This window comes from Candidatus Galacturonatibacter soehngenii, assembly GCF_008830185.1.
In the GTDB taxonomy this organism is placed as follows: domain Bacteria; phylum Bacillota; class Clostridia; order Lachnospirales; family Lachnospiraceae; genus Lachnotalea; species Lachnotalea soehngenii.
This window is the reverse complement of sequence record NZ_WAGX01000008.1, coordinates 173,015-230,685: the sequence shown is the minus strand read 5'-3', so window position 1 is coordinate 230,685 and position 57,671 is coordinate 173,015. Positions and strand designations below refer to the sequence as shown.

The 57,671-nt window shown below is 33.9% G+C and carries 51 protein-coding genes (2 of these 51 running past the window's edge); 3 read left to right on the top strand and 48 right to left on the bottom strand.

Going from position 1 to position 57,671, the window contains the following annotated elements; genetic code table 11:
* The 9 genes from F7O84_RS18125 to F7O84_RS18085 form a co-directional block, all read right to left on the bottom strand.
* Positions 1–1,018, bottom strand: partial view of an acyltransferase family protein gene (locus F7O84_RS18125; RefSeq protein ID WP_151148492.1) — the 5' portion only. The gene continues 80 nt to the left of window position 1, outside the view; the window shows 1,018 of its 1,098 coding nt (coding positions 1–1,018); it begins with the start codon at positions 1,016–1,018; the stop codon falls past the left edge of the window.
* A gap of 7 nt (positions 1,019–1,025) precedes the next feature.
* On the bottom strand, positions 1,026–2,171 hold the full coding sequence (locus tag F7O84_RS18120; protein ID WP_151148490.1) for an acyltransferase family protein: 1,146 nt from the start codon (positions 2,169–2,171) through the stop codon (positions 1,026–1,028).
* A complete protein-coding gene (locus tag F7O84_RS18115) occupies positions 2,172–3,392 on the bottom strand; it encodes a hypothetical protein (RefSeq protein WP_151148488.1) in 1,221 nt (406 codons plus the stop codon).
* On the bottom strand, positions 3,385–4,575 hold the full coding sequence (locus tag F7O84_RS18110) for a hypothetical protein (protein WP_192451829.1): 1,191 nt from the start codon (positions 4,573–4,575) through the stop codon (positions 3,385–3,387). Before F7O84_RS18110 ends, F7O84_RS18115 begins: the two co-directional genes overlap by 8 nt.
* A gap of 25 nt (positions 4,576–4,600) precedes the next feature.
* Positions 4,601–5,002 carry a DUF2304 domain-containing protein gene (locus tag F7O84_RS18105; protein WP_151148484.1) on the bottom strand — a complete coding sequence of 134 codons (402 nt, stop codon included), beginning with the start codon at positions 5,000–5,002 and terminating at the stop codon, positions 4,601–4,603.
* A gap of 15 nt (positions 5,003–5,017) precedes the next feature.
* Entirely contained in the window at positions 5,018–5,704 is a 687-nt protein-coding gene (locus tag F7O84_RS18100; RefSeq protein WP_151148482.1) for a glycosyltransferase family 2 protein, read from the bottom strand.
* Positions 5,705–5,886: 182 nt separating this feature from the next.
* Positions 5,887–6,630: a glycosyltransferase family 2 protein gene (locus tag F7O84_RS18095; RefSeq protein ID WP_192451828.1), complete on the bottom strand. Its 744-nt coding sequence runs from the start codon at positions 6,628–6,630 to the stop codon at positions 5,887–5,889.
* Between the two features lies 1 nt (position 6,631).
* The gene (locus F7O84_RS18090) at positions 6,632–7,837 is read right to left on the bottom strand and encodes a glycosyltransferase (RefSeq protein WP_151148478.1); all 1,206 of its coding nucleotides are present in this window, start codon (positions 7,835–7,837) and stop codon (positions 6,632–6,634) included.
* A 54-nt stretch (positions 7,838–7,891) separates the two neighbouring features.
* A complete protein-coding gene (locus tag F7O84_RS18085; RefSeq protein WP_192451827.1) occupies positions 7,892–10,909 on the bottom strand; it encodes a fucose pyrophosphorylase domain-containing protein in 3,018 nt (1,005 codons plus the stop codon).
* Between the two features lie 166 nt (positions 10,910–11,075).
* On the opposite strand from F7O84_RS18085, the gene F7O84_RS18080 reads away from it, so the two are divergent.
* Complete coding sequence (locus F7O84_RS18080) at positions 11,076–11,852, top strand: O-fucosyltransferase family protein (protein WP_151148476.1); 777 nt, start codon at positions 11,076–11,078, stop codon at positions 11,850–11,852.
* 46 nt (positions 11,853–11,898) lie between these two features.
* Here F7O84_RS18080 and F7O84_RS18075 read toward each other — a convergent pair whose 3' ends face one another.
* From F7O84_RS18075 to mreB, 21 genes are all read right to left on the bottom strand, one after another.
* Complete coding sequence (locus F7O84_RS18075; protein ID WP_192451826.1) at positions 11,899–12,939, bottom strand: glycosyltransferase family 2 protein; 1,041 nt, start codon at positions 12,937–12,939, stop codon at positions 11,899–11,901.
* 11 nt (positions 12,940–12,950) lie between these two features.
* Positions 12,951–13,958 carry a glycosyltransferase family 2 protein gene (locus F7O84_RS18070; protein ID WP_151148472.1) on the bottom strand — a complete coding sequence of 336 codons (1,008 nt, stop codon included), beginning with the start codon at positions 13,956–13,958 and terminating at the stop codon, positions 12,951–12,953.
* A 53-nt stretch (positions 13,959–14,011) separates the two neighbouring features.
* Positions 14,012–15,052, bottom strand: coding sequence for a glycosyltransferase family 2 protein (locus tag F7O84_RS18065; RefSeq protein ID WP_151148470.1), 1,041 nt, complete (start codon positions 15,050–15,052; stop codon positions 14,012–14,014).
* A gap of 10 nt (positions 15,053–15,062) precedes the next feature.
* Positions 15,063–15,605 (bottom strand): acyltransferase, encoded by a 543-nt coding sequence (locus F7O84_RS19315; RefSeq protein WP_243140945.1) that lies wholly within the window; start codon positions 15,603–15,605, stop codon positions 15,063–15,065.
* 46 nt (positions 15,606–15,651) lie between these two features.
* Positions 15,652–17,178, bottom strand: coding sequence for a lipopolysaccharide biosynthesis protein (locus F7O84_RS18055; protein ID WP_151148468.1), 1,527 nt, complete (start codon positions 17,176–17,178; stop codon positions 15,652–15,654).
* A gap of 56 nt (positions 17,179–17,234) precedes the next feature.
* The gene (locus F7O84_RS18050; protein ID WP_192451825.1) at positions 17,235–19,283 is read right to left on the bottom strand and encodes a DUF2142 domain-containing protein; all 2,049 of its coding nucleotides are present in this window, start codon (positions 19,281–19,283) and stop codon (positions 17,235–17,237) included.
* Positions 19,276–19,932, bottom strand: coding sequence for a hypothetical protein (locus F7O84_RS18045; protein ID WP_151148464.1), 657 nt, complete (start codon positions 19,930–19,932; stop codon positions 19,276–19,278). The genes F7O84_RS18050 and F7O84_RS18045 overlap by 8 nt, the downstream gene beginning before the upstream one ends.
* Positions 19,933–19,947: 15 nt before the next feature.
* A complete protein-coding gene (leuA, locus tag F7O84_RS18040; RefSeq protein WP_151148462.1) occupies positions 19,948–21,606 on the bottom strand; it encodes a 2-isopropylmalate synthase in 1,659 nt (552 codons plus the stop codon).
* Positions 21,607–21,608: 2 nt separating this feature from the next.
* Positions 21,609–21,872 carry an HPr family phosphocarrier protein gene (locus F7O84_RS18035; protein ID WP_151148460.1) on the bottom strand — a complete coding sequence of 88 codons (264 nt, stop codon included), beginning with the start codon at positions 21,870–21,872 and terminating at the stop codon, positions 21,609–21,611.
* Positions 21,873–21,902: 30 nt separating this feature from the next.
* A complete protein-coding gene (glmM, locus tag F7O84_RS18030; RefSeq protein WP_151148458.1) occupies positions 21,903–23,252 on the bottom strand; it encodes a phosphoglucosamine mutase in 1,350 nt (449 codons plus the stop codon).
* A gap of 21 nt (positions 23,253–23,273) precedes the next feature.
* Positions 23,274–24,548 (bottom strand): CdaR family protein, encoded by a 1,275-nt coding sequence (locus tag F7O84_RS18025; protein ID WP_192451824.1) that lies wholly within the window; start codon positions 24,546–24,548, stop codon positions 23,274–23,276.
* The gene (cdaA, locus tag F7O84_RS18020) at positions 24,526–25,407 is read right to left on the bottom strand and encodes a diadenylate cyclase CdaA (RefSeq protein WP_151148454.1); all 882 of its coding nucleotides are present in this window, start codon (positions 25,405–25,407) and stop codon (positions 24,526–24,528) included. The genes F7O84_RS18025 and cdaA overlap by 23 nt, the downstream gene beginning before the upstream one ends.
* A gap of 24 nt (positions 25,408–25,431) precedes the next feature.
* Positions 25,432–26,433 (bottom strand): ABC transporter permease, encoded by a 1,002-nt coding sequence (locus F7O84_RS18015; protein WP_151148452.1) that lies wholly within the window; start codon positions 26,431–26,433, stop codon positions 25,432–25,434.
* A complete protein-coding gene (locus F7O84_RS18010) occupies positions 26,411–26,866 on the bottom strand; it encodes a hypothetical protein (protein WP_151148450.1) in 456 nt (151 codons plus the stop codon). Before F7O84_RS18010 ends, F7O84_RS18015 begins: the two co-directional genes overlap by 23 nt.
* Before the next feature lie 122 nt (positions 26,867–26,988).
* A complete protein-coding gene (locus tag F7O84_RS18005) occupies positions 26,989–27,405 on the bottom strand; it encodes a flagellar protein (RefSeq protein WP_151148448.1) in 417 nt (138 codons plus the stop codon).
* A 12-nt stretch (positions 27,406–27,417) separates the two neighbouring features.
* The gene (locus F7O84_RS18000) at positions 27,418–28,155 is read right to left on the bottom strand and encodes a ComF family protein (protein WP_151148446.1); all 738 of its coding nucleotides are present in this window, start codon (positions 28,153–28,155) and stop codon (positions 27,418–27,420) included.
* A 55-nt stretch (positions 28,156–28,210) separates the two neighbouring features.
* The gene (gene recD2, locus F7O84_RS17995) at positions 28,211–30,427 is read right to left on the bottom strand and encodes an SF1B family DNA helicase RecD2 (RefSeq protein ID WP_151148444.1); all 2,217 of its coding nucleotides are present in this window, start codon (positions 30,425–30,427) and stop codon (positions 28,211–28,213) included.
* A 148-nt stretch (positions 30,428–30,575) separates the two neighbouring features.
* Positions 30,576–30,908: a rod-binding protein gene (locus tag F7O84_RS17990; RefSeq protein ID WP_151148442.1), complete on the bottom strand. Its 333-nt coding sequence runs from the start codon at positions 30,906–30,908 to the stop codon at positions 30,576–30,578.
* A gap of 20 nt (positions 30,909–30,928) precedes the next feature.
* Positions 30,929–31,741 carry a flagellar basal-body rod protein FlgG gene (flgG, locus tag F7O84_RS17985; protein ID WP_151148439.1) on the bottom strand — a complete coding sequence of 271 codons (813 nt, stop codon included), beginning with the start codon at positions 31,739–31,741 and terminating at the stop codon, positions 30,929–30,931.
* Positions 31,742–31,775: 34 nt separating this feature from the next.
* On the bottom strand, positions 31,776–32,549 hold the full coding sequence (locus F7O84_RS17980; protein ID WP_151148437.1) for a flagellar hook-basal body protein: 774 nt from the start codon (positions 32,547–32,549) through the stop codon (positions 31,776–31,778).
* A gap of 21 nt (positions 32,550–32,570) precedes the next feature.
* On the bottom strand, positions 32,571–33,563 hold the full coding sequence (mreB, locus tag F7O84_RS17975; protein ID WP_151148435.1) for a rod shape-determining protein: 993 nt from the start codon (positions 33,561–33,563) through the stop codon (positions 32,571–32,573).
* A gap of 652 nt (positions 33,564–34,215) precedes the next feature.
* On the opposite strand from mreB, the gene F7O84_RS17970 reads away from it, so the two are divergent.
* Together F7O84_RS17970 and F7O84_RS17965 are read left to right on the top strand one after the other, a co-directional pair.
* Complete coding sequence (locus tag F7O84_RS17970) at positions 34,216–35,367, top strand: IS91 family transposase (RefSeq protein ID WP_151144754.1); 1,152 nt, start codon at positions 34,216–34,218, stop codon at positions 35,365–35,367.
* Positions 35,368–35,423: 56 nt separating this feature from the next.
* Complete coding sequence (locus tag F7O84_RS17965; RefSeq protein WP_042679852.1) at positions 35,424–35,603, top strand: hypothetical protein; 180 nt, start codon at positions 35,424–35,426, stop codon at positions 35,601–35,603.
* A gap of 134 nt (positions 35,604–35,737) precedes the next feature.
* Here the strand turns inward: F7O84_RS17965 and uvrA are convergent, their stop codons facing one another.
* The 18 genes from uvrA to tuf form a co-directional block, all read right to left on the bottom strand.
* Complete coding sequence (uvrA, locus tag F7O84_RS17960) at positions 35,738–38,572, bottom strand: excinuclease ABC subunit UvrA (protein ID WP_151148432.1); 2,835 nt, start codon at positions 38,570–38,572, stop codon at positions 35,738–35,740.
* Positions 38,573–38,732: 160 nt separating this feature from the next.
* Complete coding sequence (locus F7O84_RS17955) at positions 38,733–39,683, bottom strand: glycerophosphodiester phosphodiesterase family protein (RefSeq protein WP_151148430.1); 951 nt, start codon at positions 39,681–39,683, stop codon at positions 38,733–38,735.
* Positions 39,684–39,772: 89 nt separating this feature from the next.
* Positions 39,773–41,191: a sensor histidine kinase gene (locus F7O84_RS17950; protein ID WP_151148428.1), complete on the bottom strand. Its 1,419-nt coding sequence runs from the start codon at positions 41,189–41,191 to the stop codon at positions 39,773–39,775.
* Positions 41,178–41,852 carry a response regulator transcription factor gene (locus F7O84_RS17945; RefSeq protein ID WP_151148426.1) on the bottom strand — a complete coding sequence of 225 codons (675 nt, stop codon included), beginning with the start codon at positions 41,850–41,852 and terminating at the stop codon, positions 41,178–41,180. The genes F7O84_RS17950 and F7O84_RS17945 overlap by 14 nt, the downstream gene beginning before the upstream one ends.
* A gap of 151 nt (positions 41,853–42,003) precedes the next feature.
* Positions 42,004–43,989, bottom strand: a complete 1,986-nt coding sequence (uvrB, locus tag F7O84_RS17940) for an excinuclease ABC subunit UvrB (RefSeq protein WP_151148424.1) — start codon at positions 43,987–43,989, stop codon at positions 42,004–42,006.
* 164 nt (positions 43,990–44,153) lie between these two features.
* The gene (locus F7O84_RS17935; RefSeq protein ID WP_151148422.1) at positions 44,154–46,019 is read right to left on the bottom strand and encodes a glycoside hydrolase family 13 protein; all 1,866 of its coding nucleotides are present in this window, start codon (positions 46,017–46,019) and stop codon (positions 44,154–44,156) included.
* A gap of 9 nt (positions 46,020–46,028) precedes the next feature.
* Positions 46,029–47,309 (bottom strand): sugar ABC transporter substrate-binding protein, encoded by a 1,281-nt coding sequence (locus F7O84_RS17930; protein ID WP_151148420.1) that lies wholly within the window; start codon positions 47,307–47,309, stop codon positions 46,029–46,031.
* A gap of 15 nt (positions 47,310–47,324) precedes the next feature.
* Complete coding sequence (locus tag F7O84_RS17925; protein ID WP_151148418.1) at positions 47,325–48,137, bottom strand: sugar ABC transporter permease; 813 nt, start codon at positions 48,135–48,137, stop codon at positions 47,325–47,327.
* An 8-nt stretch (positions 48,138–48,145) separates the two neighbouring features.
* Positions 48,146–49,480 (bottom strand): carbohydrate ABC transporter permease, encoded by a 1,335-nt coding sequence (locus tag F7O84_RS17920; protein ID WP_151148416.1) that lies wholly within the window; start codon positions 49,478–49,480, stop codon positions 48,146–48,148.
* A 300-nt stretch (positions 49,481–49,780) separates the two neighbouring features.
* Complete coding sequence (locus F7O84_RS17915) at positions 49,781–50,722, bottom strand: LacI family DNA-binding transcriptional regulator (RefSeq protein ID WP_151148414.1); 942 nt, start codon at positions 50,720–50,722, stop codon at positions 49,781–49,783.
* A 95-nt stretch (positions 50,723–50,817) separates the two neighbouring features.
* Positions 50,818–51,510, bottom strand: a complete 693-nt coding sequence (locus tag F7O84_RS17910) for an LrgB family protein (protein ID WP_151148412.1) — start codon at positions 51,508–51,510, stop codon at positions 50,818–50,820.
* The gene (locus tag F7O84_RS17905) at positions 51,503–51,880 is read right to left on the bottom strand and encodes a CidA/LrgA family protein (protein ID WP_330578829.1); all 378 of its coding nucleotides are present in this window, start codon (positions 51,878–51,880) and stop codon (positions 51,503–51,505) included. Before F7O84_RS17905 ends, F7O84_RS17910 begins: the two co-directional genes overlap by 8 nt.
* Positions 51,881–52,043: 163 nt before the next feature.
* On the bottom strand, positions 52,044–53,507 hold the full coding sequence (locus tag F7O84_RS17900) for a purple acid phosphatase family protein (RefSeq protein WP_151148410.1): 1,464 nt from the start codon (positions 53,505–53,507) through the stop codon (positions 52,044–52,046).
* Between the two features lie 112 nt (positions 53,508–53,619).
* Entirely contained in the window at positions 53,620–54,285 is a 666-nt protein-coding gene (locus tag F7O84_RS17895; RefSeq protein ID WP_151148409.1) for a TetR/AcrR family transcriptional regulator, read from the bottom strand.
* Positions 54,276–54,968, bottom strand: a complete 693-nt coding sequence (locus F7O84_RS17890) for a flavodoxin family protein (protein WP_151148407.1) — start codon at positions 54,966–54,968, stop codon at positions 54,276–54,278. The genes F7O84_RS17895 and F7O84_RS17890 overlap by 10 nt, the downstream gene beginning before the upstream one ends.
* A gap of 87 nt (positions 54,969–55,055) precedes the next feature.
* On the bottom strand, positions 55,056–56,963 hold the full coding sequence (locus tag F7O84_RS17885) for a M56 family metallopeptidase (protein ID WP_192451823.1): 1,908 nt from the start codon (positions 56,961–56,963) through the stop codon (positions 55,056–55,058).
* Positions 56,964–57,010: 47 nt separating this feature from the next.
* Entirely contained in the window at positions 57,011–57,361 is a 351-nt protein-coding gene (locus F7O84_RS17880; protein WP_151148404.1) for a BlaI/MecI/CopY family transcriptional regulator, read from the bottom strand.
* A 213-nt stretch (positions 57,362–57,574) separates the two neighbouring features.
* Positions 57,575–57,671, bottom strand: the end of a protein-coding gene (gene tuf, locus F7O84_RS17875) for an elongation factor Tu (RefSeq protein ID WP_151148402.1). 1,097 nt of this gene lie beyond the right edge of the window; the window shows 97 of its 1,194 coding nt (coding positions 1,098–1,194); the start codon falls outside the window, past its right edge; the stop codon is at positions 57,575–57,577.

Below are 57,671 nucleotides of genomic sequence, written 5' to 3'. Positions count from 1 at the left end.
TTGGTACTAATATTACAATAGCCAGGAATATTTTGACAAGCTTTTCTCCTATTGTACCTGCCACCCCAAACCGTGTAGCCAATATGCTAATTATTTCGAATACAATTAAGTGTAGTGCCAATATTCCAATCGTATGTCTTCCAATATATTCAAGCACGACCGCAACATTTTTTAAATTCTTCTCTATCCACTTTGAAAGAAACATAACACTCATTGTTCCAAGACTACCTACTAGCAAATAAAGCAATACTGACTTCCCGAATTCTCGAATCGACATATTAACACTTCCATTTAAAAAGGAAGAAAGTGTAAATACCAATACAATCATACAAATATTGATTGGCTTTTTACACAAACGTTCAAATAACTGCTCTCTATCCAATAACCGTCCAACATGCAAAAAAGCCACACTGATAAAAGCGGTATCAATACTCCAAGGCAATAAAATTGGACAAAAATATTTGAAAATAACACCAATCAAAACACTAATTGCAAGATAGCAAACTTCCTTCTTTTTATTTTTATCCGCTACTTTCAAAATGATCTTATATATAACAAGGCTTGTAAATAGTCCTGTTAAAAACCATAAAGGAGCATTTAAGGAAGACATTAAATTTATATTATTGGCAGGAACCTTCACCAAAACATCCTTTTCAGATGCATAAAGAGCATTTCTTGAATAAAATGCTCCAATCACTGGAAAAATTGCTTTTATAAATGGTTGATGTTCTACTATATTTTTAATGGAATAAGCACCTGCAAGAAAAAGCTGAAAACATAGATAAGGAATAAGTAGACGCTTTGCTTTATTTTTTATAAAAGCAGCGAGTGATTCCTTTGTACTCTCCTTAAATGTATAGCCAGAGAGCACGAAGAATACAGGCATATAAAACATGCCACCCAAAAAAGTTACAAGCCCAAGATCAAGCATCACATGATTTACTAATACAAGCAAAATCCCAATTGCTTTTGCAACATCAATCCAGATAATTCTTTTTGTTGTTTGTAATTTAGTCATCCTATCCTCAATCCTTTATTTTTTCAACTACTTTATTACCCACTTTTGTACCAATCGGTTCAACATACTTTGTAAACACAACCGCGAGAGAAAAAACGATAACAGCGGTTACTAATAAATTTATAATCATAATGCTATTATAACCAATTTTTCCATCAAGAACTAGCAGAAACCACGCTGAAAAAGTCGCAATCACAGGAAAATGTATCAGGTAAATTCCAAAACTGTACTTTCCTAAGATTTGAAATATGTTATTATTTAGCAGCTTTTGCATCCATTTACTATTAAGTAATACCCAAAATAAAAGAGTCGTACCAATCACATAAAATATAATTACTCTTGGCGTTCCCAAATATCGATAAAAGGTATGGTTAAGATTCTGACCAGCTGCAGGATATGTTGCAAAAACCAAGCCGACTAAAGTCGATATAAGTAGAATGAATTTATTCCTGCAAAATCGAACCAGTGAATGTTCTTGGTGCATCAAATCACACAAGAACATTCCAATAAATATACTTACATAAAAGCTACGTATGCTTACCAAAATCAAAATAACATATAAAACATCTCTATACTTCCATTTTCCAGTGAAATAAAGTATTGTATAAACCATCAAAGAACCAAGAAACTCATACTTAATAATCCATAAAACATTGTTATAATAAAATGGCTCTCCCAAAAAAGCATCAAGAAAGATTTCCTTTAATAATGTTAAAACGGTTGGGGTTTGACGGTTAAAGTTCATAAACCAATCTTGTGATTTGGAAATCACGGCTGCTGCTTCGTTGTGATAAGCCCCCATTTTCATTAAGAAAAAGGTTACTACTTCTAGGAAAATAATAGGTATAAGCAGTCGAAAATAACGCTTCACAGCCGATTTAACCAAGTAATCTTTATTCCCTGTCTTAAAATATTTTATACTAATCACATATCCACATAAGATAAAGAAAATTTGAACTGCCAACTTACCATTATATAAAATATTTAACGGTGTTACTGCAAGATGTGCATCTAAATTGCCAGGCATATTTGCTTCTATAATTTTCGTACTATATAAAGCAAAGTAAAACGCATAGCAAAAATGGCATAGAAAAACCATAAGTGCTGCAACTCCCCTTAACCCCTCTAGATATGTCAGCCTATTTTCTTTCATTTAAACAGCTCCTTGCTCCATTTTAACGCTGATATGTTTATAAATACTTCTTCCAACATCTACAATCAAAAACAAAATTACGAACGAATAGAGAAAAGTTGAAATAATCACATTTGATTTTCCTGCCTCTACCATATATTTTGTTAAGAATAGTGTGTACGCTGCATATGATACAATCTGATGTAATATTGGAATATAAAACTTATCCATACGAAACATAAAATAAATGACTGCAACTACATCTGCTATGTATCCATATCTTTCGTGCATAAAAGGTAAGAAGTAAACAGTTAACATTGCAAAAAATAAGAATAACGCAATTATGAATTCACTCGTAATTTCATAATCCCTTCTTTTTTTAGCAAAAACATAAAGAATACACATTAATATAGCAATAATTAATACTTTTCCCGCCGAGGAAAAAGGTCCTAAAAAAGCATCCGAACCATAAATATAATAAATATTAGGCCAGTTTAGGCTAAGTGCCCATACGTCAGTACTTCCTTGATCTATATAGATTCTTAACAAATCAAACAGTGGACGTCCTGCAATCCAAGCAGGTATAATTCCAATCAAATACATAGCTGGCATAAGAAAGAAATGCTTTATTTGAACACGATTCTTTACCCAAAGAATAATAAGTGCAGGAAAAACAAATAATGTTTGTAACTTAAATGCAAATGCTATACTATAAAATAACATTGCAACAAAAGGTTTCTCTTTCATAAAATAATACATACAAATTAATAAAAGCATCGTATATATCACATCGCATTGGCACCACAACGCACTATTATTTACTACTGTTGGAAGCATAAAAACGATTGCGTAAGACGCAATTGCTTTAGTTTTATTTTTTGTTCCTTCATATACTATTTTACCTGCAAATATCGCCATGATAAAATCCAAAATACACATTGTAACTTTATAAGAAATCATTGGATGAAATGGAAGGAGCGAAATCAGATACAAAAAATACATAAATGGAGGAGTATAGTCATAAAAATTCATACTGATTGCTTTGAAACCATGTTCGTAAAACATTGCCAGCCATGGTTCCCAATATCCAGTATAGTCTTGTGACACTACATGAATCACAGACTTTCGTAACATAATCCCAACAAATGTAGTTCCAATCCCTAATAATATTTGTAAAAAGGTTAGCTTTACTTTACCCACTTTAAATTCTTTCTCTAGTAATACACGAATAAAGTTATCCATTCGCCTCCTCCTTTTTCCAGCTTAATTTAAGTTCTTTCCCGTTAATATAAAAATAAATCTCTATACCTGCTAATATAATTAGCCCAAACTCAACAAATGCATAATAAGGAATCGGGCCAGCATAATCATAACATAGATACTCCATGTATGCAGAAAACGATAGCATAATGTGAATCAGCGGATAATAGAATCGTTTCACTGTTGTAAATGCGTATAAAATTGCTAAAATATCTGCCAAAAATCCATATCTTTCATGCATGTGTGGTAAGAAATAAGCAGTCACCATTGCAAAGAAAAATCCTGTCAGTAAAATAAATTCCGCATTCAACTCATATTTTTTATGAGCCATATAAAACATCAATAACATTAAAATCCCAAGTATAAGCCAAATACCAGCTTTTTCGTATTCTTTGATAAAAAAAGTAGTTCCATATACCTGATATATGTTTGACCATTTTAAGGAAAGAGAGTATGCATCTTGCATTCCTTGTGCCACATATATATTAATTAAATCAATCAATGGTCTTCCTGCAATCCAAGCTGGAAGTATACCAAGAAAATACATTACAAAAAGCCATAAAAAATGCTGTATTTTGACTTTATTCTTAGCCCATAATATAACAAATAGCGGAAATATAAATAACGTTTGAAGTTTAAAAGCAAAAGCTATTCCATAAAAAACCATAGCAAGACTTGGTCTATTTTTAAATATCAAATATAGACTAATCAAAATAAATGTAACATAAATAATATCGCATTGTGCCCACATTGCACTATTGGCAATCATCGTTGGTATAATTAAGAAAATACTGTATACCCCAATTGCTCTAACTTTGCTTTTTGTTATTTCTAAAATAAGAAAGAAAGCAACCAATGCTGCTAAATAATCAAATATACTACTAATCACTTTATAAGCGAACATCGGGTCAACAGGAAGCTTACTAATGAAATATAAAATATACATAAAAGGTGGTGCATAATCGTAAAAATCTGTTGCTAATGCTTGAAACCCACCTTCTTTGAGTGTCGCAATCCATGGTCCCCAAAAAACCACCCAATCATCTGTTACAATCAAACGAAATACATATCGAATCAAAAATCCTGCTACAGTCATTCCTGTTAGTAGCAAGATATCTAAAAAGTCAAAGGTAATTTGACCAATTTTTATTATTTTTTTATCCATTAGTCCTCTAAAAAAATTGTCCATACTATTTTACTTTGCCCTCATTTTCCATTTTTTCTATACTATCAGCAGTTTCCATATCCTTTTGTCTATCACGGCTTATTTTTTCATCAATTGCTATTTTTTGAGCAAGATCATTTAATTTATTCTCAAGCTGAGAATGTTCAATCGTCTGCATAAATGCCTTAATTAATAAAATAAAGATAATGACTAAAAAGACAAAATTTACAGGTGCCTGCATTCCAATTATATTAGTAGGGATTGTAACAAGAACAGGGAATATGCTGATTAAAATTAACAAAAAGGATAATATAATCCAAAAAATAGCATATTCAATTTGTAACTTTGAATATCTGATTTTTCTAACAATATACAAAGTTGTCATCAACGAAGCAAGTATTAAAATAATTCGAAATGCAAATGACATATCGTTCTCCTCTCCTTATTTTCTCTTTCTAAAACTTTGAATAAATAATATCGATATAAGCATACGAAGCATATAAAGCATAGAACGGCTAAAGTTAAGATAACTCTCTCCCTCTAAACGCTCGTCCATTTCTACTTGCACTTCCGAAATAGTTGCACCTTGTTTTATAAGATATGAAATGGTATCTGGTTCAGGACCATAATTCATATTCAATGCAAATTCTTCAATCATCTGTTTGTTAAACATCCTCATCCCAGATGTAGGATCTTTTATTGTTTTACCCGTGGTTATTTTCATAGCTACAGAGATTATATTACTTCCAAGCATTCTAAGCGAAAAAGGTTTTTTCTTACTCACAAATCGTGACCCAATTACAATGTCATACCCTTTTTCAATTTCATCCAATATAACATCAATATACTCTGTCTTATGCTGCCCGTCGGCATCGAATTGAATGGCGTAATCATACCCTTTTATATAAGCATATTTAAGGCCTGTCTGAAAAGCACCTGCAAGTCCTAAATTAACAGGCAAATTAATTAATTCAAAACCGTGATCTATGCAAACCTTCGCGGTGTTATCCTTGGAACCATCATTTACAACTACGTAATCATACTGACTGTATTTTTCTCTAATTTCATTCACAACTCGAACGATGTTCATTTCTTCGTTATAAGCTGGTATAATAATCAGTTTCTTCATAGATTCTCCCGTTTCATAAATTCAAAATTTATTCTGGCTTTGATAATAGCATTTATTTCCTCTTTTTGCAAGTCAAATACCCGTAGTAAACTTGCGGCATAACCCTTCATAAAACACGCATCAGACGCCAAAATTCAAGCATTTTCTACTCAGCTTTTATCGTGCTCTCATAGAACTTAAGTTTATCTTACAAATTGTATAAGCACTCTTAAAATTCTACAAAAATCTGTAAACCAAGCAAATGAAATCTTATTTTCCTTTAAAGCCATATGTCCTTCTTTTAGAGAACGAATATAGGCTTTTAAACCGTTCGTACTTGTTCCCCCATGGGACATCTTTATCAAGATTTCTGGAATATAGGATAAGGATACCTCTTTATCCTTTAGTATTCTTATCATATATTCGTAATCAGCAGATACCTTGTAATAAGGCTTGTATAGTCCGTATTTGTCATATACTTGCTTTCTAAGATATAGCGTAGGGTGTCCTGGCATCCAGCCAAAGCGGATATCTCCTTGACCTTGCTTCCAGGTTCGAACCACTTTATCTCCCTCCATATAAAGTAAATCCGCATGAACTCCATCTGTCTTTTCTTTCTCAATAATCGCAACCATTTCAGTGATTACACTAGACCTTGTAAACTCATCAAAGCAACAACCAATGATATCTCCGCTTGCCAGCCTAATTCCCTTATTAATTGCATCAAAAATTCCATTATCTTTTTCCGATATCCACTTAATATTTCTACCAGTACCTTGTTCTAACTCTTTTAAATATTCCACTGTACCATCTAAGGAGGCACCGTCAACTATGATATGCTCAATATTTTCGTAATCTTGCTGTTTCACTAAATCAATGATACGTTTAAGATTATCCAAATCGTTGTAGGTTGTTGTTATAACAGATACTTTGGGGTTACTCATCATCTTACTTATCCTCATAAACTTTCCGATATAAATTCATGTATTCTTCAAATCTATCATTCTTATTGTATTTCTTTGCTTTTTCTATACATTTATCATATTTTTCTGGGTGCTGGCAAACCAATTCAATGGCTTCTTTTAGTAAGTTAATATCTCCTTTTGGCACTACCATTCCACATTCTTCATCTACAGACTCCACACTTCCACCTGTAGCAAATGTAATCACTGGTGTATTACAAGATAAAGCCTCCAAATTAGTTGTTGGAAAATTATCTTCTAGTGTGGCGTTTACATAGACACTAGAAAGAGAATACAGTTGTGCTAACTCATTCACATTCTGTGTTCTGGTTATCCCTACTATGTTTGAAGGTAACTCCTTCATTTGTTTTTTATTTAAGCCAACTAAAATAATTTGATATTCCTCTGACAAAAGATGAGAAAGCTCAATAAAATACTTTAATCCTTTTCTTGCTTCCCACATATTTGCCACACCAAGAATGACATGTTTACTATCAAAACTATATTTCTTTGTTAACTCACCTTTTACTGGCTTAAACTGCTGCAAATCAATCCCATTATAGATGACTTCAACAGGATACGTTTTTAAAAACGATTGTGCTACATAATCCTTTAGCCAATAAGACGGAGTGACGATGGTCATATTTTGAACTCCATTGAACAACTCCTTCTTTTTTTTATAATTAAACAAGGAATTATCATGTAACAAACCATAAGGATATGCACTTTTATATTGCTCACAGTGATGACAGCCAGTTTTCCACTTATCACACTGTACATAATCAAAGTATGCACAATGTCCCGTAAAACTCCAACAATCATGGAGTGTCCAAACCACTGGTTTATTTTTTTGCTTTAAATATAGAAAAAAAAGTTCTATGTTTAAATAAAATCCATGAACGTTGTGAAGATGTATGATGTCTGGATTAAACTGCTCGATTTCTTTGATTAGCTTTTTCGTACTTTTTGTGGACGCAAAACCATTTGCACCTGTAACAAACTGAAATAGTACGTGATTATAAAAATCTATCTTAGAGTTCACCTTAATGCTTTTTATATCTGCAGGGGCGCTCCCTCTTCCATAGGCAATCATACACTCATTGCCACTTTGTTCTATTACTTGATATAAGTCCGTTGCAATTCTGCCTACGCTGCCACTGCCACAGACTGTGTTCACCTGAAGAATTTTCACAATTTTATCTCCAATCCAAAGTCAAAGCGGATTGTAACAATCCGCCAAGATTACTTATACTAATTCACAATCCCAGACATCAACTCCACTGTCTTGAAATACGGTACGAATTCTTTGTCTGAGTTCTTCCTTTGTGTATCCTTTTTTTAATATCACTTGTAAAAATCCGCCTCCACCGGCACCACATATCATTTTTCCTGCCAACATATCTTCACAGCTTAAAAAAATCTGATCGATACAAGTATTTGTGCAGCCCATATCAAGACGTTTGGATAGTTCCCAATGTTCATTTAACAGCTTGGTAAATGCTTCAATATTTCCTTTTTCTAACTCAAATTTCATCATAACTGCTACTCGTTGTATTTCATAAAGTACTTCGATGGAATTTTCATTAGAAGCAATGTATTTACCAACCACTTCTCTAAGAAGATTTCTAGCTAGCCTTCTTTGTCCTGTATAAATTAAAGCCATTCGCTCTTGTAGTTCTTTACGTACATCCTCTTCAATGTGTATATGCTCTGCTTGAATTTCTTGAATCACACCTGGCTTTGTTGTAATCAGCTTAATCCCTCCAGTTAGTCCTCCTACCTGGTCTTGCCAACCGCCACCAGTGCTCATAATTTGTTCCATACAAAGAACTCTCGTGTAAAGTTCATTTTCACTAAGCGTATTGCCAAGAAATTCTGCTAATCCTTTGATACACGCTCCTGCTAATATGCTACTAGTTCCAAGTCCTGAGCCTCTTGGAATTCCAACTACCTTTGTTGATAAATAAAACCCACTTCCTAAGTTATCCAAAACGGTATCAAACTCTATCTTTTCTTTTCTTGGAATCACCGCACTAGCAATGAGTGCCGCCTTTTGCAAGGCAAATGCATCAAAAGGATCGTTACAGTTTTGTAATTCTTCGATAGAGGTAAACTCTTTATAGGACCCAGAGTCTGTACTTGCAAGTGCAATACATGGTTTATCAATCCTTTTAATGGTTACCACAATAGGATTGATTCCATTTAATTTAATGGCTGTATTTAATACAGTTCCGCCATGCTCTGTACAGTATGGAGGAGTATCAGACCATCCACCTCCCCAATTAATTCTAACTGGAAGCTCCACCCTTACATAATCTTTTTGAATTGCAATGTTTTCATCATAGGTAAGTGCATCTGTCATAGCATCACAGGTGGTATCACAAATAGCCTTAAAGCAAGCAGACTCTAATTCTTCTCCTTCGTGACCTTGCACCATTTTTGAAAGATAATAATAAATACGCATCTTTATGCTAAGTTCACTTTGCTCTGCAACCTTTAACAGTTCTTTTTTCGTCTGTTCAAACAGTCCAGCTTGTCCAAAAACAGAAATGGCTTTTTCAATGTTTTCTCTATCTTTTATTGCATTAATGAATTGATGCATACGAATCTTTTGATCCAATTCATTCTGCCAGGTAATAATCTTTTTTACGTCTGCCTGATTGAAGCTTTCAAAAAGGCTTAACCGCTCACACGCTAGAAATTCTTCTTTATAATCTTTACCAAGTATCCCCATTTCATACAATTTCATCGCCCATGTTAATGCTTCTTCCATGGTGTCACATACTGGATATAATTTGGCAAACCAAATGTAATGTTCTTCCTCTTCCCATAAGTCTTCTTTTGCTAATCTTGCATTCTTTAAAAATTCCTGAAACTTAATCATCATAAAATCAGTATTTTCTTCCAGCAATCCTTTGGGATTATCATTTGTCGCATAAATTCTTACAACAAATCGCTTATCTTTTAATTGTAGCCCATGTAAGGTAATCCCTTTTGGTATCTGTCTATCTTTAACTATTACATTTGAAATTACACAATTATCTTCAATGACTGAATTGCCTAAAATATAACTATCTTCAATATATGACTTTGAGGAAACAAAAGATTCTTCGCTCATATATGCGTTACTACATGTATAAGGAAGTTCTCGGTTATCATTCGTAAGTACTTTTTGGCACCAATCTAGGAATTCATAGCTTGTAACTTCTTCAACCATAAGTTTTAATAATTCCTTGGTTGTACCAAAATGTATAAACTGTGCAGGTGAAACACTTAAAAGCTTTAATTTATATTTACTTAACACATCCCATATCTGGCTTCTGCACTCTATTAGCTCCTCGCAAAAGCTTCCTTCTGGTTTCTCTTTAAAATACTGCTCTTTTGTAGCATGAGATGCCAAAGGAAACAAGAAATCACCATAAAAGCTAATTCTTGCTTTCTCATTTACAAATTGATTGAATTTATTTGGATCAATTTCATTATTGGAGCAAATCAGCGAAAATAATGCGTTTAAAACATTACTGTCGAGTAAGATTGCCCCTGTATCTAAATCAACGCATCCTTGCTTATTCACTGCACCAATATGAGTTAATTGCTCAACTGTTTGTTTATGAAGAAAATCTCCTACATTTCCATCTTCATCACTTAAAAAAACTCCATGATTCTTACCAATTTCCACATCTTCTTTGATTGAGATTGCTGCTGCTCCCTCAAATTGAAAATCAATCTGCAAAGAATTAAATAAAAGCAACACATCACCCGATAAAACCAGCATTCCATCCTTTATACGAGCTGGAATGCCAGACATAGATATTATAAACTCATCAAATAGAGTCGATCGATTCCCATTTGGAAGAAGTCTTGGTACTGGTGAAAATAATTTACCACAAGCGGAATACTGTGGAACCCTCTTGCTATCTCCGCCTGAATGTATCACTAAAATCCTCTTTTTTTGAAAACATTCATTGGTATCACTGTTCTTTCGAATATATTTCATTACATTAAAAGTGGCTCCACCAGAGCCTACTCTTTTTCCCTCTGGGTCAGGCAATACCGCATAATGCGTAGAAGCAGGAAGCAGTCCTTGCTTTAAGCGATTTTCAATTTGTATTTGATACGCTTTTGCCTGCTCTTCATTTGATGCTGTCAGAATTACATAATCCCATTTTATAAAATATTTTTTGGTCAAAGATCTTTCATAGTCCGCCCACGCATCCTTGTAGCTTTGACGCAAAAATAGGTTTTTTATTTTTAAAGTGTTCATTCTTCCTCCCATGATGTGTATCATTTCATTATTTGCATAAACCCAATCTTGTGTGATATAATACACTTAGCTTTCCAAAAATATTGTTGATACATTCTTGGTAAGCTTTTACATTTTTCAGTAACAGGTTTTACCTGTTTGAATCCATTTGAAAGCAGGACATACTATGATAATAATACAACCTTCTGGCGGTTTATGCAATAGAATTAGGGTAATTAATTCCGCATATGAATTAGCTAAAAAACGAGGTGATAAACTGACCGTTCTTTGGTTAAACAATGCCGAGCTAAATTGTCCTTTTGAGTCTTTGTTTGCGCCCGTAACCGAAATTAAAATAATTAACATTTATTCCAATATGAATTTTAAAAAAATTTTACTACAATTAAGTTCTCAACAAAGATTTAATAACACTATGATTGAAAATAACAAAAAGGATGGTGTATTAAACGAAGATTTTTTTCAATCTTTGAAAAAAAGAGTGTATATTTCCACCTGGGAACATTTTTATCCTTCTAGTGATTATCGTTTTTTTAAACCTACGAGGCAAATACAAGAAAGAATTGATGCGATTACCTCTCAATTTGGTGACACTTGTGTTGGAGTACACATTAGAAGAACCGATCATACATGGGCTATAGAAAGTAGTAAAACAGATGGGTTTGTCAATGCAATAGACAAAGAATTGACTCAAAATCCAAAAACAAAATTCTATATTGCTACTGATGATATAAATGAAGAGAATTACTTACGAGACAGATTTCCTGATGCAATTATATCAAATCAAAGTAAAACACTATCTCGAAATAGCATTGCTGGTATGCATGATGCATTAATTGATTTGATTTGTCTTTCAAAAACAAATAAATTATTTGGAAGCTACTATAGTTCTTTTACGGACGTCTCCGCTGATATGGGGCAAATTGAAAAAATAGTAATTCGATAAAAAAAACGCATACATTTCCCACTTTCATGAAATGTATGCGTTTTTCTTATCCTTTCAATCGAAAGAACACAAAGGTAATCAAAAAGCAAACGTGATACATACGATACTGAATCAATTTAATATATACTTTTTCAGCCAATGACAACTTAGGCATATCATAGTGATGAATCGCTTCTCGTACTTCAGGCATATTAAATATTTTTTTTAGATTCTTAATCACAATCCGATAACCTGATTTATAATTCTTCATAATCTCACCTTTTATTCCTAATATGGTAAGACACAAGAAATCATTTGTAATTTGAGTAGAAAAGTCATATACATTTTTCTGAACCGATATATTTAGAAGTTGATTCATAGTCTCTGCGATTTTTCCCACATAATTTTCATCATGCTTGCCAGTCATGGATTTTGCATTAATCCAGTAATGATATGGAAAATAATTCTCTATCATATAAACTCGCTTGGCATCACATAACACAGGAAATGTAATCTGTAAATCTTCTCCAATCGATACAGATTCACTGCAATAGCTCATATTATCCAAAAGAATCGTTCTCTTATATAACTTCGTGACTCTGGCTGGTTGAATGGTTCTCCCAAAAAAGCTACCATCGCTTAACAAAGTCGGAAAGATTTCTACTTCTATCTCCTTTCGTTCATAAAGCTTTTCAGCTAGCTTCGAACTTTCCGTCTTGGTCTTTGTTCTGCCATCTTCAAATTCATAGACCAGACCACATATCGTAACATCTGCATCGGTTTCTTCAGCCTTTTTTAATAAAGTCTCAAACATATCTAAATCAACCCAGTCATCGCTATCAACAAAGCCGACATATTTACCAGAAGCCTTTTTAACACCAGCTTTCCATGCCGATGTAAGCCCTGCGTTTTGTTTGTGAATTACCACTATCCTTTGATCTTCCCTAGCCAAATCATCGCATATCTTTCCCGATTGGTCGGTTGAGCCATCATCCACAAGAATGATTTCTATTTCATTTAGCGTTTGCTTTCGTATACTTTCTACACAGCGTATTAAATATTCCTCTACGTTATATACTGGTACAACTATACTTACTTTTGTACTCATAAAGCCTCCCTTCATGAATCCTCATAATGCTCCATGACTTTTTCCTTTAAAACAGGAGCTTGATACGCTTTTAAAATCTTTTGATAAAGATTTGGCATAAATAAAAATAAAATATAGCCAACTTTTGTTCTAATCGGAAAATCTCCATATTTTTTAACATTATACATTGCTTCTTTTATCTTGTATTTTAAGTCTTTTTGCTCTTTTTTTGACTTCTCAAGACCTTCCTTACATTGAAAAAATAAGTCGATTACACCATCTGCATAGGCCCTGATTGCTGTCGGCATGATATTGACTAAACCCTTTTCCTCTAAAAAATGAAGTCGTTGCTCCACTGACCATGCCCAGTCTAATCGTTTACGATTAAATTTTTTTCTGGTTATGCTTTCGCCCCCCACAAAGTAACCATATAAATATCGTTTGACAAATACCGCTTTGTTCGCCTCATAATATAGTAAATGCGTGGTTGCCTCATCCTCATGTATCCTTCCTTGCGGATAGCGAATGTGCTCAAACAACTTTCTTTTATACAGCTTATTCCATGCAACAACAAAGAAAGCACCATCTGGTGAATACATATTCTCAATCATTTCGATCCCTGAATAGACCACCGATTCACCAGGCTTATGACTCTGTGTCATAATGTCCCCTTTTACATATTCGTATTTGCACATAGCAATGTCGCTATTGGTTTCAATGATTGCTTGGTATAAGCTCTCAATAAAATCAACCGCAAGGTAATCATCGGAATCTACAAAGACAAGATACTCTCCCGTAGCTATCTCAATACCAGCATTTCTTGCACCTGAAAGTCCTGCATTCTTTTGATGAATCACTATAATCCTATTGTCAATCTGCTTATATTCTTCACAAATTGATGGACAATTGTCTGGAGATTCATCATCGATTAGAATAATTTCCATATTAGAATAAGTCTGATTCAAAATAGAATCCACACATCTTCTCATATAATCTTCCACATTATAGATAGGAACAATTACACTTATTCTCTCACTCATAGCTCTAATTTCCTTTCAAATCTGAACCATTTCTTTTCTTTCCATTATTTTAGTTAATGAAAACCACGAACCAAAATAAGAGCCCACTTCCTTAGATAAATCAAAAGATAAATCATATGTTTTCTTCTACGCTTAAAAAAATAATTAATAATTTGATAGTCCACTTGTAGCTTACCAATCTTTTGATTTGCCTCTTGTATATAAGCATCTTTCATATAGGACGAGATTCGCTCAAGTTTTTGACTTCTTGTTAAAGAGGTATCATAAGCTAAGCCTTCTATTTCATCCAAAAACTCTAAAATAAACCTTTTGTGAATCACTTGCAATCCTTTTTCTCGTTCATTGATTCTTTCATTTCCTGATTTTAATAAAATTGTTTCGTAGCTTTGTTTCACACTTTCACAGATTTTTACTGCAATCTCATATTTATCTTCCCGTTTTTTACTAGAAAGAGTATCTTGTCCCTTTTGCTGTACATAATAATATAAAGGCTCTTTTACAATGCCTAATACATCCATTCCTTCCATATAGCTAAGATTAAATAATAAATCTTCTCCAAGACTTAGACTCTCATCAAAACCTTTTTGAATACAGTCTTTTTTATATAGTTTATTCCAAGGCATATTTAAGTAGCCAGCCTCATATAGTTCTAAGAATATCTGGGGATGTTTCACGAATGTATCCGAAGCTTGTTTTGGAACCTTACTAATATCACGCTCTAAAAATAAGTGATGATATCCACATATAACCAGTTTTGCTCCTGTGTTATCCACGCACTGCATTAGTTTTTCACACATAGTTGCTTCTATGTAATCATCACTATCTACAAATTGAATGTAAGAACCCTTCGCAAACTGTAATCCATAATTTCTTGCTTTGGATACTCCCTCATTTTCTTTCTCTAAAACATGGATACGTGCATCTTGCTTTTCAAAGCTTTTTCCTATCTCTAACGAAGTATCTGTAGGCCCATCCATAACCAATAAAATCTCAATCTCTTTATAGGTTTGCTGCATTAGACTTTTAATACATCTATGTAATGTTTTTTCACTGTTGTATACAGGGACGATAATGCTTATCAATTTATTACTCATATCATCCTCCCTATATTGGTTTGATTATTGTTTTACATGTGGTTTCTCTGGATTGATAATAAAGAGTATTGTCAGGTACAACTCCTTTTACAATACTTCCTGCTGCTATTACACAATTATCTCCGATTGTTGCTCCCTTTAAAATAACGCTATTCGCTCCAATCCAAACATGATTTCCTATGATTACCTTCTCTTTTGTAAAGTGACTTAAGGAATTTTTATAGTCATGGTCATGATCCACAATTACCACGTTATTCGCAATCTGACATCCATTTCCTATTTGTATTTGCTCCATACAAGTCACGGAGACATTGTTATTAAAAAAGCACTTGTCGCCAATTGCTATTCTTCCTTCTTCTGCTCGTAACGTCACATTCATTCTGCTCACCAGCTCTTTGCCAATGGATATAGATGCTTTTTTAGAAATACGAAGCGTAAAATGTTTATCAAGTGACTGCACTGGGCTGATTTGGAAACGTCTCCCATACTGCATCTTCCATATAATAAGTTTTGGTATGGTCATAAGAGCTCTAAAAGCTAGTTCAAATTGCACAAAAGCACCTCCTTGGAATAACAATATAAATTTTACACTTCTAATTTTAAAATTTATTCACTGATTGTTTCACTTTATCCATTATGAGAACTCTCTCGTTTCGAGTCAAGATAATAAAATAATTCAATATGACTGCCAGTATTCCAGTTGGGATACCGATTAAAAACAATCTAAAGTAACTATCTATTGGGATGATCTGTTTTGATAACATTCCTAATATTACAATGCTTCCAATGGATACAAACCCCAAGCCGATATCAGAATAAAAGCGATACCATTTGACACCTAACGATTTGGCGGCATACATTGGTGTAAATGTGAGATTTCGAATCAAACCGATTACAGTACTTACACCTGCAACTGCGTAAATTCCTAAATTGGTGGTTTTTAGAAGTATGAACACAATCAACGTAGTTGATACACCCGACAGTAACATTACAAGCGAATTTTCTTTTACTTTCTTTGTGATGATAAAAACATGGTAAAGCACTTGGATACTCATACTTACGTATAACGTACCAACTGATAAAATGGTTAAACTGTATAATACATTAATATTTTCCTCAGGCATCCATAGTCGATAAAACTCTTTTGCGTATATAGTTAAGAATGCCAATGGAATACTTAAAAGAAAAATGAGCATCCTATTGCAACTTTTTATGACTTGGACCAACTCCTCTGTGTCTTCTTTCGCATAAGCAATCGTAATCTGCGGATTAAATATTCCTATTACACTACCCATAAGAGTAGATATCGTTGACGGTAATACTTTAGAATATCCTATAACTGCTGCTGCTTGTGGAGATATAAAAATATTAGCAATCAACAAATCAATTTGGTCTAATAAAACTTGTCCAAGCCTTGTGATTGAATTCCATAGTCCTAAAGATACAAGCTCCCAAATCTTCTTTAAATCAAAATATTTTCGATTAATCTTTATATCAGGTAATAATTGTGTCGTAAATCTACGATTTGCAAAAGATAGATATATCGTACAAATTACGGACACAATACCACAATACCACAAATACGGCCTCAAAAATACATATGCGCCCACTAAAAGTGCCGCTCGGATTAATTCAGACTGTATTGTTTTTACAGCTAGAAGATCTAGCCGATTTGTTGCATAGGTAGCAACACTAAAAATAGACGTAATAATAGTAATAAAATAATTTATAAATACAAAGAAAAACAATAATTTTACATCTCCAACTAAGGAAGAAGGTTCAATATTTATTATCTTATCTAAAAATGTAATAAAAACCAGAGAAGGTACAATCAAAAATCCACTTGCGATAACATTTGAGTAAAATACAGAGGTAAAATACTTATTTGCTTCGTCATAATTATTTTGATGAATATTAATTGTAATAAACCTACTTGCCATTGTGTTCAGTGCTGAAACTAGTATCTGTACATACATTATAAAGCCATTCGCAATTTGTATATAACTATAAGCAGTTTCTCCAATATTAGATTTCAAATATGGAGTTAATACAATATTAATTCCCATGTAAACAAATAAGGAAAGCAATTGCGCTGTCAAATTTATTACTAATCTTTTTTTATCCATATATAGCTCCTTGTTAATAATGCGTAGAAGGAGGTTTTATTCTTCTACGCATTTTGTTAGAAACAATGTGGCTTTAAGAAAAACACATAGGTTCCATATAAATTGATAAATATAAGAATTGAAAAAATAATCTTATAAAAATTTTGTGTACTTATGTTTAACTTACATTTATTATTTTTAAACACAAACATCAATGGTAAAAGGAATGGGATATAATATCTTCCTTGTACGCCACTAATATAGTTGGCACCCACTTTTGTAAAGGTAATATACAGACCAGTCCATACCAAACTTGCCATACCAAAAGCCATAATACCTAGAAGAATTCTCCACCTTGCATCCAACTTATATTGTCTGTCTTCCTTTGTCTGAAACAAAGAACCACCTACCAATAATAAGCTACTAAGCACTGCAAAAACCGTTGGAAAACGCCCTACATAAGCATACAGCAACCATGTCGATGTACCAAGAATATAATCAAACGCAGAATTTTTCAAGCTTCGAAGCAATACTTTTGTATACACGAAGGGTTCTTTGAAAATATGCTTAATTTGTTTTTCAAAATTAGCTCCTGAAGCACGTTTGTCACCTAAAAACTCAGTACTTTTTTGTAATTCAGCCGTTGCACCTGTTGCTTCAATTGGAGACTTATAAATGGTAATTAACAGCATTCCAACTATTACAACGATGCCCACTCGAAACAACGCACTCTTCCATTTGGAGTCGAATTTTTCTTTAGGAAGAAAACATAGCAATAGCATCATTACAATATAAATAACCTTCGACCAGGTTCCAATCACAAAGCATAAAATTATGGCAAGTGCTGTATACCACTTCATTTTCTTCTCTTTATCTAATATTTCATTTAACCATAAAACAAATCCCAAAAATACAAATGCTGTAACGACAGCATCATATGCATAGGCCGTAGCTAAAAATAAAGGTGTAGGAAGAAGACCAATCATCGCAATATAAATCTTACCTATCTTAGACAAGCGTATCGCGATTGCCATTACCAATGTGTAAAATAGTAAATTGCCAAGCTTACCAAGCATATATCCGATAGAAAAAGGAAGGCCTAGTATTCTTGCAAATGCAAGCATAACAGACTGTGGCAAATAAGCCCTGACATTGTACTGCACGAATCGTTGCTGATGTTTTATATCCGCAACAGAGTAATCATTCCTCTCTTGCGTATAATCTTCAAGCCATTCTCTTTCTTCTATCGTATCAAAGCTTGGAGTTACATTACCTTTCATCTGAATTGCCGCCTCTGTATATTGAATGGTTTGTCCAAAGGAGGCTCGGTACGCATTATCAAAATGAACATATTCATCCCAACTTAGCTGATTGGTTCCATTAAATAAAATGATAAATCCACCAAATATCAGAGAAAAGATAACAAAAACCAGTTCAAGTCGTCTCTGAAATAATTGCTTACTTCTTATTACAAATGCAATCGCAAAGATACCACCAATTAAAAATAGAATTCTTAGGTAATTGATTCGAAATCCATTATTGATTGATATCATTAAACCAGCGGTTGAAAATTCACCTTTGGTTTTAAACGTAACAATCATCTGATCAGCCGATTGATTTATATTCGTAGCACTTTTTTGAAGTCTGTAGTTCAACGAATCGTAGAAGGTATCACCCTTTTGCTTTCCATCCTTCATTAATACTATTTCATATCCCAAATCATCTTCCGACGGGTATGTTACCAAAACCTTTTTAATATAATAGTCTTTGCTAATATCAAGTGTAATCGAGGTCGAATATATCTTTCTACACAAAACACCGTCATTATCGATTAAAGTTGGATCAATCGTCTCTACATACTCCTCTCCATTTACCTTAGCGAGAAGTTTTGCATTTTCGATGTTTAATTCAATCTCTTCTATTTGTTCCTCGGTAAGTGGAACCAATATTTCCTCGGTATCCAGATGAATGTCTTCCTTATTTTTATCAAAATCAAATACTTGTGGGTCATTTGCCCGAAAAACAGAGTGCCAATTAAACCCAAAGCACTCTATGAGAAAAGAAAACAATACAATTCCAAGAATGATTAAACCATTTGTAATCCAACTGTTATTTTTTCTATTCATATGCTTCATTCGCTTTCTGTTTCTTCTTACTCTCAAGTGTAAAAAATACTGTCATAAATACCGCTAACATAATCTTTAGATCAAAAACCAACGGATGTGTTTCGTTGATATAAATATAGCTTGCTTTGATATTACCTTTGATACGTGTTCCATCTGCAATTGTACTTACCTCTTCTATCTCATCTTGATTCGCAATAAGTGCAGGCGCTATTGACTCACTTCCTGTATAGAAGAATTTAATTTTAATATCTCCCATGCATTCTTTCATACCTTTAAAAGGAAGATAAACAAATTGCCCATCTGCAATATCTTTAAGCAGTTGTTCTCCGCTCCCTAAATGAACGGAACCATCCTTGTTATAAACCTCATAATGAACCTTTCCATCACTAAATTCAGCGCCTTCTTTTGAAATAAAAACTTGTATTCCTGCCATTGGTCTCTTTCCAGTGTTACAATTATACTCAACAACACTTCCCTGTGTGAGAGGAATTTTAAAATCAGCATTTTCTTCAATATTTATGTCGCTTGAATCAAAGGATTCATTTGGAAATAGATAACTTGCTATTATTCCAATGATTGCAATGGCGATACAAAGCAAAACAAACAGTTTCCCATATTTTTCAAACAGCAATATAATTTTATCTTTCATATTTTTACCCACTTACTATTTTATACTAAGGCGGTTAATTGCACTAAACAATGCCCTAATAGAAGCTCTTGTAATATTGGAACTCACACCAACGCCATACGTTACCTTTCTTGTCTCTTTGTCCATCACTTGAATATACGCCGCCGCCTTTGCGTGTGACCCTTCACCTAATGCATGCTCTGAATAATCTAGCACTTTCACATCGATACCTGTTTTCTTCTTTAACGCATTTCGAACTGCATCAATTGGTCCGTTCCCATCTTCTTCACTAATAATAATTTCACTATTATATTTAAAAGATAACTTAGCATGTGTATCACTATCCCCAATATCAGTAATCTCACATTTAGCAAATTCATAAGGAGTATTCAATACTAAATACTCTTTTGAGAACTGGCTCATAATTTGTTCTGGTTCTACTTCTCCTTGTCTTTCAGATAGTGCCTGAATTACATCTGCAAATTCCTTATGCATACCTTTTGGTAACTTATATCCAAAGAAAGTATCCATAACAAAAGCAACCCCGCCTTTACCTGATTGGCTATTAATACGTACGATTGGTTCATATTCTCTGCCAACATCACTAGGATCGATTGGTAGATATGGTACTTCCCAAACAGATGCATTTTTTTCTTTTAATGCCTTTACTCCCTTATTAATCGCATCCTGATGTGAACCAGAAAACGCAGTAAATACAAGTTTACCTGCATATGGATGTCTTACATGCACCGGTATTTTACAACATCTTTCATATACTTCTATAATTTCATTGATGCAATCAAGTTCTAGAACCGGATTGATTCCTTGAGAGAACATGTTATAAGCAAGTGTCAATATATCAACGTTGCCTGTTCGTTCTCCATTCCCAAATAATGTTCCCTCCACACGCTCTGCACCTGCAAGCAGCGCAAGCTCTGTGGCAGCAATACCAGTCCCTCTATCATTATGAGGATGAACACTTAAAAGAATGCTTTCTCTGTTACTTAAGTGCTTGTGCATCCATTCTATTTGATCTGCATAGACATTTGGTGTTGTCATTTCAACGGTTGCTGGCAAGTTAAGAATCATCTTGTTATCTGGTGTTGGTTTCCATTCTTCTTGTACTGCATTACAGATATCCAGCGCAAACTCTAACTCTGTTCCCGTAAAGCTTTCAGGTGAATATTCTAATATAATACTGCCATCAAATTCATTTGCATACTTTTTTACAAGTCTTGTTCCTTCTAATGCTATTTCTTTTATTTGCTCCTTACTTTTTCCAAATACCACTTCTCTTTGCAATGTCGAAGTAGAATTATAGATGTGTACAATAGCAGTTTTTATACCTTCTAAAGCTTCAAACGTCCTTTGAATGAGATGCTCACGGCACTGAACAAGAACTTGTACCACAACATCATCTGGAATTAACTTACGATCCACTAACTGTCTTAAAAAATCAAATTCAATTTGCGACGCAGCTGGAAAACCAACCTCTATCTCTTTAAATCCAAGCTTAACCAAAAGTTGAAAAAATTCAATTTTTTCTTCCACCACCATAGGTTCAATAAGAGCCTGATTTCCATCTCTTAAATCAACACTACACCACGTTGGCGCTTTTCCTATTTGTTTGCTTGGCCATTCTCTCTCACTAAAGTTAACAACGGGTACTCTTTTGTATTTTTTATAGTTTAACATTACTATTCACCCAAACCACTCTCAACAGCTTCAACAAGGGCTTTTAATGCCTCTTCTTCATCTTCTCCATCACAGATTAATTCAATTTCATCTCCTGATTTTACACATGCTCCAAGTACGCTTAACACACTCTTGGCATTTGCAGTGTTTCCTCCATAACTAAATGTAATTAATGATTTAAATTGCATTGCTTCTTTACATAAAATCCCAGCTGGCCTTAAATGTAATCCTGTCGGATTTTTAATAACCACTTTTTGGCTTACCATATTGCAATACCTCCATTTTTCTCAAGTTTTCTATATTATAGTCTTCGTAATTAGTTCTGCTAAATCCGTAGCTTCCCTTTCAATAATCTCCTGGTCTTTCCCTTCTATCATAACTCGAACCAGAGGCTCCGTACCAGATGGTCGAATCAATACTCTTCCTTCTCCCGCAAATCGTTCTTCAATTCTTTGAATCGCTTCTGCTATTTCTGGATATTCCATATATTTATCTTTTTTATGTGTAGGAACCTTGGCATTGACTAAAGCCTGAGGCATAACCTCCATAATCGATGCAAGTTCGGATAGTGGCTTCTTTGTATTTACAATGACTTCCAATAAATGCAGCGCACTGATCAATCCATCTCCTGTTGTGTTTTCATCAAGAAATATAATATGACCTGACTGCTCGCCCCCAAGATTTGCACCTATTTCAATCATTCGTTCCAACACGTAACGATCTCCAACTTTAGTTTGTTCTATGTTAAGTCCATTTTTTTGTCCCATTAACATAAAGCCTAAATTACTCATAACAGTAGCTACAATGGTATTATTTTTTAATCGATTCGTTTCCTTTAAATAATAGCCACAGATTGCCATTAATTCATCGCCATCTACTAGCTTTCCATTTTCATCCACTGCAAGCAAACGATCTGCATCACCATCAAACGCCAAGCCAAGCGCTGCTTTTTCATACACAACTCTTGCCTTTAGCTCCTCCATATGAGTTGAGCCACAGTTTGAATTAATATTGGTGCCATCTGGATTAATATGGATAGAAACCACATCAGCTCCCAATCCTTTTAAAGTTTCAACTGCCGTATAGTAGGCTGCACCTTCGGCACAATCTATTACAATTTTGATACCAGTAAGATCAACATTAACTACAGATTTTGCAAACTTTACATAGTCATCTTTTGCATCATATTTATATTCAACTCTTCCAATCTCTGCTCCAATTGGCATACTTATATTTGTCATCTGGTTATTGATAAGCGCTTCAATCTCATCCTCTAAACTATCTGATAGTTTGTAACCTTCTGAATTAAAGAATTTAATTCCATTAAACTCCATTGGATTATGTGATGCTGAAATTACAACTCCTGCGTCCACCTTATATTTTCTTGTCAAATATGCGACTGCAGGCGTTGGGAGTACTCCTAAATATATTGCATTTGCACCAACCGAGCAAATTCCAGCCATTAGTGCGTTTGCAAGCATTCCACCCGAAATTCTAGTATCACATCCTACTATAATGGTAGGCTTATGTGCATTCTCTTTTGTAAGAACATAGGCACCCGCCTGCCCAAGTTTCATAGCAAGCTCAATTGTCAGCTCACTATTTGCAATTCCTCTTACTCCATCAGTTCCAAATAATCTACCCATTTTTTCTCCATTCATTCCCAATTATTGTCTATTTGTACTTGTATTACTTTTTGTTATTACTGCCTCTACCGTAACTTCTCCATCTATTTGGGCATCTAATTCACCCGATAGGGATAAACTAACTGGTAGCGTCTTTGTTCCTGTCTCACTTATATCCTTTAAATCTATACTTGCAGTAATATCATCCGCAGTAATTTTACTTATATTTTCAGCAAGCCCTTTTACCTTAACTATGATATTATCATTATTTGCATAATTAAATGATAGTCTAGAAGACAGATTTGAAAGCTTAATATTATTTTTTGATAGTTCAATGTTCTTCGTTGTCTTCTTCTCTAATATCGCAGTCACTAATATTGATGCTTCGCTAGAATCTACTAAGCGCACGGTACTAGGAAGATAACTGGTTATATCAACAATTTGTTGTATGTTATCTGTAGCTCCATTGAGATTAATCGCATCTTCATCTTTATTAATATCCAAGGAACTAATTAGAGCAAGTTCTTCCTCATCTCCTGCTATTGTAATTGTGTCAGGTGAATATACACTTTCTACGTATTGATAATCATCTGACGGTGTTCCCTTAACTTTAAAATTCAAACTAACTTCTTTTGTTTTTAACAAATCAACGGTAACAGATATTTTATCAGTTGAGTATTCAAGACTTGTGGCTTCTATTACATCTCCATCGCTATCATAAAATTTGGGAGTAGCTGATTGGCTAATCGTTGTGGTCACATCACTTACTTCCACTGTAACCATTACTTTATTAATTTTATTTACAACAGACGCAGCTCCTGTAACTTTTAAAACACTTGGAAAACAAGTTATATCGCCTACTGCATACCCTTCCACCAATGTACCACTGGTAGATGTTGTAATTGCAAACTGTTTTGTAGCAGAGTCTTCCACACTAATTTTTACCGTTTGTGTTTTTGGAATAATCTCGCTAATTTTATTATTATTTTTCGTAGCACTTATTTCAATAATTGGTATGGTATCCATGACAATCATTTCTTTCATATCGGCAATCGCTACAAAGTCAGATGATTTCATATTGGCAAGTGCAGATCTTCTGCCTTTTACCGTTATACTTATCACATCACTGTTATCTATAATATCATAGACTTTTCCTTGGTTTTCAATTACAGATTCATTTCGGATTGTAACTGCTACGTTATTAAATGATTTTTTTTCCACTGGATCGATAATATTTACAACAATAAGCCAAAGCACAATCGCAAATAAGGTGGAAAGGATTTTTAAACCCCAGTTATGAGTTAACTTTTTTTTCATTCTTAACCCTCCCTTTTGTTTTTCGAAATCTTCCACCCTCAATACTTTTATTTTGCAGTGCATATAATTTACTTCGTAAGAATTCTGCATCCACATTACGCGTCAACTCGCCGCCCATAGCAATTGAAACTTTTCCAGTTTCTTCAGATACTATAATCGTCATAGAATCTGAAACCTCACTAATTCCAATTCCTGCCCTGTGTCTTGTTCCAAGGTCTTTACTTAGTCCCATGTTATCTGACAATGGTAAGTAACAAGTAGCTGCTGCTACACGATTTCCTCTGACAATAACAGCTCCATCATGCAATGGAGTATTATGTTCGAATATATTAATCAATAATTGACTGGATATAATAGAATCGACTGCGATACCGGTATTCTCATAGTCCATCAAACTAATATCACGCTCAATGACGATTAGTGCTCCTGTTCTTACGCTTCCCATTTCAAAAACTGCTCTTGTAATCTCATTTACAGTCTTATCGCTAAATCGTTCATCACCGTTTCTTTGTGCATCGATCGGAAACAAACTGGTCAAAATATTTTTTCTTCCAAGTTGCTCCAGTGCCTTTCTAAGCTCCGGCTGAAAAATAATAATAACTGCTATGATACCAACATTAATGGTTTTACTTGCTATCCATAATATGATATTCATCTCAAAAATGGATGCAAATAAGATGAAAACCATTAAAAAAATAATTCCTTTAAATAGCATCCACGCTCTTGTATTCTTTACCCATAACATGATTTCATATATTACAAAAGCGATTAATATTATTTCAATTAAATCCGTAACTTTCATATCAGGAAGGGACAAGCCAAATAAATAGCTTTCAAAAAAGTTTTCTATATTACTCATCTCATCACACCCTTTCCGTCTTTTTTATTTCAAATCTTTCAATTCATTTTCCAAATCAATTTCCTCTGTTAAAGATAACGAAGTTCTCTTAGTCATCTTTTTCTGTGGATTTATTCTTTTTACCTTCTTTTCTCTTGATGTAATACTTATCTTCGGTATTGCTTTTACATAATAATAATATTCATCATCTTCAAATTGTACATGTTCTGTTCTTGTATAATCCACGTGAAAAGCCATGAACTTAACACAAAACGCAAGTCCAACCGAGATACAAATGCCTATAATTAACCATAAGATATTATATGATATATTAAGCATATAGTCACAAACAAGCATAATAAGCAAATTGGTTATTGCTCCAAGTACAATTGCGATACTCCATGAATAGTCAATGGAAAGCCTTCGAATTAAATATACTACTAAAATTGTTACCGTAAATGCCAAAATGCAAACAAGCATCTCTTTATTATTTAAAATGTTATCAATTAAATAAGTATAAGTTTGTAGCATATTACTTGCTTCTGAATTATTGATAACAGAAGCGTTTTGCTTAACTGAATACATTAGATAATACAATATCACTCCAAAGGCGATAGGAAAAGCTGATAATGGAGTACCAAGTAAACCACCAAGTAAGGGTAAGATAAATGGTATTTTCAACATAAAACCAATTGGTGTTAATAGTACCAGATAACTTTCTTTCGGTGAAAATCGATAATACAATAAAAACATGAGTAAAATAATTGCTAATGCAACTAAAGCAACGGGTAGCGAAGCTGCATAAAAATGTGCAACCATAAAGATTGCTGCCAATACTAACACCGCATTAAATGGTAAAAAGGTAGAGGCTAAAGCAACCATTATAACAAGAACAGGGTTTGTTAGCCTCGTCATAAATCCAATATTCGCATTTATAGTTGTTAATGTAATAAAAGTCACAATACATTTTATGAATGGCCTAATATACATATCATGCTTACTGTAAAATATCTTAAGCTTCTCTCTAAATTCCAGTAAAATGGTCATGTTCAGTTTTACCTCCTAAGCTTTTTCTACTGTCACTTTCATATCCTTCTTTTTCGTATAGCTTACTTAATCTTTTTAATTGACCATAATACTTTTTAACTCCATTTCTTGCATTATGGTATTTAACCATGTATACAAAGTAAGCAATTATCAAATAGACAGCTAGAACCAATACATAATATTTAAATATGGATTTACCAAGTGTAAGTAAATCCATTTTATGAATGTTACTCATAAAAAAATCTGCTTTATAGGAAACCCACATAACCACAATCAAGCAAAATGCAATTGTAATACTTATGGCTGATTTTAACATATTTAGTGTAACATAGTCGATTCGAAAAAATTTTGAAATCGGTATTTGTTTTTTTCCTTCTTTCGATTCATAAGACGCCATTTTGGTCATTAATTTAATTCTATCTTCATTTAACATGTGTCACCTCTTACACTGTTTCTTTTAAGCATCAGCTTGATTATATCATATCTAGTACTTAATGGAAAGATTTTTATTATCCCAAAAGTCCCCACAATTAACGAATAACTGCGGGGACTTTCTTATTGTTTATCTAGAAAACGCATTCTTTCTTTTTCTCTAATTGGTCTTCTTTCCTGAGTCGGTAATTCTTTTCTTGGCTTTTTAATTACTTCGTTCATGCTATTTGCAAGAATTGCTTTACAACTTTTGCAATATCTTCCTGTTCGTATCATTGCATTACAATTTTCACATTCAATAGCAACGGGAGAATCCTCTGTAAAAGATAATCTTTCTTCTCGAATCCACTGCTTAATCTGCGCAACGCTTACACCATTATCTTCTGATATGACTACCATTGTTGCTTTTGGATGCTCCCTTAAATAACTCTTCACTTTTTGAAATTCTTCTTCTAACGCCGCCTGACAAGAGGGACATATTTGTTGCCCTCCTATATAGTTAAATAACTTTCTACATTTTCTACAATTCCTAACATCCATACACTTCTCCTCCTATAATCCTTCTCCAATACTTATAGTAATAAAATATATATCCTTAACACCAGACTGAATGAGTACTTCTGCTACACTATCAATCGTTGCACCCGTTGTATAAATATCATCTATTAATATGACTCTCTTTGATTTTACATCAATATTGCCTATTTTAAAAGCCTTTTCCAGATTATTTATTCTTTGTTTATCATTTAGTTCTTTTTGTGGTAAAGTTTTCTTTATTCTATAAACACCATTCTTTAACATAGGAATTAAGAGTTCCTTTGACAGCTCTCTACTCAAATCCTCCGCCTGATTGTATCCTCTGGCTCTTAATTTTGACTTATGCAACGGTATGGGAATTAGATAATCTGCATTCCATTCCTCAATTTTACTTCTATAACGTAATATGATTTCATTCGCATATATTTTTGCATATTCTCTTTTGTTACTATACTTAAACTTGTAAATGGACTTACGAATCCACTCATCATGACAATACAAGGCTATACCCTTTGTAAAATTATGCTCTTTTTTTAAACAATCAAAGCAACACTCTTGTTCTTCAACCTGCAATTGCTTCCCACATTTTTTACAAGCAGGCTCTTTAATATACTTTATTTTCTTTTTACAAGCATTACAGACTTGCAAGTTGTTTTTTTGAAGAATCTCACCACAAATCGGGCAAGTTCTCGGATAAATAATACCAATCAATTCTTCTTTTAGATTTTCTAGTATCCTTGTATATTTCTGCACACAAAACCTTTCTCCCCAAATCTCTCCACAACTGTACTCTTATCAATTATTCTGTTTATAGCAAATCAATATCCAAAATTCTTTCTGTTAAACCAGAATACCTTTTTTGTTCACTTTCATTTTCTATCATTGATTGAAAGGTATCTTCACTTCCCACAATTGTCACACACTTTTTTGCTCTGGTTACAGCCGTATAGAGTAAATTTCGATTCATAAGCATTCTTGGTCCAGTAAGCAACGGCATAACAACCGCTGGATATTCACTTCCTTGTGACTTATGAATTGTAATCGCATAGGCTAGTTCGATTTCATCAAGTTGTTTAAATGTATAGGTTACGCTTCTGCCTTCTTCAAACTCCACTCTTATTTCTTCTGCAAAATGATTAATCTCCTTAATGATACCCATATCCCCATTAAAAATTCCCATCCCCTTATTTACTGCAATTCCATACTTATTTCGAACTTCCCATTCCATTTGATAATTGTTCTTTATTTGCATAATTTTATCTCCCTCTCGAAACAAGCCTTGTCCAAATTCTTTCTCTTGTTTGGTAGCATCTTTGGGGTTTAGGTATTCTTGCAATATTTCATTCAGGCGCTCCACGCCAAGGTTTCCTTTTCTCATTGGTGTTAAAACCTGAATATCATAAGATGTAGCTTCCACATACGGAGGTAACTTATTTTGAATCAAGGAAAGCATAACGCGAATGATAATATTGACATCTTCTCTTTTTAAAAAGAAAAAATCTTTACTTTTATTATCAGCGATTACTCTTTGCCCCTTATTAATCTTGTGAGCATTCATAATAATATCACTTTGAATGGCTTGTCTAAAGATTTTATTTAGCATTACTACATTAAATTTACCAGATCGTATCATATCTTTTAATACGCTCCCTGGACCTACCGATGGTAATTGATCCACATCTCCAACTAAAATCAATCTGGTACCTACCGTGACTGCCTTTAAAAGAGCATTCATCAAATAAATGTCAACCATAGACATTTCATCAATAATGACAACATCTGCATCTAATGGATTTTCTTCATTTCGTTCAAATCCCCCTGTGTTCTCGCCTTCATATGAGCCAGAAACTTCTAGTAGCCTGTGTATTGTTTGCGCTTCATAGCCTGTAGCCTCTGTCATTCTTTTAGCCGCTCTCCCTGTTGGTGCTGCCAAATAAATATTTAACTCTTGCGATTCAAAATATTTGATAATTGCATTAATTGTAGTCGTCTTTCCTGTTCCAGGTCCACCTGTAATGATTAACAATCCATTTCTTACTGCTTCTATGATTGCCTTTTGCTGCAACTCATCCAGCTCTATCTCTGTGTTTATCTCTATTTTCTCTAATGTTTCGTATATTTCATTTTCAGATACTTCACATTTAATATTCAAATCATGAAGCATTTTAGCTACATTTAACTCCATGTAGTAATAACGTGCAGCATAAATGATCTTACTATCTTCTTTTTCCTTAATAATTAACTTCTTATCGATTACCATATCCATAATATGCATAGAAATATGTTGTTGCTCAACTTTTAGAAGCTCCTCTGCTTTCTTAAGTAAAATTCCTTCTGGTAAATAGGTATGTCCATCACTGATTGACTGCAATAAGACATATAAGATACCACTTTTGATACGAAAATCCGAGTCCGTATGAATCCCTACTTTAGCTGCAATTTCATCTGCTATTTTAAATCCAATTCCAGTTATATCATCTGCAAGGCGATATGGGTTCTCTTTTACAATGTTATAAATATTTTGTCCATATTGACTGTAAACCTTCACTGCAAGTGTTGTAGATATTCCATACTGTTGTAAGAATATCATTGCTTTTCGTAAATCTCTTTTCTCTTCAATTTGCTGTGAAATCTCTCTTGCTTTTCGTTCACTTATTCCTTTTACTTCTACTAAACGTTCAGGTTCTTCTTCTATTATCCGAAATGTGTCTGCTTTGAATTTTCGTACGATTCTAGCTGCAAGTGCAACTCCAATTCCTTTAATTGCACCCGATCCAAGGTATCTTTCTATTGCAATTACATCTTCTGGCGCCTTTATTTCGTAGGTTTTTATTACAAACTGCTTTCCATAATTGGGATGATCGGTATAATCTCCTACCGCTTCTATTAGCTCTCCTTCACCTATGTAATGAAATGTTCCTACACAAGTTATTTCTTCACCATCATTAACAAGAATCAGCACGGTGTAACCGTTATCATCATTTCTATATATAATATGTTCCACATAACCTTCAATCGTTTTCATTATGTTACCACCTGTATCTAATATGCTATTTCTCTTGCAGTATTCGCATAGAGAGCGTATTACTATTCATATGAATCTTAGTTCATATGAATCAAACGGATATATTTACTAACATTACTGTCCGTAAATATATCCGTTCTATAAAAGCCTATAAATTATAATTAATCTTCATTTGCTCATAAAGCATCTGCGCAATGCCAAGTTCGCCTTTTTCTGTTGCCATAGATGCATACTGTTGAGTCAATGTATCTTTAAAATAATCTAAGGTACTAACAGATTCTGATTCCTCATCTTTTGGAATCATTTTTTCCATAGCCTTAAACATCTGTTCTACAAAATATGATTCAAATTGTTTACACACACCCATCAGCTCATCATCCGAAGAGTTAGTATAGTCTTTATTAAGACTATTCTCCACTTGTTTAGTCGATTCGGAATTATTAAGGTATTGTGATTGATAGATTGATGTAATTCCATCCATTTTTTATTCCTCCTAATTCCTTATCTTAAGTTATTTGCTTGCTGCATCATATCGTCAGCCGCCTGAATCGCTTTTGAGTTCATCTCATATGCTCTTTGTGCAACAATCAAGTTAACCATCTCATCAGCAACTTGAACATTTGAAGCCTCTAAGTATCCTTGTACCACCTTACTTTTGGTTACATTCGCATTCGTCGCTTCATTTATTGCTGCACCAGATGCAGCGCTAACCTGATATAAACTATCTGATAATTTTAATAAGCCAGATGGATTACTAAATTGAAATACCCCAATCGTTCTATTTAAATTAACCGTTGTTCCATCAGCATTTGTATAAAATAATTGACCAGATGTATTCACTGAAATATTAGCAGCATTGTATGTAGCAGGTACTGTTATCACGTTACCAGCCGTATCCAAAACTGGATAGCCCTCACTGGTAGCTAATACGATTCCATTTTGACCTAACCCAAATTGAAACGATCCATTACGAGTATAATAGGTTTGTCCATCCTCTGCTCTTACAGCAAAAAATCCACTTCCACTGATTGCTAAATCAGAATTAGTTCCAGTCTCACTCATAGGTCCTTGTGTAAAATGAGAAGTGATTGAGGAGTTTCTAACACCTAAACCAACTTGTGCACCTATTGGCTTATTCGCACCATTTGCTGTAGTTGTTCTTGTTTGAATCGTCTGATAAAGCAAAGATTTAAACTCTGCTGTTTCATTTTTATAACCTGTTGTATTTACATTTGCTAAGTTATTGGCTATTGTATCCACGGCAGTCTGCTGTGCAGTCATACCACTTGCTGCTGTCCATAACGTTCTTACCATTCTTTATACACCTCTTTCAATTCTCATTTGCATTTTATACTTTACCTACTTGATTCACTGCCTTATCAAGTGTTGTATCTATTGTCGTAATAACTTTCTGATTTGTCTCATAGGCTCTCGTAATTTGAATCATATTAACCATTTCTGATACGATATTAACATTGGAGGACTCGATAAATCCTTGGCGTACTCTTGCCGTTGATGCTTGAGCCGTTCCTCCTTGTACCAAATCATATAAATTCTCACCGTATTTTTCCAAATAGTTATAATCGGTAAAATCAGTAACTGCTAAACGATTCACCAAAGCACCTTCTTGAAATATGTTCCCTAATGTATCAATTGTTACTGGTGTGTTCGTATTCACTCGAATTGGAGCATTTCCATTTCCTAATACAAAATCTCCATCTTTGGTCACAAGAAATCCTTGCATATTCACTGTAAAAGAACCATCGCGGGTATATTTTGTAGATGTCACACCTGCTTTGTTTGTAAAAGAAATACTAAAAAATCCATTCCCTTCTAATGCAATGTCATAAGTATTTCCGGTTTCCTTAAACGATCCTTGTGAATAGTCTGTATATGTCTCTCCAATTTGAGCTCCCATACTCATACCACCAAGTCTTTTGTTTACAAAATATTCTGATGCATCTTTAATTTTAACTGCATATACATCTGCAAAAGATTGCGCGGTCGCCCCTTCAGCTTTGTAACCATTTGTAGCTGAATTTGCCATGTTATTTGTTATAACATCCATTCTATTTTGTTCGTTGATCATGCCTGTATAGGCTGTATACAAACCCTTTACCATACTCTACCTCCTAATGCTTGCCTATTCGTCTCTTTTCCCACTAAGGAATTCAACAAATTTACCTGTTCCAATGGCTACTGCCGTCATTGGCTCTTCTGCTGTAATCGTATTGATACCTGTCTTTTCTTCTATTAATTCTTCTAAGCCTCTTAACAGACTTCCTCCTCCTGTTAATACAATTCCTCGATCAGCAACATCTGCCGCTAACTCAGGTGGAGTTTTTTCTAATACACTATGAACCGCTTCAACAATTTGAGCAGTTGTTTCTTTTAATGCTTCTTCGGTTTCTTCTGAGGTTACAGTAACTGTCTTAGGAAGTCCTGTTACTAAGTTACGTCCTCTTACATCCATAGAATCTACTTCTGCTCTTCTATAAGCGGAACCAATTTTAATTTTTATATCTTCAGCTGTTCTTTCACCTATTAAAAGATTATGTTTCTTACGCATATAGCGAACAATTGCCTCGTCAAAATCATCGCCTGCAATTTTAATTGAAGTACTAACTACGGTTCCTCCAAGTGATATAACCGCAATATCTGAGGTTCCTCCTCCAATATCTACAATCATGTTACCACATGGTCTTGAAATATCAATACCAGCACCAATTGCAGCTGCAATTGGCTCTTCTATAATGGAAACCTCTCTGGCGCCTGCCTGATAGGTTGCATCTTCTACTGCCTTCTTTTCTACTTCGGTTACTCCACTTGGTACGCAAACACTAATTCTTGGTTTACGGAAGGTCTTCTTTCCTAACGCCTTTTGAATAAAGTATTTTAACATCTTCTCTGTTACAGTATAATCCGATATTACACCTTGTCTAAGTGGTCTTACCGCAACAATATTACCTGGTGTTCTACCAAGCATTAATCTTGCCTCTTCACCAATTGCTTTGATTTTATTGGTATCTCTATCAAATGCAACTACGGATGGTTCTTTTAACACAACACCTTTTCCTTTTATATAAACAAGAATACTTGCTGTTCCTAAATCAATTCCAATATCAGTGTTTAACATAATTATCCCCTTTCGAATAAGCTATCTCTATTATAGAATAAATCAATATTGTTTTGTCTGTAAAATATAATCTGTTTCAATTCATAAACTGGATTAAATTAACTATTTCAGTTTTCATCAATATACATAGTATTTCACATACTCGTTTACATTATAAACAATATTTGATTTTTTTTAAAGTCTTTTTTCTTATATTTTCTTTCTTTTTCTATAATAGCTTACGTTTTCGACGGATTTTTTTATAAAACTATGTTAAAAGTAATTTTCTATTGCTATTTTGATATTTTTCACTGTTTTTTAAAGGTTTCATCAAAAATTGAACACATTTAGAATTTATACTGATTATATATTAGCAAACGCTAATATGATTTTTCATAACTCATGCACTGCAGTTACGCTAAACTATCTGCAGTGCACTCCCTCAAATCATAGAATGTGGAAACACATTCTTTTTTTATAATGAGTAGGAATTTGATAATTATGTTATTACGTTCATGCAAAAACTATGCTCTATTATTAATTATCGGCTATTTTTTTAATATCTTGATAGAATAAATAAAAAAGTGTCTTCGACACTTCAACTCCCCTCCCCCTCAATCTTGAGGGGATTTAGGGGGTTTTCTTTTTGCTACAAATCCTTCATAATAATCTTATGAGCAACATACTTCAGGATATATTTAAAGATAACTATGAAAGAATGATTTATACTTTACACCCTCGCAAGTCGGTCATTGAAAATGTTAATCGTATGATTAACTGCGGTGACCCTTCTTTTGGTGGTGCAATGTATGGTTGCGGCAAATGTGGTACCCTTAAATTTGTTCCTTTCCGTTGTCACAGTCGCTTCTGTCCTACCTGTGGAACTAAGTATTCCATTGACCGCACTACCTCTATGTCTTTTAAGATAATCAATGCTCAGCACCGTCACTGTGTTTTTACCATTGATTCTGAACTTAGACATTACTTTCTTGAAGATAGAAAACTTCTTAATCTTCTTTTTGAAGCTGTTCAAAGTGTTGTCTTTCGCTTATTTCACAAAGACAATAAAGCCGAAAAATTCACGCCTGGATTCATTCTTGTTCTCCACACTTTTGGTAGAGACTTGAAATGGAATCCTCATATTCATTGTCTTCTGTCCGAAGGTGGCATTGGTAACTCTGGTATTTGGCGTCCCAAAACTCACTTTAATTACACATTCCTTCGCAACGCCTTTCGCACAGCCCTCCTTAACTTAATGGAGAAAAAGCTTGGGCCATCTTTTATACTGGTCAAGGCTAAATGCTACCACGAACATAAAGAAGGATTCTATGTCTATGCAAAACCTAATAAGTGTAATCCTAAAGTTGTTACTAAATACATAGGCCGTTATCTTGGTCGTCCTGTTATTGCCACTTCTCGTATCGACGATTACGACGGTGAAAATGTAACTTTTCACTACAATCGTCATGAGGATGACAAACTTGTCGTTGAAACCATTCCTGTTATGGAATTCATTGAACGACTAAGCATGCACATTCCTGAAAAACACTTCAAACAAATCCGCTACTATGGTCTTTATGCAAGAACACGTGAGAGTGATAAAAAGCTATCTCTTGCCATATCAAAAGAAAAACATAAGGTTATTCTTTCATTCAATCGCTGGCGCAATTGCACTTTATCCTCTTTTGGTTATGATCCTCTCAAATGTCCATGCTGTGGCGAGACAATGCTTTTTCTTGAGCTTTATCATAAACATCAGCATATTTCTCTGGACAAAATGTATGAAAGGGCAATGGGAAGACTCCCAACTTTCTCTTCTGCATGAAATATATACATACCACCTCCGTCTGTGATAAAATATATAAAACGGAGGAAAACACTATGTCAAAATGTTCAGATGAAATCAGAAACAAGTATATACAGAATCCACCCGAAGGCATGACCGCTGATGACATCCGCCACATGAGTGAGGATGATTTGCTTGATATGGATTACTTCTTAAATGAAGACGATGCGTTTGACGAAGACTTCCCGGGAGCTGAAGGTTTCTATATCTTCTAAAACCTATCGTTTACTTGTTGTGCCCGCCTCCATGCGGGCCCTTTTCATATCAAGAGTTCTCCGAAGGAGAACTTTCCTATAAAGTAAAAAAAGTTACAGTTTGTCCTAAAATCAAACTGTAACTTAATCCTCACTTACTCTAAATACTTCTTTACATACTTACCAGTATAGGATTTATTATTTTTAACAATCTCTTCTGGTGTACCTTTGGCTACAACCATACCTCCACCATCTCCACCTTCTGGTCCTATATCAATAATATAATCCGCTGTCTTAATTACATCTAGATTATGTTCGATTACAACAACTGAGTTTCCACCTTCTGATAATCTTCTTAGTATTTCAATTAATTTGTGAACATCAGCAAAATGTAGTCCTGTTGTTGGTTCATCTAAAATATATATTGTCTTTCCTGTACTTCTTTTACTAAGCTCTGTTGCTAGTTTAATACGTTGTGCTTCTCCCCCTGACAAAGTAGTTGATGGCTGTCCCAAACGAATATAAGATAATCCTACATCGTTCAATGTTTCTATTTTTCTACGAATGGATGGAACATTTTCAAAAAAATGAAGCGCTTCTTCTACCGTCATGTCAAGTACATCATAGATATTCTTTCCCTTATATTTTACTTCAAGTGTCTCTCGGTTGTATCTTTTTCCTTGGCACACTTCACAAGGTACATATACATCTGGTAGAAAGTGCATTTCAATTTTTATAATTCCATCTCCACCACACGCTTCACATCTACCGCCTTTTACATTAAAACTAAATCTTCCCTTTTGATATCCCCTTGCTTTCGCATCAGCCGTTGTAGCAAACAGATCTCTTATTTGATCAAATACCCCTGTATAGGTGGCAGGATTTGAACGGGGCGTTCTGCCAATCGGTGACTGGTCAATCGCAATTACTTTGTCAAGTTGCTCTATCCCTACTATTTTTTTATGTTTTCCAGGTATGGTTCTTGCTCGATTTAACTTTCTTGCTAATTCCTTATATAAAATCTCATTAATAAGAGAACTTTTACCTGAGCCTGACACACCTGTAATGCAGGTCATAACACCTAAAGGAATATCAACATCAATATTCTTTAAATTATTTTCCTGCGCTCCCATTACCTTTAAATAGCCTGTTGGCACTCTTCTTTTGTCTGGAACAGGAATCTTTATTCTTCCACTTAAATAAGCACCTGTAATAGAGTTCTTATTTTTCATGATTTCTTTTGCTGTTCCTTGGGCAACTAGTTGACCTCCATGCTCCCCTGCGCCTGGCCCAATGTCAACAATATGATCTGCTGCAAACATGGTGTCTTCATCGTGTTCTACAACAATCAATGTATTTCCTAATTCTTTTAAATGAATGAGTGTCTTTAGAAGTTTATCATTATCTCTTTGATGTAACCCGATACTTGGTTCATCTAATATATAAGCAACACCTACTAGTCCCGATCCTATTTGGGTTGCCAATCGAATTCTTTGTGCTTCTCCTCCCGACAAACTTCCAGTAGCTCTTGCTAATGTTAAGTAATCCAATCCTACATCAATTAAGAATCCAATTCGTGACTTTATTTCTTTTAATATTTGTTCTCCAATCAACTCTTGCGTCTTAGTAAGCTCCATTTGATTCATAAATTCATGAAGATTCTTAATCGACATTGAGGTTACTTCATGAATATTTTTACCGCTTACTGTTACCGCTAGTGATTCTTTTTTTAATCGCTGTCCGTTGCATTCTTTACAAGGCGTAATTCGCATAAAGGTCTCATATTCTTGTTTCATTCCATCCGAAGATGTTTCTCGATATCTTCGCTCAACATTTTTGATTATCCCTTCAAATGCAACGTCATAGACTCCTTCTCCTCGCTGTCCCTTATAATATACCTTAACCTCTTTTCCTTTTGTCCCATGAATTAAGATATCTTGTACTTTTGGTGACAACTCTTCAAAAGGAGTATTCAAGTCAAAACTATACTCTTTAGCCAATGCATCTAGAATCGCTCTTGTATAGCTTGTCTTGTCCGTACTTGACTGCCACCCTAAAACAGTGATTGCTCCATCTGCAATGCTTATGCTTTTATCAGGTATCATTAAATCAATATCAAATTCCATCTTATAGCCAAGTCCATAGCACACAGGACATGCACCAAACGGATTATTAAACGAAAAGCTTCTCGGTTCAATTTCATCAATACTTATACCGCAATCTGGGCAGGAAAAACTTTGACTAAAGTTAATTGGTTCTCCATCTACTATATCAATAATCAAAAGACCTTCCGCAAGCTCTAAAACAGTTTCAATAGAGTCTGTAAGTCTCTTTTCAATTCCTTCTTTTACAACAAGTCGGTCAACAATGATTTCTATGTTATGTTTTTTATTTTTGTCTAGCTTTATCTCTTCTGTTAATTCATATAGATTCCCATCCACTCTTACACGCACATATCCACTTTTTTTCGCTTGCTCAAATAGCTTAGTATGTTCTCCTTTTCTTCCTCTTACAACGGGAGCAAGAAGCTGTATCTTTGTTCTTTCTGGCAAAAGCATAATCTGGTCTACCATTTGGTCGACCGTCTGCTTTTTTATCTCTTTTCCACATTCTGGACAATGTGGTATTCCAATGCGTGCATATAACAATCGAAAATAATCATAGATTTCGGTTACTGTTCCAACGGTTGAACGCGGATTTCGATTTGTAGATTTTTGGTCAATGGATATTGCTGGACTTAATCCTTCAATGCTCTCTACATTTGGTTTCTCCATCTGCCCTAAAAATTGTCTTGCATAGGATGATAAAGATTCCATGTAGCGTCTTTGTCCTTCTGCATATATGGTATCAAAAGCAAGGGAGGATTTTCCAGATCCACTTAGCCCGGTTAATACAACAAATTCATTACGAGGAATATCTAGTTCAATATTTTTTAAATTATGTTCATTTGCTCCTCTTATTTTTATATATTGTCTGTTATTCTTTGCCATTTTACACCTCTTAAGTTAAGTTGCAGTCGCTTGATTTCATAGATAAGTTATATTATATCACTTTTTATAACAATTGCAAACATTTGTTCTATTTATTCCAATTTATACTATAATTCACAAAAAAAGCCGGTTTTAACCAGCTTTTTCTTGCATTTATTACTTATTCAGATTGTAACACATTAACACTAACCTGACATTTCTTTTTTTTACTTACATAATAGATTAAGGTTAGTACACTACTTATTATTCCTATACCTAATGCCATTAGCTTTATTACAGACTCAACTATTTTAAACGTATAAATAAAATCAGTATATACTCCATTCACTCCCATAAGCCGAAGTTTGAGCATTTCTTTTCTGCTATTTATCGTATTTACATAGATTAAAATATCACTTTCTTTTGCTTTTTTTGCTATTTCTTTCGTTATATATTTTTGGGGAATCGTTATTACATTTATTTGTTTATCCACACAAAACTGTATAACTTGGTCAATTTGATTGTCTTTAAATACATCCACCATACGATATAAGGTAAATATATAATTCTCAAATTGAAAGTTCTGATTCACTAATTCATAGTTTTCATAATTATATACCTGAATAATGAACCGTTTTGTAAAGTCTGTAAATCCTAATTCGTTTGAGGTATCTTTTATAATCTCTAACATATCCATCATTTCATTTTTATACGACTTAATATCGGTTATGAAATAGACGTCTGGATGTTCCATTGCAAATAATATAATTGTTTTTATATCTACCGGCGTATACTTCTCGTATATTTTAGAGGATAAAAAGGTATCAGAATCAGGAATATTTTCATCTGAAAAATTATCTCCTAAATCATTACTCCATTTATGTCTTGCTACAAGTTGTTTATCACTAGTTAATACAAGATCAACTTCCATCAATCGATTACCCATGGAATAGGAGTATTCCATAGCTTCTTTTGAATTGGTGTACTTTTTATTATCTATCCCACCAAGTGCATGAGCAATATAATGATACTTTTTATAGTATGGCTGAGTATTCCAATAGAAATAGAGGATAAATGATGCCATTCCAATCAAAAGCAACGTCCCCAGTAGGTATTTTATCTTTTTTTTCATTTGGGCTATTTTCCTTTGACTATTTTCTGTCAACAATATAGCCACCTTATGTGTAATCTATGTGTAATTTAGGTACAAGTTTGTTTCACCTACTTTTCACTTGGAATCCGAAACCAAAACTCAACTCCATTTTCTAAATTTCTAACCCCAGCCTCTCCTTCATGAAGTGTTATGTTTGCTTTTACAATAGCAAGTCCTACTCCAAAGTTATTGCTGCCTCTTGCTCTTGCTTTATCTGTTTTATAGAAAACCTTCCATATCTTATTCATTTCATCTTCTTCTATACAGTTTCCCGAATTAAATATGGTAAATAAGAATCCATCCTTTTCATTTTTGAGTGTTATCTTGATTATTCCACCGTCATTTGTGTGGCGAATTGCATTCTCAAAATAATTAAAGGCTGCTCTCTCTATCAAATGATAATCTCCATATATTTCAAAATCTTCTTTTTTTTCAATTATTAACTGTATATGCCTTACTTTTATTTGTTCTGCAAAACACATTTGAATACCATCTATTAGCTGCTGTACCTGAAAGTGTGTTTTTTCAATCTGCCAGCTTACTCTTTCCATCACAGACAACTCAAGCATTTGTTTTACTAGATAATCCATTTTATTGCACTCCAATATGATAACATCACAATATCGATTCATTTTTTCTGGCGTATCTGCAACTGCATACTTTAGTCCTTCTGTATATCCTTTTATGGCTGATATCGGTGTCTTTAATTCATGAGACATATTGCGAACCAGAGCTTTTCTATCGTCAATATCATTTTTTAACCCCTCAATGCTGAAGCTTAACTTTTCTGATATTTCATTGATTGCACCTGCTAGCGTACCTAATTCATTTTGATACTTAATATTAAGCTTTTTACTAAAATTAAGCTTAGCTATTTCCTTCGCATGTTGACTAATCTCTAGAATCGGCTTCGTAATGCTTTTTGATAAATAATATATAAAGATAGATCCAAGAACAACTAATATTAAGGCTGTGACCTCTACCAAACGATTTGCAGTACTTATATTTTCATAAACACTTTGAATTGATCTTGTAAGTATAATATAGTAGTTACCATCATTATTTTTTAGCTTCGTTACGCAAACCAATCTAACGATATTATTTTCATCCTTACTAATCTTCGAAAAATAGACACCGTTATCTTCTATGGCATCGTTTCCTTCTGCAATTGCTTTTACAGCCCATTCGGATAACCTGCCACTTTTATTTTTTTCAGGTTTGGAAGTATATAATAGATTCGAATCTTCATCAGCGATTCGTACCCATATTCCCCATATCCCATCTATCATTTCAATCGAATCTTGTAGGGAATCAGGATTCTCAGAATAAACCTTTTCAATTTCAGCACTTGTATTTCTCATTCGTTTTTTTGCCTGCAGCATATAATATTCTTTAAATAGAGATATGTTAATGATTACATTTCCAGCCACCAGTATAATCATAAACACCATAAAAACTAAAAATAAACTTTTTCTAATTGATCTCAAAACAATACCCCTGCCCTCTCACGGTCCTAATATAGTCTCCACATAATCCTAATTTAGCCCTTAGCATTTTAACATGTGTATCTACTGTTCTTTCGCTCCCTTCATAATCATATCCCCATATGGTTGTTACAATCTGGTAGCGATTTAATACAATCCCTTTATTCTTTACCAAGTAAATCAACAGGTGATATTCCTTGTTGTTTAATCGCACAAATTTGTTTTCTACAAATACTTTTTGCCTTAACTGATCAATTTTGATACTTCCAACTTCCATCGGTTCGGTTTGCTCAATATTATTTCTTCGAAACTGAGTATTCACCCTTGCAAGTAAAACTTCATAACTAAAAGGCTTTGCAATATAATCATCTGCTCCAGCCAAAAGTCCTTCTATTTCATCTTTGCTCGTCCCCAATGCTGTGAGCATAATGATAGGTACATTGGAGTAATCTCTAATCTCAGTAAGGACCTTCCACCCATCTATCTTTGGCATTAAAACATCTAAGAGAATCAAATCAATATCCTCTGTTTCAAAGAATATCTCAAGCGCTTCCTCTCCGTCTTTTGCTGTTAATACTTGATACCCTTCTTTTTCCAATATATCTTGCAGTAAATCTCTTAAGACTTCTTCATCATCTGCGATTAAAATCTTCCCTTTTCCCATTTTTACCTCCACAAATCTATGCAAATTTCATTATACTATTTTTTCACATAATAATTCATTCTATAGTATTTCATAGAAATGTGTAATGAATGTGTAAAAAAATAATAAGCAAGGATAGAAATACTCGATTGCTATCCTTGCCTTTTGTCTTCTATTCTAAATTTAACAATACTTGCTTTAATTCCGCCATCTTATCGCGCAGTTCTGCTGCCGCTTCAAAGTTAAGTTCTGCTGCTGCCTGTTTCATTTGTTTTGTCAGTTTATTTACTAACTTTTCAAGTTCCTCTTTACTCATAGACTCAGGATCTTTTGACATTTGTAATTCTTGCTGTGCAACTGCTTTGGAAATACTAATTAATTCTCTAACTGCCTTTTGAATTGTCTTTGGAGTAATTCCATGCTCTTTATTATAACGCTCTTGGATCTCTCTTCTTCGATTGGTTTCACTAATGGCAGTTTGCATAGAATCTGTTATCTTGTCTGCATACATAATAACTCGTCCTTCTGAATTTCTTGCTGCACGACCAACTGTTTGAATTAAAGATGTGGCAGAACGTAAAAATCCTTCTTTATCAGCATCAAGAATTGCTACTAATGTAATTTCTGGTATATCAAGTCCCTCTCGAAGCAGATTAATTCCAACCAAAACATCAAATACATCAAGACGCATATCTCTTATAATTTCAGAACGCTCCAATGTATCGATATCCGAATGAAGATATTTTACTCGAATTCCAACCTCTCTCATGTAGTCGGTTAAATCCTCTGCCATCCTTTTGGTTAAAGTGGTAATCAAAATTTTATGCTTATTCTTTATCTCTTTGTTTACTTCTCCAATTAAATCGTCAATTTGTCCTTCGATTGGTCTTACCTCAATAGAAGGATCTAATAATCCAGTTGGTCGAATAATTTGTTCCGTTCTAAAAAGCTCATGCTCTTCTTCATAAACAGACGGAGTTGCTGATACAAATAACATCTGATTAATTTTACTTTCAAATTCCGCAAAGTTCAAAGGGCGATTGTCTTTCGCAGAAGGTAGTCGAAAACCAAAATCAACTAATGTCGTCTTTCTTGATTGGTCACCTGCATACATTCCCCTTATCTGAGGTATTGTAATATGTGACTCATCTACAATAATTAAAAAATCATCTGGGAAATAATCAATTAATGTATGAGGAGGCTGTCCAGGCAAAAGGCCAGACATTTGTCTGGAATAATTCTCGATTCCAGAACAAAACCCTGTCTCTCGAAGCATCTCAATATCAAAATTCGTTCGTTCAGAAATACGTTGTGCCTCTAGTAGCTTGTCTTGGCTTTTAAAAAATTTTACTCTCTCCTCTAGTTCTTGTTCTATTTCTATCGTTGCCTTTTTTATCTTTTCTTGGGGTACTACGTAGTGAGATGCTGGAAAAATACCAATATGCTCTAAGGTTCCCTTAATTTCTCCTGTTAATACATCAACTTGTGTTATGCGATCAATTTCATCTCCAAAAAATTCAATTCTGACTGCCAAGTCACTGTAATCGGCTGGAATTACTTCTAGCACATCACCTCTAACTCGAAAGGTACCACGGGAAAAGTCCATGTCATTTCTTGTGTATTGTATATCAATTAGTCTTCTAATTACTTCATCTCTATCTTTATTCATTCCTGGTCTAAGAGAAATCATCATCTTCTCATAATCCACTGGCGAACCAAGACCGTAGATACAGGATACGCTCGCTATAATAATGACGTCTTTTCGCTCAATTAAAGACGCCGTTGCAGATAGTCTTAATTTATCAATTTCATCATTCACAGAAGAATCCTTTGCGATATAAGTATCTGTGGAAGGCACATAAGCTTCTGGCTGATAATAGTCGTAATAAGAAACAAAATATTCCACTGCATTTTCAGGGAAAAACTCTTTAAATTCTCCATATAATTGTCCCGCCAACGTCTTATTATGCGCTATAATTAATGTAGGTTTATTCAGTTGCTGAATAATATTAGCCATGGTAAACGTTTTTCCTGAACCTGTTACTCCAAGTAATGTCTGAAATTGATTTCCTTCCTTAAATCCCTTCACTAACGCATCAATTGCTTGGGGTTGATCTCCTGTTGGTTGATATTCTGATACCAGCTTAAATAACTCCATATCTTTAGACACCTCCGTATCATTTCTTACAATGTATTATTATAATAGATTAACCGTATCTTAAATTATCCAATCATTATTTCCATTAAATTAAATTATATCAAAAAATAGAAAGAAAGTACAGAACAAAATCGAATGTTTGTTCTGTACTTTGATTTAACATCTTATTCTTTTTGCTTTTTATCTATGAGGTAGACAAAAAAACCATACGAAGGTAGTTCAATCATACCATCAATACTAATTTCTTGTTGACACATACAATCTATTACTTTGATTTCTTTCATCTCATCAGGTGAAACTAACGTATTAGATTTATTCTCATTGTTAATAGCTACGTAAAGTATTTCCTTCTGCGTTTCTTTTTTATAAAATAAAGTTTTTTGGTTGTTACCTTCTTTTAACCATCGAATCTGATCGGTTCGAAAGCTTTCATGCAATTTTCTTAAATGTATCAATTGCTTCACAAATTTTTGAAACTCTAAATCTTGATTATTCGTATTCCATATCATACATTGTCGATTACTATGCTCATCTCCATTCATACCAATTTCACTACCATAATACAAACATGGAGAACCTGGATACGTAAACAAAAGAATATATGCTAATTTTGCAAGTTTCGTATTACCATCTACAACATTTAAAAAACGTCTTGTGTCATGACTTTCTAAAAGATTGAATAAATTCCTTGTTACATGTCTTGGATAATCCGTTAAAAGCTTACCTATGGCGAACTGAAAATCTTGTGTATTATATTGCGTTCCCTGTTTGCTGTTTCTTTTAAAAAAGTTACATACAGGTAATTGAAATCCATAATTCATAACTGCATCAAACTGGTCACCTTGGAGCCAAGGATAAGAATTATCCCAGTTTTCTCCTAAAATGTATACCTCTGGCTTAATAGATTTGACTGCTTTTCTAAAATCTCTCCAAAAATCATGCGATACTTCATTCGAAACATCTAATCTCCATCCATCAATATCGTAATTTTCTATCCAGTAACATCCAACTTTAATGAGATATTCTCTTACCAACGGATTCGATGTATTCCATTTTGGCATAGACTGTGAAAATGCAAAGGTTCTATAATTTAAATGTTCTCTTGGTGCATCCTTAGGTATTCCATTTTCTACAATTCCATAGACCAGTGGTTTCTCTTCATCTATAATATAAAAGCAGTCATAATATTTTGATTCTTTTCCATGTTTTAAAACGTCTTGCCAAAAGGGATGTAAAAAGCCACAATGATTAAAGACCGCATCTAGCATTACTTTTATCCCTCGTTTATGCGCCTCTTTCACCAATTCGCCAAGCGTATCATTGTCACCAAAATCAGAATCAACCTTTAAATAGTCTGCAGTGTCGTATTTGTGAGAGCTTGGCGACTCGAAAATGGGATTTAAATAGATTCCGTTAAATCCCATTTCTTTGATGTAATCTAACTTTTCTATAATTCCTTTTAAATTACCACCAAATTTTTTACCCGCTCCATCCATTGGATCACTTCCCCAAGGAAGAACCTTTCTATCATCATTTGGAGATCCATTACAAAATCGGTCAGGAAAGATCTGATACCAGATTGTATTTTCTACCCAAGTAGGAGGCTGATATAAATCCTCCTCGTTTATATATGGGTAGTTAAAGTAATTAAATAAATCATACAACACTGCCTCATTCTCTGTATAGAGAATTCTGTCGCGACACCCAATGATATATTTATCATTTTCGTCTTCTACAACGAAACAATATTTTATTCTTTTCCACTCAATATCATCTATTTCAGCAAACCAACAATCATAATCTCTAGTTTGCTGTTCTTTTTTCATTCTGATGCGAAACACAGAATTTTTATCAAGATCATAGACCATGGATCCATCATCTCTTGGTATCCAGTTAAATGGATCAATGGCTAATAACTCTACTTTCTTAACATCATTTCGTGCTGTTTTTAACCTGATATGTAACGTATTACTGTCATACGCATAAGACATTACACTTTTGGGTTCATGTACAATAGCTGAAAAATCCATTTCTTCCTCCTACTCGCTCGCAACCAAGTCGTCAAAATCTTTTTGTGCCTTTATGGCTCCTTCTTCTGGAGTTATATCCCCATCGAATACTGCATTTAAAACACTTTGCATAATCGTCCAATAATATGACATTCTCTTTACGGATGGCATAGGAACGGAATTTTTAAATGCTTCCACATATACGCTTAATTGTTCATCTTCGTTTAGTCCTTTTACATTAGTTATATCTTTTCTTGCTGTAATTGCATAGGCTTTTTCATAAAGGATAGAAGCTGCTTCCTCAGATACTAAATAATTAGCAAATAACTGCGCTGCCTTTGGATATTTCGTATAAGCAGAAACATGTGCATTTTGTACTGCACCAAATGTTTTCATCGTCTTTCCATCAAGCGTTGGAAGTGGCGTTACGCCAAAGTCAATATTTTCATCCTTTAGTGATTTTATTAACCATGGTCCAATCGGATAATATGCAGTTTTTCCATCCCTAAAATTCTGCTCCAAAAGTGACATGGTCTCCATTTTTAAATCTTCTGCAGCAATTGGTATCGTTTCTTTTAATGCTGCAATCCTCTCAAGTCCCTTTTCAAACTCGACTGTGTCAAATCCTGGATTATCTTGATCTCTTCCATCTTCACCAAAAAGCATAAAACCATCCAGACTTAAAAATTGATATGCAGGATATCCGTCTGTTGGTACTGTTAGATACCAAAACTTATTTGCTGCCACATCATTATACTCTTTTGCCTCTTGTATAATTTGTTCCATTGTACTTGCTGGCTCACCAGTTACTAAACTCTTATTATAAAGTAATGCATATGTTTCGATAGAAACAGGAACCCCATAAAGCTTACCGTCATTTTCAACTGTTCCAACTGCTACTTCACTTACTTCTTCCCTTACTTGTTTGGCAATGTTCTCATCCAACGATAATAAAATGCCTGCATCTAACGCAATCATAAATCCATCATGTGCAGCCATAAATACATCTGCTCCATTTCCTGATGGTCCATCTAGCATCATCTTATTAATAGTATCTAAGCCATTTTCCTGCACCTCTACTTGAATGCCATACTCTTTCTCAAATGCTTGTGCTACTGCCTTTCCATATTCCAGCGCTCCACTTGCAGTCCAATAAGTCAAAGTAGCTCCCTCTTCTACCTGGGCTTGCTCTGGTGCATCAATTTCTGCGCTGTTAGAATCTGTCGGTATGTCTCTCTTATTGCATCCACTTAATACTCCCATTAGCAATGATGATATCAATAATAAACTACAAACTTTCTTTAATTTCATAATTCCTTTCCCTCCTTAACCTTTATCTGCACCTGCTGCCACACCCTGCACCAGATACTTTTGAAATAAAATAAATACAATAGAAATTGGTAATGCAACCAAAACGGCTCCCGCCGCGAATATAGTAAAATTAATACTCTCCTGTCCATTGATTAGTGCAAATAGTCCTACTGCCAAGGTTTTACTTTTATCTTTAGAAAGTAAAATATTGGGCAAAATATAGTCCATCCAGGGTAATATAAATTGAGATACTGCACAGTAAGTAATAATTGGTTTAGATACTGGAAGTATTACTTTATAAAACGTTTGAAGCTTTGTACACCCATCCATATAGGCGGCTTCATCGATGGATGATGGTATACCATCCAAATATCCTTTTACTAACCATGTATTATACGGAATGGCTCCCACTGAATATACAATCACCAATGAGATTGGATTCCCCACCAGACCTAGATTTAAAAATAATGTGTAAATCGCTGTCATTGATAAAAAAGTTGGAAACATAGATAAAATCATTACAGTTAAAAGACCAATTTTCCTTCCTTTAAATTGAAATCTAGACATAACCCAAGCAGTAAGCATGATTAAGAAAACTGAAATAATCGTACTAAGAGCTGCAATTTGTAGCGTATTAAAAAACCAATGCTTATAATTTGTTTCCTGAAATAATCTTTTGAAATTACTTAGGGTTAATTCATTGAACCTTCCCATACCATTTCCCTTTTGAAAAGCAGATAACAACACCCACATAATAGGAGTAAGTACAACAAAAGACATGAAAATAAGTTCTACATGAATTAGACAAGCTGTTATTTTTTTCTTCATACTCCCTCCTATAATTCTTGAAATGATGTCGTACGTCTAAAGTTCCAAAAAGAAACTAACCCTATCAGGAAGAATAAAAGTACGCTCATCACTGCTGCAATATCATACATTTGTTGATTCAAAGTCAGTTTATAAATCCAAGAGATTAAAATATCTGTGTCTCCTGCAAATTGCATGTTTGAATTCGTTGGTCCACCCTGAGTAAGAAAGTAAATCATTCCAAATCCATTAAAGTTTGCTGCCATGCTCATGATAAGATTTGGTGCTGTTGCTTTCATAACAAGAGGAAATGTTATTTTCTGAAACTCTTGCCATTTTCCCGCTCCATCAAGAGCCGCCGCCTCATAAAGACTTCTTTCTATATTTGATAAAACCCCAAGCATCATAACCATGAACATTGGAAATCCCAACCAAATCCCAACTACAATCACAGTTGCCTTAGCTACTAAGGCATTGGATAAAAAGGGAATGTTTGAAGAGATTACTCCAAGCTCTAACAAAACCTGATTAATTGGACTAAACTGACCGTTTAAGAGATTACGAAATACTGGCAACGTAACCATCTGTGGAACTGCCCAAGGCAAAATAAAAATAGTACGAAAAATTTTCTTGCGTTTAACCGATGAATGATTTAGTATCATCGCCTGAAACATGCCTAAGAAATAGGTTGCAAATGTCGTCACCAATGTCCAAACAACCGTCCAAAGTAAAACCTTCATAAAAGTATGGGACCAAATTGGAATGGTAAACAACTTCTTGAAATTTAAAAATCCTACCCAACTAAGTAGATTTCCAGGTGGTAAATGATCTCTATTGTAATTTAAAAATGAAGTCAAGAAAGTAAATAAAATAGGCATGCATACTACAAACAAAAAAGCAATTCCTATCGGTGTTACGATAAAGTAAGGAAAATATCTCTGATATAATTTTTTTAAACTCGTTTGTTCCCTTTTATATGTAGTATTGTCTGACTTTACTTTACTTCTAGAAGCATCCTTTATATTCCAATAATATACGAGTAAAAGCATAAGCAAAATCATAATGGAGATTACTCCATTTATCAGTAGCATTGTAGAATGATCTCCACTCGTTCCCCCTGTTTTCTCCCCAAGCGTAATAACTCCCCAAACTCCTTTTATAAAAAAACCAGCATGCAGTCGAATCGAAAAATCAGGAATGTAACCACAAAGCCATTCAATCCAATAACCACTTAATAGTTCTGTTAAAATCATAGTTAGTTGTACTGCAAAGAATAGTAACCCTTTTAACCTCTGCTTGCAAATAAAGAACTGTCCGCTACCCCATACAAATACTGAGAATAGTACTGTTTTTTTACTCTTCATTTTTACTTCTCCTTTAATAATAATATGATGCTGTACACCTCCTTTACTTAAGCGGTTAACTTAATGTAAATTATAGTACTCTAATCTTTTAATGTCAATATGTTTTGTGCTATTTATCCATTTTTATTAGATATTAACAGTTTTATTTTGTGCTATTTTTACTTATTTCACTTAACATTTTATCTTTCAGTTATTTTTCTTATTTGCATCTCTTTCTTTTTCTGACTTTACACCCCTTTTTTATTTTTGTTTCAGTACTTAACAGTTTGAAGCAAAAAAGAAAAGGAAATCATAATTTTGTTAAAAATCACGATTTCCTTTTCTTTGAATATCTTTCGGACCAATATAGGATACACGTTCCACTTCTTCTGCAATATTAATTTGTAAAAGTTCTAACATGATTTCTACTGCACGCTTAGCCTTTTCTCGATTACTCACTACAATTCTTTTTGTATCAGGAAGAAGCATAACGTCTGATTCAGCACCAACCACGACTGCAATATTTCTATTATCAACATAATTTTCAACTTGCATACCAAGAATTTCCCCAATCACCAATCCTTTTTGGTCATGATGTTTTTGTAAAAATTCAATTAGGTTTGCTTCATAATAATTAATAAAAATATGTTCTGGCGAACAGTATTTTAAAATGCACTCATATATTTTTTTATTCGAATAATCCTCTAATACTACATAGAAATTCTCTTCAAGCAATTCTCTTGCCCGTTCCATAACACGTTCATAATCTGTTACAATCTTGCAAAAGATTGGATCTTCTACATATCCATCAATAAAAATAGCAGGTACATAGAATTGATTCGCGATTGATTTAAAATTTTCTTCATCCATATCTAGAATAAAAACTGCATCTAAAGATCTTTTTTGACCTACTGCTACGTCTTTTTCCATTTCTTTTGTAGGCATAAGTAATATATCATATCCCATAGGATAGAGTGCCCTTTGAATCTCTCTGGCCAAGTCATAGTACTGGTATATTTTACTTTTCTTATTTTTTGTTTCCATATTAATTATGATTCCCACTAATAAGCTTCGTTGGCTGGCAAGTGAACGAGCATTCATATTTGGTACATATTTTAATCTATGAGCCGTTTCAAATATTTTCATTCTTGTCTCATGGCTAATCTTTTCTTTGTTGGAATAGTTTAAGACATAAGACACTGTAGCTGTAGAAACACCTGCTTCTCTTGCTATATCCTTCATGGTTACTCTATTTTTTGACATTTATCCACCGCCTTTTTATAATTCTACCAGCTACATCTTTCTGCTATTATAATGTACGTGTTTGCGAAAAGCAATGCATTGCTTTGTTTTTCCTACTATCGAAGATTTGCAAAAACAGATGCACCAATCGTCGTACATAATCCCGATACAACAATTGCAAGACTACTCATTGCACCTTCAATTTCTCCCATTTCCATAGCCTTTGCCGTCCCAACCGCATGAGCAGAGCTTCCAATGGCTACACCTTTTGCAATAGCCGTTTTAATTTTAAATAATTTACAAATAGATTCTGCCATTACATTTCCAAGTACACCTGTAATGATAATTACAGCAACTGTAATATTTACAATTCCTCCAAGTTCTTCTGATATTCCCATACCAATTGCTGTTGTAATAGACTTTGGCAATAAGGTAACATATTCCTCATGTGACAATTGAAATATCATAGACAAAATAAAAACACTACCAAGACTTGTTAAAACACCAGCAATAATTCCCGCAAATACGGCAAGAAAATTCTGCTTTAATAGTTCTAATTGCTGGTATAACGGAATTGCTAGACATACTGTTGCGGGCGTTAACAAATAACTTAAATATTTTGCACTTTCATTATAGCTATCATAGTCTATATGAAAAATAAGAATAAATATCATAACAAAGGCAATCGATATTAATAGGGGATTGAGTAGCGCATTCTTATATTTACTTTTTAAGAAAAGGCCGATTTCATATCCTAAAATACTAATCACAACACCAACCGTTGAGGAATTCAAAATCAAATTATTCATTTGGCTTTCTCCTTTTTATCATGTAGTCAGTCACCTTACCTGATACAATCATAACTAATATGGTTGTGATTATAGTAATAACACAAACTGGAAGCAACATATTTTTCAACTGCTTCCACGATAGTAAGAGACCTACCCCCGCTGGAATAAACATTAAAGGCATAATATCGATTAAAAATACTCCTGTATCTTTTACACGCTCTACCTTTATTAGGCCTGTCTTTAATAATGTTAACATCAAAACTAATCCGTAAATGCTTGAGGGTATAGGTAATTCTATAAAATATTTAAAAAGCTCACCTATACATGTCACGGCTAATATAATACCAAACTGCCGTAAATACTTCATTTGTAAAACCTTCTTTCTCATAGGGCTAACTAGTCATTCATATATTTTTAATCTTTCCTTGAAAATTATAAAATAGTAAATCCATATTTGCAATCCTATTTCCTTTTTTCGTCATTTATAATGCAAAACAGCGGTTAGCCTGTAACTAACCGCTGTATCTAACCGCTGTAGTTATTTTATAATTTTATTGTTTTATAATTGAGAATTCATCATATACTTCCCACGTATCTGTATTGTATGTTGTAATTTTAAAACTTGTTGGTGTTACATCTACTCTAGATGCCTGAGGATGACCTGTTACTTCTGTCTTAACTGCATTTGGATTACCGATTGACTCATGGAATAGATTACCACTACTAGAGCCTAGTGTAAAGTACACAATTCCATCTGGATTCGTTACTGAATTATCTACTTTTTGAGAAACTGAAGTGCCTTTCATTACATGTGTTCTTGAAAATAACTGGTCATGACCATTAAGTACTACATCTACTCCAGCCTCTTCTAAAAATGGAATCATCTCTTGTACCGCAGTCGCATCATTTTGATTTTTAGCTACTGCACTAAACGGCGGAAAATGAAATACAGCTATCTTCCATGTTGCATCTGGGTATTTTGCAGAAGCTTCTTCTATAAACTTTTTATGATAATCGTCATAATCACTTCCATTATTTGCATTAATCATAAGAAATAATACACCATTATATGTGAAGTAATAATTGTCATTGGTAACATCTGCCTCAGGTTTAATTTTATTAAAATTTGGCAGATTAAAATGTTCTTTAAAATAGCTTCCGCCTACATCGTGATTACCTATAGTAGGCGCAAATGCCAATGAATAAAGCCCAACATGATTTAATAGGGATGCATAATCTTCATTTTTATCATTAATACCAACCTGATCACCAGTGCTTAACAAAAAAGCAACATCTTGAATCTGCTCGTTAATCTTGTTAATTGTATTGTCAAAGATACTCATTTGGTCAAGGCTTTCATCATCTGTACCAATTCCCATTTCAGGATCTCCAACTGCTGCAAAACTAAACGTTGTATCAAAGGAAGATGTCTTATATGTATAAATTGGTGACCATCCTTCATTATTCCCTACTACATAATAGTATGTTGTATTTGGTTTCAGTTTAGCCACAGTTGCCTTATTTACATAATAGCCTTTTTCGGTCTTTGATTCTTTTGTCTTTGCAGTCGTTGCATTAGAAGTATAGAATGTATTCATTTCCATGGTAGAAGCTTCTTGCATGAGTACCATACCCTCACTAGCGCTTTTTGAATACCATACAAAATTACGCTCTGATTCTGTTTTCCCAATTTGTACTGAAAGATATTTTAATCCTGTAGTCTCAATTAATTCATTCGCAACATTAGGTACTGTAATAATTTCTCCCGATCCAACAGCTAAAGTCGGGGCTGTATTGTCATTTGGAGCCTGCACCTGCGTTTGTTGTGTTGGCTCTTGTGTTGGCTCTTGTGTTACTTCTTCTGTTTGATTGGTATTTTCGACTTGGTTAGTCTCTTTTGTTACTTGCTCCACAGATTGTTCATTTGTATTCGCATCGTCTGTCTTTTGTGAACACCCCGTTAATACTATTAGCAAAAGACAACACAATATTGTTGTTATTTTTCTTTTCTTCATAATACTTAATCTCCTATTTCAATTATTAACAGATATCTTGTACCAATTTAGTTGACACTTTTGGTATCAATTTCTATTACTATATAATATCACAAAACCTTCCACTATATGCTTAAGATATTATTAAGAAATTTAATTGACTCATATATAGAAGTTGTTTCTTGGTATACAGCTTGCTAAACTGCATAACATGATTTCTTAGTATCTGTAAAGTCTGCTCTAGATTCCTTTCTTTGTCATACTCCTTTAACAACAAATAAATTGGCGCATAAAAATGTAGTGTCATAATGTGAGCATCGTAAGAGTGAAATACTTCTTTTTCTATCAATTTATTAAAAATCTCTGACTGAAATTGTATTGGCATATCAAAAAAGTACTTTTTAAATGTGTTTCTCGCCCGTTCATTTCTATATTGTTCCATGGTTAATAACTTTCGAAATTTACATGCAAAATCATCCGTTATAAAAAACGTAAACATCCCGCTTGCTAGCTCATATAAATGTTCAATTGTAACATTCATATAAAACTCTACCATATCATCTGAATTACCACTTGGCATCTGAATCGCCATTGCTGCATTATCATATCTTGTACCCATCATAGCTATGATAGCATTTAATATTTCTTCTTTTCCCGTAAAATGATTGTAGATAGATGCCCCCTTTATTCCAACAGCTGCTGCAATATCTCGCATAGATACGCCTTCATATCCTTTTTGTGAAAACAGCGTAAGGCTTTCTATAATTATTCTTTCCTTGGTATTTGATTCTATTTCCATGGGCGCTCCTTTTCTAACCAACCTTTTTCTTGCCAATAGTTTTTATCTGTAGCATTCCACTCATTTCCTTTTTGTGTTAAACGAAATAACAAGAATAAGAATTTTAAACGCAGACTCGGCTCTTTCTTTTTTTGAACTTTTTTTGCTATATGGTCAGTAATCTTTTCTATTTTATTTTTTTTCTTCCTTGATACTTCATCCCACGAAGAAGCTCCCACGGTAATTGGAATCTGATAACACTTGGATAATCCCATCCAAAAAAACTGCTCTTTTATCGTTCTTGTAACCTTCTTAGCCCCTGCTCCAGCCGCAGTTGATATAGCAATACCGTTCTTATGAAACATACTTGCATTTGGCCTATGTGTCAACCACATAAAACCAAAATGGTCAAATACCGTTTTAAGTTGTCCCGTCATTGAAAAGCAATACGTTGGCGAATCAATAAGTATAACCTCTGACTTCTCCATTGCCTGTACAATCTTATTTACTTTTTCATAATGAGGACAATATTGCTCACCTTTTTTAATACATTGAAAGCACCCATTACAAGGATGTGGCATATCCTTTGGTAAATAAAACTCATGAACCACTGTTTCTTGGGTAATAATTTTATTCTTAAGAAGCTCTGTGATATGATATGTACTACCTTTATGCATCTGTCCATGGATGATTGTGATTTCCATATGGTTACCTCACTTTAAAAAATGATAGATACTAACACTTGTTAGTATCTACTCTAAAAGAGAATACACCCTCTGTCAAGATAAACTTTATTCTGTAATAAGAAACTCTACCTCCATTTGTACTGCTTCATAAGAATCATCTGGTTGCTGTACTTGAATCTCTTTTATGAATTGATAATTACCAACAGGTAGTGTTCCATATAACCACTGCCAATCTACTTCCATTGTGACAGAATCATTCGCTTTTATGGTATAACCTATATCATGAAAGCCCCAATCTTGTATTATATAGGGTACATCCACCCATTTATCGTCTCTTTTTACCTTTAATGTGTATTGTTCCCCATATGTAATAACTTGATCCGAATTATTTTGTATTGTAAATATTCCACCAGTCGCACGGATTTTTGTCACATCTAAATTCCATTCTTTGATAGATTCACCTGAATTTGTTGGTATACTGTTAAAATAGTCTGCAAATAACGATATCAACATATCATCTTCTATGTAATTAAGATTTTCAATACTTCCATCTTCCGAAAACAAATAGCCATAATATTGATATCCATCAACTACAAACTCCACTTTATTCCCTACATAGATGTCACCAATCATGTTATTATCAGAAAATGAATCAAACAACTCTTTTCCCTCTAAGGTATAAGGCTCCTTCCATAAGGTCTGCTCATAGACGTTGTATACATACATATCTGTTTCACTGATTGGATGGAGATAAACGTGACTTGCGTCTTTTAAAACACTTACTTCACAATAGCGATCGCCTTGTGTCATATTACATCCAATTGACTCTAAATCGACTGCTCCTATTATTTTTCCCATTGGAATTGAATATACAAACAAACCGAAGTAGCCATGAAAGATTATGTAATCTTCATTTGCAAAGTCTAGAACAACACCATCTGCCCCTAAGTTCATTCCCTTTTCAATGGATGGGGGTGTTATATCGATTGAATCTTTTTTGTTAACAATCTTACTGTCTTTGGTAACTTCTTTTGTATCTTCGCTTTGAACGACTTCTTTTCGTCCCACACTATTACGAGTTTTCTTAATTGGATTTGTTAATAGTCCTATGGTTAAGCAAATTAATAATACTATTGCTATAAGTCCTATCCATATGGTAGGCTTCTTATCGTTCATAATATTTTTAATTCTTTCCTTCGTGTTTCCATCTCCAAAAGAAATAGGGGCTCCTGTTACCCTCTTTCCTCCAATCGATACATTTAGAAGAGCTTTCGCATACTCTTTTCTTTTTGGCCTATCAAATTGTAACATTACCATTTCGTCACAAGACATCTCCATGTCACGTTCCATACATAAGAATGCAATCCATGCAAACGGATTAAACCAATGTAATGATAAAATCAAAAATGAAAGTAATTTTATCAAGTGATCTCCTCTTTTTACATGGTTTTTTTCATGAGAAATAATATAGGGCATCTCTTCCTTTTGAATTGTTGTGCCTAGATAAATACGAGCATTAAGAATACCAAATACAAAAGAAGTATTAATGTGGTCGGAAAGATATATATTATCCATAAGTCTAATACTATATTGTAATTTATTGTTTAGTTTTACATAATAGATTAAATTTATAAGAAGAAAAACACATACTCCAATCAACCAGGCCCATTGCAAACTAGTAGACCATTTCCACACCATACTCCCTTGATTTAGAGCTATATTACTTGTGGTATTTGGCGCGTTCACCTTAGTACTTACAATATTAATTGCAGGTGTAATAAGCTGATATATACTATTGTCTTGAATAGATGCACTCTCGTTCGGTAATAAACTAAAAATGCTTTCTATGGTAACAGGCAATATCATTCGGATAAAGGGGATGAACCACATATAGTAGCTATACTTTTTGGGAGCATGTAATAATTTAAGAACCACTCTTGCAACTAGTACAAAGCAGACCACAAAACTAGCTTGATAACTCATAGTTAAAAAACACATAAATAGAGATTCCATCATTTTCTCCTTTTCATTTACTTTTTGTCCGTTATCCATGATTATTTTTATTTTTCAATTATTTTCTTAATTTGTTCGATTTCTCTGTAACTTAATTTCTGTCTTGAAGTAAATGCTGTAAGAAAACTTGGTAGTGAACCATCAAATGAATTCTTAATATATCTTTCACTTTGTCTTGCATAAAATTCTTCTCTTGAAATAAGCGATGTCACAGTGCCATTTCTATTCTCAAATAGTTGCCGGGTATTAAGCTTCTTTAAAACAGTATAGGTAGTAGTTCTTTTCCATCCTAACTCTTTTTCACAGATTTTAGTTAGCTCTGATGTTGTAATCGGCTCCATTTTCCAAATAATATCCGCAAATCTACTTTCAATTGATCCTAGTACATAATCATCCATTGTATATTCTCCATTAAGCAAATTTTGTCTATACACGATAGACATCTTTGGTTTAGTCTATCGCATATAGACATCATTTGTCAATAAGAATTTCTATGTATGGCAAAAAACTTGTTTATCTTAATTAATTTGTATGATAGAGAAGTTTAAGAACTTTCCTATATGCAAAAAAAGGACTTCCTTAACGGAAGTCCTTAAATACATTATCTTAAATTATTTGATAACTGTAGCAACACGACCTGAACCTACTGTACGTCCACCTTCGCGGATAGCGAATGTAAGACCTTGATCCATAGCGATTGGATGGATA

Coding starts and splice junctions, on each gene's coding strand:
- F7O84_RS18120 (WP_151148490.1), bottom strand. CDS start 2,171: ATGAAAGAAAATAGGCTGACATATCTAGAGGGGTTAAGGGGAGTTGCA.
- F7O84_RS18115 (WP_151148488.1), bottom strand. CDS start 3,392: ATGGATAACTTTATTCGTGTATTACTAGAGAAAGAATTTAAAGTGGGT.
- F7O84_RS18110 (WP_192451829.1), bottom strand. CDS start 4,575: ATGGATAAAAAAATAATAAAAATTGGTCAAATTACCTTTGACTTTTTA.
- F7O84_RS18105 (WP_151148484.1), bottom strand. CDS start 5,002: ATGTCATTTGCATTTCGAATTATTTTAATACTTGCTTCGTTGATGACA.
- F7O84_RS18100 (WP_151148482.1), bottom strand. CDS start 5,704: ATGAAGAAACTGATTATTATACCAGCTTATAACGAAGAAATGAACATC.
- F7O84_RS18095 (WP_192451828.1), bottom strand. CDS start 6,630: ATGATGAGTAACCCCAAAGTATCTGTTATAACAACAACCTACAACGAT.
- F7O84_RS18085 (WP_192451827.1), bottom strand. CDS start 10,909: ATGAACACTTTAAAAATAAAAAACCTATTTTTGCGTCAAAGCTACAAG.
- F7O84_RS18080 (WP_151148476.1), top strand. CDS start 11,076: ATGATAATAATACAACCTTCTGGCGGTTTATGCAATAGAATTAGGGTA.
- F7O84_RS18075 (WP_192451826.1), bottom strand. CDS start 12,939: ATGAGTACAAAAGTAAGTATAGTTGTACCAGTATATAACGTAGAGGAA.
- F7O84_RS18070 (WP_151148472.1), bottom strand. CDS start 13,958: ATGAGTGAGAGAATAAGTGTAATTGTTCCTATCTATAATGTGGAAGAT.
- F7O84_RS18065 (WP_151148470.1), bottom strand. CDS start 15,052: ATGAGTAATAAATTGATAAGCATTATCGTCCCTGTATACAACAGTGAA.
- F7O84_RS18055 (WP_151148468.1), bottom strand. CDS start 17,178: ATGGATAAAAAAAGATTAGTAATAAATTTGACAGCGCAATTGCTTTCC.
- F7O84_RS18050 (WP_192451825.1), bottom strand. CDS start 19,283: ATGAATAGAAAAAATAACAGTTGGATTACAAATGGTTTAATCATTCTT.
- F7O84_RS18045 (WP_151148464.1), bottom strand. CDS start 19,932: ATGAAAGATAAAATTATATTGCTGTTTGAAAAATATGGGAAACTGTTT.
- leuA (WP_151148462.1), bottom strand. CDS start 21,606: ATGTTAAACTATAAAAAATACAAAAGAGTACCCGTTGTTAACTTTAGT.
- F7O84_RS18035 (WP_151148460.1), bottom strand. CDS start 21,872: ATGGTAAGCCAAAAAGTGGTTATTAAAAATCCGACAGGATTACATTTA.
- glmM (WP_151148458.1), bottom strand. CDS start 23,252: ATGGGTAGATTATTTGGAACTGATGGAGTAAGAGGAATTGCAAATAGT.
- F7O84_RS18025 (WP_192451824.1), bottom strand. CDS start 24,548: ATGAAAAAAAAGTTAACTCATAACTGGGGTTTAAAAATCCTTTCCACC.
- cdaA (WP_151148454.1), bottom strand. CDS start 25,407: ATGAGTAATATAGAAAACTTTTTTGAAAGCTATTTATTTGGCTTGTCC.
- F7O84_RS18015 (WP_151148452.1), bottom strand. CDS start 26,433: ATGACCATTTTACTGGAATTTAGAGAGAAGCTTAAGATATTTTACAGT.
- F7O84_RS18010 (WP_151148450.1), bottom strand. CDS start 26,866: ATGTTAAATGAAGATAGAATTAAATTAATGACCAAAATGGCGTCTTAT.
- F7O84_RS18005 (WP_151148448.1), bottom strand. CDS start 27,405: ATGGATGTTAGGAATTGTAGAAAATGTAGAAAGTTATTTAACTATATA.
- recD2 (WP_151148444.1), bottom strand. CDS start 30,427: ATGAAAACGATTGAAGGTTATGTGGAACATATTATATATAGAAATGAT.
- F7O84_RS17990 (WP_151148442.1), bottom strand. CDS start 30,908: ATGGATGGAATTACATCAATCTATCAATCACAATACCTTAATAATTCC.
- flgG (WP_151148439.1), bottom strand. CDS start 31,741: ATGGTAAGAACGTTATGGACAGCAGCAAGTGGTATGACTGCACAGCAG.
- F7O84_RS17980 (WP_151148437.1), bottom strand. CDS start 32,549: ATGGTAAAGGGTTTGTATACAGCCTATACAGGCATGATCAACGAACAA.
- mreB (WP_151148435.1), bottom strand. CDS start 33,563: ATGTTAAACACTGATATTGGAATTGATTTAGGAACAGCAAGTATTCTT.
- F7O84_RS17970 (WP_151144754.1), top strand. CDS start 34,216: ATGAGCAACATACTTCAGGATATATTTAAAGATAACTATGAAAGAATG.
- F7O84_RS17965 (WP_042679852.1), top strand. CDS start 35,424: ATGTCAAAATGTTCAGATGAAATCAGAAACAAGTATATACAGAATCCA.
- uvrA (WP_151148432.1), bottom strand. CDS start 38,572: ATGGCAAAGAATAACAGACAATATATAAAAATAAGAGGAGCAAATGAA.
- F7O84_RS17955 (WP_151148430.1), bottom strand. CDS start 39,683: ATGAAAAAAAAGATAAAATACCTACTGGGGACGTTGCTTTTGATTGGA.
- F7O84_RS17945 (WP_151148426.1), bottom strand. CDS start 41,852: ATGGGAAAAGGGAAGATTTTAATCGCAGATGATGAAGAAGTCTTAAGA.
- uvrB (WP_151148424.1), bottom strand. CDS start 43,989: ATGGAGTTATTTAAGCTGGTATCAGAATATCAACCAACAGGAGATCAA.
- F7O84_RS17935 (WP_151148422.1), bottom strand. CDS start 46,019: ATGGATTTTTCAGCTATTGTACATGAACCCAAAAGTGTAATGTCTTAT.
- F7O84_RS17930 (WP_151148420.1), bottom strand. CDS start 47,309: ATGAAATTAAAGAAAGTTTGTAGTTTATTATTGATATCATCATTGCTA.
- F7O84_RS17925 (WP_151148418.1), bottom strand. CDS start 48,137: ATGAAGAAAAAAATAACAGCTTGTCTAATTCATGTAGAACTTATTTTC.
- F7O84_RS17920 (WP_151148416.1), bottom strand. CDS start 49,480: ATGAAGAGTAAAAAAACAGTACTATTCTCAGTATTTGTATGGGGTAGC.
- F7O84_RS17915 (WP_151148414.1), bottom strand. CDS start 50,722: ATGTCAAAAAATAGAGTAACCATGAAGGATATAGCAAGAGAAGCAGGT.
- F7O84_RS17910 (WP_151148412.1), bottom strand. CDS start 51,510: ATGAATAATTTGATTTTGAATTCCTCAACGGTTGGTGTTGTGATTAGT.
- F7O84_RS17905 (WP_330578829.1), bottom strand. CDS start 51,880: ATGAGAAAGAAGGTTTTACAAATGAAGTATTTACGGCAGTTTGGTATT.
- F7O84_RS17900 (WP_151148410.1), bottom strand. CDS start 53,507: ATGAAGAAAAGAAAAATAACAACAATATTGTGTTGTCTTTTGCTAATA.
- F7O84_RS17895 (WP_151148409.1), bottom strand. CDS start 54,285: ATGGAAATAGAATCAAATACCAAGGAAAGAATAATTATAGAAAGCCTT.
- F7O84_RS17890 (WP_151148407.1), bottom strand. CDS start 54,968: ATGGAAATCACAATCATCCATGGACAGATGCATAAAGGTAGTACATAT.
- F7O84_RS17885 (WP_192451823.1), bottom strand. CDS start 56,963: ATGGAATCTCTATTTATGTGTTTTTTAACTATGAGTTATCAAGCTAGT.
- F7O84_RS17880 (WP_151148404.1), bottom strand. CDS start 57,361: ATGGATGATTATGTACTAGGATCAATTGAAAGTAGATTTGCGGATATT.